The organism is Luteimonas sp. 3794 (assembly GCF_031456825.1).
Lineage (GTDB): Bacteria > Pseudomonadota > Gammaproteobacteria > Xanthomonadales > Xanthomonadaceae > Luteimonas.
The window spans coordinates 56,430-114,100 of record NZ_JAVDVJ010000001.1 but is presented as its reverse complement, the minus strand read 5'-3'; the positions used below and the strand labels follow the sequence as shown (position 1 = coordinate 114,100).

The 57,671-nt window shown below is 68.2% G+C and carries 50 protein-coding genes and 1 tRNA gene (1 of these 51 only partly in view); 30 read left to right on the top strand and 21 right to left on the bottom strand.

The features are described 5' to 3' along the window. Nucleotides 1-15: 15 nt before the first annotated feature. The 6 genes from J2X52_RS00505 to J2X52_RS00480 all read right to left on the bottom strand — a co-directional run bounded on the left by J2X52_RS00505 (nt 16) and on the right by J2X52_RS00480 (nt 4,499). Nucleotides 16-180 (bottom strand): hypothetical protein, encoded by a 165-nt coding sequence (locus J2X52_RS00505; RefSeq protein WP_310147348.1) that lies wholly within the window; start codon nt 178-180, stop codon nt 16-18. A gap of 38 nt (nt 181-218) precedes the next feature. Continuing rightward, the gene (locus tag J2X52_RS00500; RefSeq protein ID WP_310147346.1) at nt 219-365 is read right to left on the bottom strand and encodes a hypothetical protein; all 147 of its coding nucleotides are present in this window, start codon (nt 363-365) and stop codon (nt 219-221) included. A gap of 367 nt (nt 366-732) precedes the next feature. Then, nucleotides 733-2,679 carry a phospholipase D family protein gene (locus J2X52_RS00495; protein ID WP_310147344.1) on the bottom strand — a complete coding sequence of 649 codons (1,947 nt, stop codon included), beginning with the start codon at nt 2,677-2,679 and terminating at the stop codon, nt 733-735. Beyond that, entirely contained in the window at nt 2,679-3,275 is a 597-nt protein-coding gene (locus J2X52_RS00490) for a YceI family protein (RefSeq protein WP_310147342.1), read from the bottom strand. Before J2X52_RS00490 ends, J2X52_RS00495 begins: the two co-directional genes overlap by 1 nt. Nucleotides 3,276-3,313: 38 nt before the next feature. Then, on the bottom strand, nt 3,314-3,790 hold the full coding sequence (locus tag J2X52_RS00485; RefSeq protein WP_310147340.1) for a histidine phosphatase family protein: 477 nt from the start codon (nt 3,788-3,790) through the stop codon (nt 3,314-3,316). Nucleotides 3,791-3,866: 76 nt separating this feature from the next. Beyond that, nucleotides 3,867-4,499 carry a ParA family protein gene (locus tag J2X52_RS00480; RefSeq protein WP_310147338.1) on the bottom strand — a complete coding sequence of 211 codons (633 nt, stop codon included), beginning with the start codon at nt 4,497-4,499 and terminating at the stop codon, nt 3,867-3,869. A 116-nt stretch (nt 4,500-4,615) separates the two neighbouring features. On the opposite strand from J2X52_RS00480, the gene J2X52_RS00475 reads away from it, so the two are divergent. Both J2X52_RS00475 and J2X52_RS00470 read left to right on the top strand, forming a co-directional pair. Beyond that, complete coding sequence (locus J2X52_RS00475; protein WP_310147336.1) at nt 4,616-6,100, top strand: AAA family ATPase; 1,485 nt, start codon at nt 4,616-4,618, stop codon at nt 6,098-6,100. Nucleotides 6,101-6,140: 40 nt separating this feature from the next. Further along, a complete protein-coding gene (locus tag J2X52_RS00470; RefSeq protein WP_310147334.1) occupies nt 6,141-6,689 on the top strand; it encodes a hypothetical protein in 549 nt (182 codons plus the stop codon). A 185-nt stretch (nt 6,690-6,874) separates the two neighbouring features. Here J2X52_RS00470 and J2X52_RS00465 read toward each other — a convergent pair whose 3' ends face one another. The 3 genes from J2X52_RS00465 to J2X52_RS00455 form a co-directional block, all read right to left on the bottom strand. Then, nucleotides 6,875-7,915, bottom strand: a complete 1,041-nt coding sequence (locus tag J2X52_RS00465) for a hypothetical protein (RefSeq protein WP_310147333.1) — start codon at nt 7,913-7,915, stop codon at nt 6,875-6,877. A gap of 356 nt (nt 7,916-8,271) precedes the next feature. Next, nucleotides 8,272-10,002, bottom strand: a complete 1,731-nt coding sequence (gene ggt / locus J2X52_RS00460; protein WP_310147332.1) for a gamma-glutamyltransferase — start codon at nt 10,000-10,002, stop codon at nt 8,272-8,274. Between the two features lie 187 nt (nt 10,003-10,189). Then, nucleotides 10,190-10,894 carry an XRE family transcriptional regulator gene (locus J2X52_RS00455; protein ID WP_310147330.1) on the bottom strand — a complete coding sequence of 235 codons (705 nt, stop codon included), beginning with the start codon at nt 10,892-10,894 and terminating at the stop codon, nt 10,190-10,192. A 179-nt stretch (nt 10,895-11,073) separates the two neighbouring features. Between J2X52_RS00455 and J2X52_RS00450 the strand changes: the two genes are divergently transcribed. The 17 genes from J2X52_RS00450 (at nt 11,074) to J2X52_RS00370 (ending at nt 34,078) form a co-directional block, all read left to right on the top strand. Further along, complete coding sequence (locus J2X52_RS00450; protein ID WP_310147328.1) at nt 11,074-13,098, top strand: serine hydrolase; 2,025 nt, start codon at nt 11,074-11,076, stop codon at nt 13,096-13,098. A gap of 64 nt (nt 13,099-13,162) precedes the next feature. Next, complete coding sequence (locus tag J2X52_RS00445) at nt 13,163-14,170, top strand: dipeptide epimerase (RefSeq protein ID WP_310147326.1); 1,008 nt, start codon at nt 13,163-13,165, stop codon at nt 14,168-14,170. Further along, the gene (locus J2X52_RS00440; RefSeq protein WP_310147324.1) at nt 14,167-15,315 is read left to right on the top strand and encodes a DUF819 family protein; all 1,149 of its coding nucleotides are present in this window, start codon (nt 14,167-14,169) and stop codon (nt 15,313-15,315) included. Before J2X52_RS00445 ends, J2X52_RS00440 begins: the two co-directional genes overlap by 4 nt. A gap of 91 nt (nt 15,316-15,406) precedes the next feature. Further along, on the top strand, nt 15,407-17,134 hold the full coding sequence (locus J2X52_RS00435) for an amidohydrolase family protein (protein ID WP_310147323.1): 1,728 nt from the start codon (nt 15,407-15,409) through the stop codon (nt 17,132-17,134). A 104-nt stretch (nt 17,135-17,238) separates the two neighbouring features. Then, complete coding sequence (locus tag J2X52_RS00430; RefSeq protein ID WP_310147321.1) at nt 17,239-19,581, top strand: TonB-dependent receptor; 2,343 nt, start codon at nt 17,239-17,241, stop codon at nt 19,579-19,581. A gap of 19 nt (nt 19,582-19,600) precedes the next feature. Then, the gene (locus J2X52_RS00425) at nt 19,601-20,641 is read left to right on the top strand and encodes a DUF1611 domain-containing protein (protein ID WP_310147320.1); all 1,041 of its coding nucleotides are present in this window, start codon (nt 19,601-19,603) and stop codon (nt 20,639-20,641) included. After that, nucleotides 20,638-21,753, top strand: coding sequence for a hypothetical protein (locus J2X52_RS00420; protein WP_310147318.1), 1,116 nt, complete (start codon nt 20,638-20,640; stop codon nt 21,751-21,753). Before J2X52_RS00425 ends, J2X52_RS00420 begins: the two co-directional genes overlap by 4 nt. A 32-nt stretch (nt 21,754-21,785) precedes the next feature. Further along, complete coding sequence (locus J2X52_RS00415) at nt 21,786-23,369, top strand: serine hydrolase (protein WP_310147316.1); 1,584 nt, start codon at nt 21,786-21,788, stop codon at nt 23,367-23,369. A gap of 219 nt (nt 23,370-23,588) precedes the next feature. Continuing rightward, on the top strand, nt 23,589-24,188 hold the full coding sequence (locus J2X52_RS00410; protein WP_310147314.1) for a hypothetical protein: 600 nt from the start codon (nt 23,589-23,591) through the stop codon (nt 24,186-24,188). A gap of 50 nt (nt 24,189-24,238) precedes the next feature. Next, nucleotides 24,239-24,922: a hypothetical protein gene (locus J2X52_RS00405; protein ID WP_310147312.1), complete on the top strand. Its 684-nt coding sequence runs from the start codon at nt 24,239-24,241 to the stop codon at nt 24,920-24,922. 77 nt (nt 24,923-24,999) lie between these two features. Further along, a complete protein-coding gene (locus J2X52_RS00400; RefSeq protein WP_310147310.1) occupies nt 25,000-26,562 on the top strand; it encodes a peptidoglycan-binding protein in 1,563 nt (520 codons plus the stop codon). Nucleotides 26,563-26,670: 108 nt separating this feature from the next. Beyond that, nucleotides 26,671-27,612, top strand: a complete 942-nt coding sequence (locus tag J2X52_RS00395) for a hypothetical protein (protein ID WP_310147309.1) — start codon at nt 26,671-26,673, stop codon at nt 27,610-27,612. A gap of 50 nt (nt 27,613-27,662) precedes the next feature. Next, complete coding sequence (locus J2X52_RS00390; protein ID WP_310147308.1) at nt 27,663-28,385, top strand: ankyrin repeat domain-containing protein; 723 nt, start codon at nt 27,663-27,665, stop codon at nt 28,383-28,385. Nucleotides 28,386-29,113: 728 nt separating this feature from the next. Next, nucleotides 29,114-30,676 (top strand): hypothetical protein, encoded by a 1,563-nt coding sequence (locus tag J2X52_RS00385; RefSeq protein WP_310147307.1) that lies wholly within the window; start codon nt 29,114-29,116, stop codon nt 30,674-30,676. Between the two features lie 114 nt (nt 30,677-30,790). Beyond that, on the top strand, nt 30,791-31,453 hold the full coding sequence (locus J2X52_RS00380) for an ankyrin repeat domain-containing protein (protein ID WP_310147305.1): 663 nt from the start codon (nt 30,791-30,793) through the stop codon (nt 31,451-31,453). A gap of 106 nt (nt 31,454-31,559) precedes the next feature. Next, nucleotides 31,560-33,209, top strand: coding sequence for an Mbeg1-like protein (locus J2X52_RS00375; RefSeq protein WP_310147303.1), 1,650 nt, complete (start codon nt 31,560-31,562; stop codon nt 33,207-33,209). Between the two features lie 110 nt (nt 33,210-33,319). Beyond that, a complete protein-coding gene (locus tag J2X52_RS00370) occupies nt 33,320-34,078 on the top strand; it encodes an ankyrin repeat domain-containing protein (protein ID WP_310147302.1) in 759 nt (252 codons plus the stop codon). A 311-nt stretch (nt 34,079-34,389) separates the two neighbouring features. Here J2X52_RS00370 and J2X52_RS00365 read toward each other — a convergent pair whose 3' ends face one another. The 4 genes from J2X52_RS00365 to egtB form a co-directional block, all read right to left on the bottom strand. Next, nucleotides 34,390-35,025: a tetratricopeptide repeat protein gene (locus J2X52_RS00365; protein ID WP_310147299.1), complete on the bottom strand. Its 636-nt coding sequence runs from the start codon at nt 35,023-35,025 to the stop codon at nt 34,390-34,392. A gap of 207 nt (nt 35,026-35,232) precedes the next feature. Beyond that, on the bottom strand, nt 35,233-35,889 hold the full coding sequence (locus J2X52_RS00360; RefSeq protein ID WP_310147297.1) for a DUF938 domain-containing protein: 657 nt from the start codon (nt 35,887-35,889) through the stop codon (nt 35,233-35,235). Nucleotides 35,890-36,213: 324 nt separating this feature from the next. Further along, a complete protein-coding gene (gene egtD / locus J2X52_RS00355; RefSeq protein WP_310147296.1) occupies nt 36,214-37,197 on the bottom strand; it encodes an L-histidine N(alpha)-methyltransferase in 984 nt (327 codons plus the stop codon). After that, nucleotides 37,194-38,576 carry an ergothioneine biosynthesis protein EgtB gene (gene egtB / locus J2X52_RS00350; protein ID WP_310147294.1) on the bottom strand — a complete coding sequence of 461 codons (1,383 nt, stop codon included), beginning with the start codon at nt 38,574-38,576 and terminating at the stop codon, nt 37,194-37,196. The genes egtD and egtB overlap by 4 nt, the downstream gene beginning before the upstream one ends. 117 nt (nt 38,577-38,693) lie before the next feature. Here egtB and J2X52_RS00345 point away from each other — a divergent pair, with 117 nt between their 5' ends. Next, complete coding sequence (locus J2X52_RS00345) at nt 38,694-39,011, top strand: hypothetical protein (protein WP_310147292.1); 318 nt, start codon at nt 38,694-38,696, stop codon at nt 39,009-39,011. A 234-nt stretch (nt 39,012-39,245) separates the two neighbouring features. Here J2X52_RS00345 and J2X52_RS00340 read toward each other — a convergent pair whose 3' ends face one another. From J2X52_RS00340 to J2X52_RS00325, 4 genes are all read right to left on the bottom strand, one after another. Next, nucleotides 39,246-39,878: an HAD family hydrolase gene (locus tag J2X52_RS00340; protein ID WP_310147290.1), complete on the bottom strand. Its 633-nt coding sequence runs from the start codon at nt 39,876-39,878 to the stop codon at nt 39,246-39,248. Further along, nucleotides 39,875-40,270, bottom strand: coding sequence for an MAPEG family protein (locus J2X52_RS00335; protein ID WP_310147288.1), 396 nt, complete (start codon nt 40,268-40,270; stop codon nt 39,875-39,877). Before J2X52_RS00335 ends, J2X52_RS00340 begins: the two co-directional genes overlap by 4 nt. Before the next feature lie 306 nt (nt 40,271-40,576). Next, nucleotides 40,577-42,274: a M28 family metallopeptidase gene (locus J2X52_RS00330; protein WP_310147286.1), complete on the bottom strand. Its 1,698-nt coding sequence runs from the start codon at nt 42,272-42,274 to the stop codon at nt 40,577-40,579. A 665-nt stretch (nt 42,275-42,939) separates the two neighbouring features. Next, nucleotides 42,940-43,683: a hypothetical protein gene (locus J2X52_RS00325; protein ID WP_310147284.1), complete on the bottom strand. Its 744-nt coding sequence runs from the start codon at nt 43,681-43,683 to the stop codon at nt 42,940-42,942. Nucleotides 43,684-43,787: 104 nt separating this feature from the next. Here J2X52_RS00325 and gpmI point away from each other — a divergent pair, with 104 nt between their 5' ends. From gpmI to J2X52_RS00305, 4 genes are all read left to right on the top strand, one after another. Next, a complete protein-coding gene (gpmI, locus tag J2X52_RS00320) occupies nt 43,788-45,338 on the top strand; it encodes a 2,3-bisphosphoglycerate-independent phosphoglycerate mutase (protein ID WP_310147283.1) in 1,551 nt (516 codons plus the stop codon). Between the two features lie 2 nt (nt 45,339-45,340). Then, complete coding sequence (locus tag J2X52_RS00315; RefSeq protein WP_310147281.1) at nt 45,341-46,588, top strand: peptidoglycan DD-metalloendopeptidase family protein; 1,248 nt, start codon at nt 45,341-45,343, stop codon at nt 46,586-46,588. 356 nt (nt 46,589-46,944) lie between these two features. Beyond that, nucleotides 46,945-47,322 carry a DUF559 domain-containing protein gene (locus tag J2X52_RS00310; RefSeq protein WP_310147279.1) on the top strand — a complete coding sequence of 126 codons (378 nt, stop codon included), beginning with the start codon at nt 46,945-46,947 and terminating at the stop codon, nt 47,320-47,322. A gap of 280 nt (nt 47,323-47,602) precedes the next feature. Further along, a complete protein-coding gene (locus J2X52_RS00305; protein WP_310147277.1) occupies nt 47,603-49,255 on the top strand; it encodes a S41 family peptidase in 1,653 nt (550 codons plus the stop codon). Nucleotides 49,256-49,674: 419 nt separating this feature from the next. Here the strand turns inward: J2X52_RS00305 and J2X52_RS00300 are convergent. Both J2X52_RS00300 and J2X52_RS00295 read right to left on the bottom strand, forming a co-directional pair. Further along, nucleotides 49,675-49,751 (bottom strand) — tRNA-Arg (locus J2X52_RS00300). Between the two features lie 157 nt (nt 49,752-49,908). Next, nucleotides 49,909-51,075, bottom strand: coding sequence for a nucleotide sugar dehydrogenase (locus J2X52_RS00295; RefSeq protein ID WP_310147276.1), 1,167 nt, complete (start codon nt 51,073-51,075; stop codon nt 49,909-49,911). A gap of 190 nt (nt 51,076-51,265) precedes the next feature. Between J2X52_RS00295 and ubiA the strand changes: the two genes are divergently transcribed. Beyond that, on the top strand, nt 51,266-52,186 hold the full coding sequence (gene ubiA / locus J2X52_RS00290) for a 4-hydroxybenzoate octaprenyltransferase (RefSeq protein WP_310147275.1): 921 nt from the start codon (nt 51,266-51,268) through the stop codon (nt 52,184-52,186). Between the two features lie 42 nt (nt 52,187-52,228). Here the strand turns inward: ubiA and J2X52_RS00285 are convergent, their stop codons facing one another. Further along, nucleotides 52,229-52,720 (bottom strand): hypothetical protein, encoded by a 492-nt coding sequence (locus J2X52_RS00285; protein WP_310147273.1) that lies wholly within the window; start codon nt 52,718-52,720, stop codon nt 52,229-52,231. Between the two features lie 30 nt (nt 52,721-52,750). Further along, nucleotides 52,751-53,491 (bottom strand): ComF family protein, encoded by a 741-nt coding sequence (locus J2X52_RS00280; protein WP_310147271.1) that lies wholly within the window; start codon nt 53,489-53,491, stop codon nt 52,751-52,753. 49 nt (nt 53,492-53,540) lie between these two features. On the opposite strand from J2X52_RS00280, the gene bioB reads away from it, so the two are divergent. The 5 genes in view from bioB to bioH are tightly spaced (at most 23 nt apart) and all read left to right on the top strand, a layout consistent with a single transcriptional unit that may run on beyond the window. Continuing rightward, nucleotides 53,541-54,629: a biotin synthase BioB gene (bioB, locus tag J2X52_RS00275; RefSeq protein ID WP_310147269.1), complete on the top strand. Its 1,089-nt coding sequence runs from the start codon at nt 53,541-53,543 to the stop codon at nt 54,627-54,629. After that, a complete protein-coding gene (locus tag J2X52_RS00270) occupies nt 54,626-54,988 on the top strand; it encodes a hypothetical protein (RefSeq protein WP_310147267.1) in 363 nt (120 codons plus the stop codon). Before bioB ends, J2X52_RS00270 begins: the two co-directional genes overlap by 4 nt. A gap of 10 nt (nt 54,989-54,998) precedes the next feature. Further along, a complete protein-coding gene (gene bioF, locus J2X52_RS00265) occupies nt 54,999-56,213 on the top strand; it encodes an 8-amino-7-oxononanoate synthase (protein WP_310148762.1) in 1,215 nt (404 codons plus the stop codon). Further along, complete coding sequence (locus J2X52_RS00260) at nt 56,210-57,214, top strand: multidrug resistance efflux transporter family protein (protein WP_310147265.1); 1,005 nt, start codon at nt 56,210-56,212, stop codon at nt 57,212-57,214. The genes bioF and J2X52_RS00260 overlap by 4 nt, the downstream gene beginning before the upstream one ends. A gap of 23 nt (nt 57,215-57,237) precedes the next feature. Beyond that, on the top strand, nt 57,238-57,671 hold the 5' portion of the coding sequence (bioH, locus tag J2X52_RS00255) for a pimeloyl-ACP methyl ester esterase BioH (RefSeq protein WP_310148760.1). The gene runs 328 nt beyond the window's last position; 434 of the gene's 762 nt are visible here — the first part of the coding sequence; the start codon lies at nt 57,238-57,240; its stop codon lies beyond the right edge, outside the window.

Here is a 57,671-nt window from a genome sequence, read left to right as displayed (position 1 = left end):
GGTGTGGGTGGTGGATCAGGCGACGCGGAAGCGGGCCGGAACCGACGCGCTGGCATAGCTGCGGGGCGTGCCGTAACCGCTGCTGCGGCCGTAGCCAAGACCGAACTGGCGGGGCTGGCGAATCTCGACCGGCGGGGCGAGGTGGGCGGCGGCGTGGACGATGGCGTGCATACGGGACATGGCGGGACTCCTGGGACGTGTGGGCAGTGCGGAAGGGGTCAGACGATGCGGAAGCGGGCGGGTGTGGATGCGCTGGCGTAGCTGCGCGGTGCGCCGTAGCTGCTGCTACGGCCGTATCCCAGGCCGAACGGGCGGATGAGCGCAGCGTTGGCGGTGCGGGCGGCGGGGGTGGTCTGGGTCTGCATGGCGGTGTCCTCGGGGTTGGTGTGCTTCGGTGTGTTGGTAGACTACAACACCACTGTCCGATAACACCACGTGCAGGAAGTCATACCCCGCGAATTCATCAGATCCGTTAACCAGGAGTTCATGTTTTAGCGCTCCCGCTGTCCGCTGTTGCAATCAGGACGGGTGGAGACCGCAGAACGTGACCGTGCAGACCGGTGTGGCGCAGGCGCGCGCTGGCACAGGCCAGGCGCGCGTTTGGTCATTAGGACGCGGAGGTGGGACCGCGAAGCCGCAGCGGATCGACACGCATGGCCGTCAGGCTGGGCGCAGCGGCGCCGACCCCGCTGTCTCCGACGCCGCGTGGCCGGAGGATCCCAGCGAGCACCCTCAGAGAATCGGCACGAGCCCCGCGCCGAATGCGGTGAAGATCCGCGTCAGCAGGCTGCGGAAGCCCAGGCTCACTTCCGGAAAATCACCGACCGCCACATAGCATTCGCGGAAACCTGGCGCGTCCGGCGGCAGCGGCGCCGGACAATCGGGACCGGGCTGGAACTCGAAGCTGGTTGCGTAGCGGGTCGGCCACAGATCGAAGATCGGCAGCCGTTCGGACACCTTCGCCATCGAGTAATCGACGCCGGAGAACACAGGCGGCGGGTCCCGCCGCGCGATCGTCCAGGAATTCTCCGGCGACATGTCGCGCCGGATGCTCTCGGCCAGCCGCTGCGCGAAGCGCCCATCGTCGATGACCACGGCGCTTTCGGTATTGAGGTTGTCGCCGCGCGGGTCGAAGTTGTGCGTGCCGACTACCCCGATGCGCGCGTCGATGACCAGCGACTTCGCGTGCAGGCCCATGCGCAGGCCGGTCCGGTTGAGCGGCACGCGCCGGTTCACGCCGATGCCGGCGTAGCGCAGCGCCGAATACTCGCGCGTCAGCGGTGGGGCACTGGCCGGACGCGAGGCGATGGCCTCTTCGCGGGTTCTCGCCACCCCTTCGGAACCACTCTCGTCGAGGTTGACGCTGCCGTCGGCGTTCCACGAGATGCCGACCGCGCCGGTGACTTCCAGATCGATCGGCGCGTCCTCCGGGAACGGCTTGTACTCGTAGATCTGGAAGCCGAAGTCCCGCAGATGCCGGCGCTTGTACTTGTAGGACAGCGCGTAGGTGATGAACGAGTCGGTCGCCGCCAGGCTGTTGGTCGACACCACGACCTGGGGCGGGACAGCGCGCGCGCGCAGGTCGGAGAACATCTGCTCGGCCGGCTTGGACAGCACGAGGTAGGGCGTCTGCAGCAGCACTTCGTCCTGCGCCGATTCGATCAGCTCGCGCAACCGGGGAGTCGAGGCGCTTGCGGCCTCCGCCGCCTCCTGGTTGCGCCGATGCTTGGACGGCAGGTCGCCGATGAATTCGACCGGGCCGACCGGTAGCGCGGCGTCGACCAGGCGCTGGCGCACGAGTACCGCATCGCCGGCGTCTTCGAGGATTGCGGCCACTCGATCGGGGCGCTCGTAGTCCTGGAACGACACCGGCGGTACGCCGCTGCGCAGCAGCTGCCGGCCCACGTCGGCCAGCTGCTCGACCGGCGTGCTCAGGGGCGCATGCCAGAACGCGACGAAGTTCTCCTCCATCGCTTCGACCACGGGCCCGGCAATCAGCACATCACGATCGCGGAAATTGAAGGTGTCGCTCCAGTCGAAGTAGTCGTCCTGGTAGTTGCGGCCGCCGGTAATGCCGACCACGCCGTCGATCAGCAGCGCCTTGCTGTGCATGCGCTGGTTGAGCCGGCGCCAGCAGCAGGCGGCGGCCAGCGCGTACTGCGGATAGCTGATGCGCGCACGTCCGAGCACCGGGTTGTAGATGCGCATCTCGAAATTGGTGTGCGCGCCGGCCAGCGCCGACAGCGTGTCCACCGTGCGCATCGCCGACAGCTGATCGACCAGGAGCCGCACCTGCACGCCGCGCCGCGCCGCCGACAGCAACTCCTCGAGCACGAGATGGCCCGCGTCGTCCTCGTCGAAGATGTAGGTCTGCACGTCGATGGTGCGCTGTGCGCCGCGGATCAGATCCAGCCGCGCGAGCAGTGCGTCCTGCCCGTATTCCAGCAGCAGCGCGTAATGCTGCGGCGCGGCCGACGTACTGCGCGCCACGGCCTGCGTGCCGAGATCGCGCAATGGTGAGGGCGCCGCGCAGGCGTCGGCGCGCGCGCACAGCACTTCGGTCGAGCGCGCTTCCACCGCGATATGCGCCGCCGCGTCGCGCTTCGCGGGCGAGAGCGTGGTGCAGGCGGTGGTCGCCAGCGTCAATGCAAGCAGCAGGGTCCGGGTGATCGCCTGCATCAACGCGATTCCAGTGCGCGCATCCGCAGCGTGAACCGCACCTGGTCTGCAAGGGCATAGCCCCAGCGATCCATCGCGTACTGGCTGCGCCGTACGTCGCCTTCGCCGACCACCTCGCAGTCCAGGCCGGGTCGCGCGCAGTCGGCGGCTGCGATCCGAAATGTTTCGCGGCGCTGCACGCCACGAATGCTCAGGATGCCGGTCATCTCGCCGCCATCGCGCGCCAGCGTTGCCGGGTAGGGATCGGAGACGAAGCGGACTTCCGGATAACGCGCGACATCGAACACGCCGGGTCCGCGGGTAATGCGCGTATAGGCGCGACTGTCGATGATCTCGACGCTGTCGGCGTCCAGGATCAGCCGCACCTGATGGCGGCCATCGGCGAGCACGGCGATGTCGCCGCGCCAGTCGTCGAAGCGGCCTTCGAGCTGTTGGCCCCAGCGGGTCTTGAGGCTGAAGCCGATCTCAGAGCGCTTGGTATCGAGCGCCAGCGCTTGACCGGGACCATCTGCGGACGCGAACGCAGGCGCGACGCAGGCCGCCGACAGGCACACACCTGCCAGCGTACGCAGCAAGGCGCCGGCAGCAGCGGCCATGGGCAAAGCGGCGTGGGGCGATGCGGGCGCCGGTGCGCCTACGGCCACCAGAACGCCGACAGCTCGGCGACGGCAGGTTCGACAGCAGCGCCTATGGGCAAGGTCAGCACCGCGATGCCGGCCGGCGGCATGCCGCGGTACTCGCCGGTCTGGCCGCTGTGCAGCAGCGCGGCGAGGCGTTCCAGGCCGGGGTTGTGCCCGACCAGGAGCAGGCGGCCGGTGTCGCGATGCTCGTCGAGCAGCGTCGCCAGCGTGCCGGGCGTGGCCTCGTAGATCGCCTGGTCCAGACGCTGGTCGACGTAGCCGATCGCGCCGAGCACGGCCTCGAGCGTTTCGCGGGTGCGCCGTGCGGGCGAACACAGCACGCAATCGGGCACCAGATTCTTTTCGCGCAGCCAGCGACCCGCCGCCTCCGCTTCGGCCAGACCTTCGGCCGACAGGGGCCGGTCGATATCGGCTTGCCCGGGCAGGGCGGGATCGGCGTGGGCGTGGCGGAGCAGGATCAGTTCGCGCATGTGGAGTCGGCAGCCTCGTTTGGTGACTTCATGACGGGCGGCGCGTTCGGATGCGGTGAACGCGCCAGCGGGTCGCCTACTTCCGGACCCATTTCAGCAGCGGCGCCCAGTCGTCCTGATGGTCGCGCACCTGCGCCGAATGGTAATCGAACAGGCTCTTGCCCAGCCCGACCAGCATCACGTAGGCCTGGCTGTCGCGCAGCTGCGCGATGACGGGATACGGCCACTGCGCCAGCAGCGCGAGGGCCTGCTGCGAGGCGTTGGTGTGCGGGCGCAGGCGGTTGGCGACCAGGCCTACGCGGGTCTGGCCGCGACGCACGCGCGGATGCTTGGCCAGCGTGTTGAGAAACCCCACGGTGGCATCGATGTCGAGTGCCGAAGGCAGCACCGGCACCACGATCGCATCGGCGATCTCCAGGTACGCATCGAGATCGTCGGCCATCGCGCCGGCGGGCGCGTCGACCACCAGCCGCGTCACGCCATCGGGGATCGACGCCAGCACCTTCTTGTGGCGCGCGCTGCCGTCGACCGGCAACACGGCGGCCTCGAGCCCGGAGCGGCGTTCGGCCCAGCGCGTGGACGACTGTTGCGGATCGGCATCGACCAGCACCGTCGACTCGCCAGCCAGTGCGGCATCCGCGGCGAGATGGGTGGCGATCGTGGTCTTGCCCACGCCCCCCTTGGAACTGGCCACCAGTACCGTCTTCATCGAAGTCTCCGGGTCGGATCGCGCATCGAGCGTACACCGCCCGTGCGAAGCCTGCGACCGCATGCGCCCGCCGGGCGTTTAACATCGGCGTCCCACACCGCGAGCGCATCGCGCCCATGAGTGAACTGCAGGACCTGGCCGCGCTGATCCGGGCCAACACGCCGTTGATCGTCGTCGAGACGCCCGACGAGCCGCGCGCGGTCGAACTGTTCCGGCAGTCGCTGGTGCAGGTCTGGCGCGCGCTGTATCGCTGGACGATCACCGAAGGCCTGCGCCGCGTGGATCTCGACGGCGAGTCGGAGACCGACACCGCCGCCGACGCCAGCAACACCCTGGCCGCGATCCGCGATGCCGATCAGCGCGGTATCTACCTGCTGCTCGATTTCCATCCTTACCTCGGCTATGCCGGCACCCAGCGCCAGCTGCGCGATCTGGTGCAGCGGCGCAACTGCCTGCCGCATGTGATCGTGCTGGTGGGCCACAAGGTGGAACTGCCGGCGGATCTGGAGACGATGGCCGTGCGTTTCCGCCCGCGCCTGCCCGATGCCGACGCGTTGCTGAAACTGGTGCGCGAGGAAGCCGCGGCCTACCAGCAGGAACACGGCGGCCGTCGGGTCGAAGCCAATGCCGATGCGGTGCGGCAGATCGTGCGCAATCTGCAGGGGCTCTCGCTCGGCGACGCGCGGCGGATCACCCGGCAGCTGATCCATGCCGACGGCGCGCTGGATACGCGCGACCTGCCGGCGCTGGCGAAACTCAAGTTCGAGCTGCTCAACAAGAGTGGCCACCTGCATTACGAATACGACACCGCCGGCTTCGCCGATGTCGCCGGGGCGCGCCGACTCAAGCGCTGGGTGGAGCAGCGCCGGCGCGTGTTCGTCGAAGGCGACGCGCCGCCGGGTCTCGATCCGCCCAAGGGCGTGCTGCTGCTCGGTGTGCAGGGCTGTGGCAAGTCGCTGCTGGCGAAAGCCATCGCCGGCGGCCTCCAGGTGCCCCTGGTGCGGCTGGATTTCGGCACGCTCTACGACAAGTATCACGGCGAGACCGAGCGCAATCTGCGCGAGGCGATCGCCTCGACCGAACAACTCGCGCCCTGCGTGCTGTGGATCGACGAAATCGAGAAGGGTCTGGCCTCCAGCGGCGACAGCGACGGCGGCGTCTCACGCCGCGTGCTCGGGTTCCTGCTGACGTGGATGGCCGAGCGCAAGTCGAAGGTGTTTCTGGTCGCGACTGCCAACCAAGTGCACGACCTGCCGCCGGAGCTGCTGCGCAAGGGCCGCTTCGACGAGACCTTCTTCGTCGACCTGCCAGGCGCCAACGTGCGCGCCGAGGTGTTCGCCGTGCACCTCGCGCGGCGCGGCTTCGACGTCGCGGACTTCGACCTGCCGCTGCTCGCGATCGAGGCCGAAGGCTTCTCCGGCGCCGAGATCGAACAGGCCATCGTCGCCGCGCTCTACGCCGCGCATGCCGCCGGCGCGCCGCTGTCGCAGTCGATGGTGCTCGAATCCCTGCGCGACACGCGCCCGCTGTCGGTGATGATGCGCGAACAGGTCGACGCCCTGCGCAGCTGGGCGCGGGAGCGGACGGTGCCGGCGGATTGAACCCGCTACATTGATACATGTTTCATCGGCAGGAGGCCGGATGACCACACGACATATCAAATGCTGCGGTATGGCGGCGTGCCTGCTCCTGACGCTCGCCGCCTGCAGCCATCGCACCGCACAGGTCGCGCGCGCCATGGTGCTGCCGCCGATGGCGCAGGTGCACACCGTCGAATCCCATCAGCGGTTCCTGATGGCGACCCCGACCCACGACCCCGATCCGCCGTTTCCAGCGGGCGCGCGCCTCGATGGCGAGTTGCGGCTGTGCATCGGCTTCGTCGTCGACGCCGAGGGTGTGGTCGAGAACATCGTCGCCAATCGTGAAGGGGCGCACTGCGCAGATCCTGCGGACGTCGCGGCCCTTCCGTTTCTTGATGCAGTCACTACGACCCTGCGCAGCTGGCGTTACTTCGGTGCGGCCGTCTGCACCTTCCCTGCTGACATCGATCCGGATTCCGATCCCCGCTGCGCGGGCGCAGGTGTCGAGGTCGAAGCCGTGCCGATCCGCCTGCGCTATGAGTTCGCGTTCTCATCGGAACGCGGTGGCCGCGTGTCGCGGAACGCGGCCCGCAGAACGTCGGACGAGTGAGTCAGCTTCCAGTGTCGCGGCGAGGCAGCCGTCCGTTCGATCGGACCGCAGGCAGGGTGCATCGTCCGCTTCGAATCTCTTCGTCGCGTGGCGTCGCCGCGATGGCGACGCTGACGTCGTGTGCGCTTGCCGGATTCGGCTGAAGATGGGATGCAGGCCGATTCCAGCGGCGCGGATCGATGCCCTCAGCGCGGCGGCTGCCAGCCTGCCGGCGGTTCCAGTGCAATGCCGGCCTCCTGCAACGCGCGCGCGATGAGGTCGGCTTCGCTGCGGATCGACGGGTCGGCGAGCAGGCGCACGAACTGCCCGGCGCCGTCGCGGGGCAGGGCGGCATTGGCGCGGCCCCATTCGAGCATCTGCCAATCGAACGCGCGGCGGCGCGCCAGTACGTCGGCGCGCTCGGCCTGCGTGGTCGCGAGGCGTTCGAGCAGGGCCAGGCCGAGCATCGTGCCGAGCTGGGTGTCCGAACCGTTCGCCATGATCCCCGCCACGTGGCGACAGTCGCGCGCGCGGGTCGCATTGGCGCCCATCGTGTCCGCATTGCAGCCCTGCATCAGCGGGTCCAGACCCGGAAAGGCGACCGCGGCCCACAGGCCCATCGCGATGATCGCGGCATGTTCGGTCGGCACGAACTCGCCCGTTTCGGCGAACGCGGCGCGTTCTGCGGGCGACGGTGGCGTGCGCAGCAATGCGGTCTGCATCCAGCGCACCTGCTCGAGCATGCCGAGTTCGAACCGCGTCGCGACCCGCGCATCGGCGAGCAGCGCATCGACGCCGCCGCCACGCACCAGCAGCGGCGCGAGATTCTGCGGATCGGCGCCGAGCCAGCGTTGTGCGGCGCGCAGGCGCGTGGCTTCGTCCGCGCCATAGGCCAACAGTGCATTGGCGAGCACATCGGTGCCCGCGCGCGCCGCGGCGTCACGACGCCACGCGGTGGCCTGCGCATCGGGCGCGACCGGCTGCGAGGGGGCGTCGGTATCGGGCTGTTCCGGATTCGCATCCTCCAGTCCGCGCAGCACAGCGGCGAATGCCAGCTCGCGTGGCTGCCCGGTGGCGGCGAGCGCCGCGGCGCTGCGTTGCGACCAGCTGCGCCAGGCGGCCTGGTCGGTGCCGGACGCCGGCTGCGCAACCGGCGCATCGTCGAAACGCGAATACGGCGTCTGCGCGTTTGCGACAGGAAGTAGCAGGGCGAAGGCACATGCGGCCACGAGGGCGAGACGGTTCATGCGAAGGCCTGGCAGTGACGAGAGGGCCAGCATACCGACGCCGGTCGTGTGTCCTCGTCGGCTCTACGGAAATCCGGACGGCGCCGGCCCAGCCATGGCGGCGACCCGCATCCGGGGCGGCTGCCCCCGCCACGCGTGCCGCCGCGTCACGGCCGTCAGTGCATCGCGCGCAAGGATGGGGTCTCCATCAGGCGTACCGCAGTCCGGCGGCACTGGATCCGCCGCGTGTGCAGGTCGGGACACCGGTGGGCGCGGTACGACCACGCTTCTCTGGTCGGCATCTCCGAAGCGCGTGGAATCCATCCGCATCCGCCGCGCCCATCGACGCGGCGGATGTGCAGGTCACGCGGAGCGCCTCAGTAGCCCGCGGCCTGCCCGTCCTTGCGCGATTCGCTGGCGCCGACCCAGCCACCTTCCGAGTTGACCATGATCGCCTGGTAGCCGCCGTAGGGACCGTGTGCGAAGCGCACCGAATGGCCCTTCTGCATCAGCGCGCGCACGGTCTCGTAGGGGAACCCGCTTTCCAGATCCAGCTCGCCGCCGTCTGACATCGCGGTGTTCTGGCCGGTCGGTTCGGTCGAGCCGTCGTGCTGGATGCGCGGGGCGTCGCCGGCTTCCTGCAGGTTCATGCCGAAGTCGATCATGTTGAGCAGGATCTGCACGTGGCCCTGCGGCTGCATCGCGCCGCCCATGACGCCGAACGCCAGCCACGGCTTGCCGTCCTTGGTCGCGAACGCGGGGATGATGGTGTGGAACGGGCGCTTGCCGGGCTCGAATGTATTGGGATGGCCGGGCTTGAGCACGAACTGCTCGCCGCGGTCCTGCAGGATGAAGCCCAGGCCGGGCGGTGCCATGCCGCTGCCCATGCCGCGGTAGTTGGACTGGATCAGCGAGACCATCATGCCGTCGGCGTCCGCGGTGGTCAGGTAGATCGTGTCGCCCTCGTCGAGATGCGCCGGCGTGCCCGGCTGCACTTCGCGCAGCGCGGTGTCCATCGAGATCAGCGCGCCGCGCTCGCGGGCGTAGTCCTTGGAGATCAGCCGCTCGACCGGCGCCGGATGGAATTCGGGGTCGGCGTACCAGCGTGCGCGGTCGGCGAACGCGAGCTTCTTGGCCTCGGTGAACAGATGCACATGCTCGGGACTGCCAAAGCCGTAGGACGCGAGATCGTAGGGTTCAAGCAGATTGAGGATCTGCAGCGCGGCGATGCCCTGGCCGCTCGGCGGCAGTTCCCACAGCTCGACGCCGCGGTAGCTGGTCGACACGGGATCGACCCAGTTGCCGGTATGCGCGGCCATGTCCTCGTAGGCGAGAAAACCGTCGTTGGCGGCGAAGTAGTCGCCGATCACCCGCGCCATGTCGCCCTTGTAGAACGCGTCGCGGCCGCCATCGGCGATCGCCTGCAGCGTGTTCGCGAGGTTGGGGTTGCGCCAGGTCTCGCCCTTGCGCGGCGCGCGGGTGCCGTCGACGGTGAACTGTTCGCTGAAGCCGGGCCACTTGGCCAGCCGTGGCACCGAGCGGTCCCAGTAGTACGCGATGACTTCGTGCACGGGATGGCCGTCGCGCGCATAGCGGATCGTCGGCGCGAGGTTCTGCGCCATCGTGCGCTTGCCGAACCGGCCGTGGAGCGCGAACCAGCCGTCGACGGTGCCGGGCACGGTGACCGGCAGCGGGCCGTGCGGCGGAATGTCCGTCAGCCCACGACGCTGGAACTCGGCGAGCGTCAGTGATCTCGGCGAGCGGCCGGAGCCGTCGTAGCCGTGCAGTTTCTGCGTCTTCGGATCCCAGACGATCGCGAACAGGTCGCCGCCGATGCCGTTGCCGGTCGGCTCCATCAGGCCGAGCGCGGCATTCGCAGCGATCGCCGCATCGACCGCGCTGCCGCCGGCCTTCATCGTGTCGAGCGCGATCTGGGTCGCCAGCGGGTGCGAGGTCGCGGCCATCGCATGCGGCGCGTAGACCTCGCTGCGGGTCGCGAACGGCTGGCCGGTGATGCGGTCGGCGGCGAGCGCGGGCAGCGCCGGCACGGCGACCAGCAGCAGGACGGACAGCAGGCGGAGGCGGCCGGCAGGGACGGATCGAGGCATCGGGATTTCCGGGGCGGGGCAGGCGGACACGATACCGTCTGGCCGGGACGCGTTGTCGCCCCGGAGGACGATGCAGCTGCCTGGGCCATGGTGGGAATCAGGTTTGCTGGGGCGCGCGATCGACGGTGTCCGGTCTCGCCCCATCGCGCGCGAGCGCGCTCCTACAGACATCCCCCGCAACGATGCGCTAACGCGTCGCCGGTTTCCTTGCCGTGCGCCTGGCCGGCTTCGCGGCCGGCTCGAGCTGCCGGACCTTGCTGGCGACAGCGCCTTCCTCGCCGTGCAGCGTCAGCAGCGATTCCATCAACTGCTCATCGGCGCTCGAGCACACGCCGAGCAGCAGCACCTCGTCACAGCCTTCCGCGGCGATGTAGGCGTGGCCCATGTTCGAGTCGATGTACACGCCTTCGCCGGTCTCGAGCACGATCGGATCGTAGAACTCGGTGTGGACTTCCATGCGGCCCTCGAGGACGTGGATGTACTCCTCGCCGGAGTGGTGCACCAGCGCGCCGAACTCGGCGATGGTCTTGGCGCGCACGCGGGTCAGGACCGGGATCATGCGTTTGCGGCGCAGTTCCGGGCACAGGTAGTAGTAGTCGTAGTTCGGCGTGGTGATGCGGATCGCATCGTCGACGCGGCCGATGCTGCGGCGCGCGGTGACCGGCGGCTCGGGCGCCTCGTCCTGTTCGGCGAACAGCTCCGACATGCGCAGCTGCAGGCGCTGGCTGAGCTGCAGCAGCTTGTCGTAGGTCAGCGTCAGCCGGTCGTGCTCGACCTTCGACAGCGTCGACAGCGGGATGCCCGAATGTTCGCTCATCTGCTTGAGCGTCCAGCCTTTGCGCGCGCGCAGCGAGCGCAGCAGGCGGCCGATGGTGGGGTGTTGCGCTGTCATCCGGGTCGGGTCCGTTCGTGTGCTCTTCGGGATCATCATCGCCCCAGCGGGCGACGTGTGGAAAGGCGCGGCGGCACGCGCCGTCCGTTCCTCCGTCGCTTTATGGGGACTTCCGGCACGGTTGACAATTCTCTGATTGGGATCACTATCGCCAATCAGGACAAAACCGGGGTAGTGCGATGCGCGTGATTCCAACCTTCCTGTTCGCCGGGCTGCTTGCGGCCGGCGTGGCATTCGCGGCAACGCAGGATGCGGCGATCACGCCAGCCCCGGTGACCGCGCCGCTGACACCTGCCGCCCCGGTCGACGCCACCGTGGCCGACGCGCAGCCACCTGTCGCCCCCGGCGGCGCCCCCGTGCTGAGTGCCGCGGACGCCGAAGCCTGGCTGGACGGCTTCGTGCCCTATGCGCTGGCCGCTGGCGACATTGCGGGCGCCGTCGTGGTGGTGGTCAAGGACGGCGAGGTGCTGCTGCAGAAGGGCTACGGCTATGCCGACCTCGCCGCGCGCACGCCGGTCGACCCGGCCGCCACGCTCTTCCGTCCGGGCTCGGTGTCCAAGCTCTTCACCTGGACAGCAGTGATGCAACTGGTCGAGCAGGGCAAGCTCGACCTCGACGCCGACGTGAACCAGTACCTCGACTTCGAGATCCCGGCCCGCGACGGTGTACCGGTGACGCTGCGCCAGGCGATGACCCACACCACCGGCTTCGAGGAGCAGGTCCGCGCGCTGATCACGGCCGACCCCGACGAGATCTCGCCGCTGGGCGCCGCGCTGAAACACTGGGTGCCCGAACGCATCCATGTGCCGGGCGCCACGCCGGCCTATTCGAACTACGCGACCGCGCTGGCCGGTTATATCGTCGAGCGCGTGTCGGGCGAATCGTTCGACGACTACATCGAACGCCATATCTTCCAGCCGCTCGGCATGGCCCATTCGAGCTTCCGCCAGCCACTGCCCGCGCCGCTGCTGGCGAACATGTCGATGGGCTATTCGAAGGCGTCCGACGGCGAAGCCAAGCCCTACGAGTTCATCAGTCTGGCGCCAGCCGGCAGCCTCGCCGCCACCGGCGCAGACATGGGGCGCTTCATGATCGCGCATCTGCAGGACGGCGCACTCGGGAACGCACGCATCCTCGACGCCGACACCGCGCGCCAGATGCATTCCACCGGCCAGGCGTCGATCGGACCGCTCAACCGCATGATGCTCGGATTCTACGAAACCTCGGTCAACGGCCATCGTGCGATCTCGCATGGCGGCGACACGCAGTGGTTCCACAGCGACCTGCAACTGTTCCTCGACGACGGCATCGGCCTGTTCGTGTCGATGAACAGTTCGGGACGCGACGGCGCGACCGGTCATATCCGCTACGCGCTGTCGCGCGGCTTCGCCGACCGCTACCTGCCGGGCACGCCCGCGCAGACGCCCGGCGTGCCGGAAGCCGACGCCAAGGCGCACGCCGAGCAGATCGCCGGCACCTATACCAGCAGCCGCCGGCCGGACCGCAATTTCCTGTCGCTGGCTAATGTGCTGGGACCGGTCAAGGTGGTCGCCAACGCCGACGGCACGATCACCGTGGCGATGGCGACGGGCGCGAGCGGCGCACCCAAGCAGTGGCGCGAGATCGCACCCTACGTGTGGCAGGACCGCGACAGCACGGACCGCCTGGCGGCCGACGTCGTCGATGGTCGGGTGGTGCGGTTCACCATGGAGCCGTACGCGCCGATCATGGTGTTCGAGCGCATCTCGGCCTGGCGCGCGCTGGCGATGCCGCTGCTGGTTGCGAGCCTCGTCGTGCTGCTCCTGACCGTCGTCGCATGGCCGGTTTCCGCCCTGGTGCGGCGCTACTACGGGGCGCCCTACCGGCTGGCCGGCACCGATGCCCGCGCGCATCGCCTGGTGCGGATCGCCGCGCTGCTGGTGTTGCTGGCGATGGGCGCGGCCCTGGCGCTCGTCGTCGGCATGCTGAGCAACCTCGCGATGACCAGCCCGGATACCGATGGCCTGATCATCGCCGTGCGCCTGTTCGCCACGGTGGTGCTGCCGCTCGGCGCGGCGGTCGCGGTCTGGAACGCGTGGCAGGTGCTGCGCGGCAGGCGCCGGGTGCTGGCCAAGCTGTGGGCCTTGCTGCTGGCGCTGGCCTGCCTGTTCCTGCTGTGGATCGGTATCGCCCAGCACGTCATCGGCTTCGGCGCGAACTACTGACGACCCGATGCACCGGCGGCATCAGCCGCCGGTGCGTTCGCCCCTGTCCCTACGAGGAACGCGCGTGACTGCCCAGCCGGTCGAACTCGAGCTGCACAACGAACCCTTGCCCCTGTCGGCGCCGTTCCGGATTGCCGGACACGTGTTCTCGGCGATGCCGGCCACGGTGGTGACCCTGCGCGCCGGCGCGCATGTCGGACGCGGCGAAGCCGCCGGCGTCTACTACACGCACGATCATCCCGAGACGATGCTGGCCACACTGGAGGCGATGCGGCCACGCATCGAGGCGGGGCTCGATCGCGAGACCCTGCGCACGCTGCTGCCCGCCGGCGGCGCCCGCAATGCACTCGACGCTGCGTTGTGGGAGCTTGAATCGCAGCAGGCCGGTGTGCCGGTGTGGCGACTCGCGGGTCTCGACGGCGTGCGCACGCTGCTGACGACCTTCACCGTCGGCGCCGACGATCCCGCGGTCATGGCCGATCACGCCGCGGCGTATACCCAGGCGCGCGCACTGAAGCTCAAGCTGACCGGCGACGCGGACCTCGACGCGGCGCGCGTACGCGCGGTACGCGCGCGCTGTCCGGCGGCATGGATCGCTGTCGACGCCAACCAGGGCTACGACGGCGCGTCGTTGCCCGCCCTGATGCCGGCGCTGCTGGAAGCGGGCGTGGCGCTGCTGGAGCAGCCTTGCGTTCGCGGCCGCGAGCACGAACTCGACGGCATCACGCGCGCACTGCCGTTCGCCGCCGACGAAAGCATCCTCGATCTCGCCGAACTCGAAGCGCGTCACCACCACTTCGACGTCATCAACATCAAGCTCGACAAGTGCGGTGGCCTGACCGAGGGGCTGCTGATGGCGCGCCGCGCGCGCGAACTCGGCAAGCAGGTCATGGTCGGCAACATGTGCGGCACCAGCCTGGCGGCCGCGCCTGCGTTCGTGCTCGGCCAGTTCTGCGACGTGGTGGATCTGGACGGGCCGATCTTCCTCAAACAGGACCGTTCGCCGTCCGTGCGCTACACCGACGGCCATATCTGGTGCGGTGACGAGGTCTGGGGGCCGTCGGCCGCATGACGCCCTTGGGCGCCACATCGCTGGTTCCCGCCGACAACACGTTCGCGCTGCTCGCGGTGTTCTTCGGGATCACCGCGATCGGCGCGCTGCTCGAAAAGACCCGGTTCGGCCGTCGCGTATCCGGGGTGATGCTGGTGATCGCGATCGCGATCGCACTGGCCCATTTTCGGATCATTCCGGCCGCCGCGCCGGTCTACGGCGCCATCTGGACCTACTTGGTGCCGCTGGCGATCGCGCTGTTCCTGCTGCGGGCCGATCTGGTCAGCATCGTGGTCGAAGGCGGACGCACGCTGGTCGCGTTCCTGTTCGGGGCGGTCGGCGTGGCGGCCGGCGCCTGGCTGGGCGCGCAGCTGCTCGACCTGGGGCCGTTCGAAGCGCAGTACGCGGCCGTGTTCAGCGCGACCTATGTCGGCGGCTCGCTGAACTTCGCCGCGGTCGCCGAAGCCATCGGCTTTCGCGACCCGAGTGCACTGGCCGCGGGCGTGGCGATCGACAACGTGGTCGGGCTGGGCTATCTGCTGATGGTGGGGGCGGCCGCGTCGTGGCCAATCTTCAGCCGGCACTTCGCCTGGCGCGCGTATCGCCTGACCGACGTGGGCGACCAGGCCGATGCAGTGGAACGCGTCCCCACCGTCATCGACCTTTCGCTGGCACTGGGCTTGGCTGCCCTGGCCTGCGCAGCGGGGACCGCGATCGCCGACGCGCTGGGACAACCGGCCTACGCCATCCTCTACATCACCCTGCTGATGGTCGCGATCGCCACGCTGGGCCGGCGCTGGCTGGGCTCGATCGCAGGGCCGGAGCTGGCCGCAACCTTATTCATGTACCTGTTCTTCGCGCTGCTCGGCGCGGGCGCCGACATCGGCGCGATGCTGGGCGCGGCGCCGGCCCTGTTCGCGTACGTGCTGATCATCTTCGCGGTCCACGTTGTCTTTATCCTCGTGGGCGCGCGGCTGTGCCGGCTCAACCATGCCGAGATCGTTATCGCGTCCTCAGCCTGCATCGGCGGCCCGCCGATCGCGATCGCGTTCGCGGTGCTGTTCGGCTGGCGGCGGCTGGCGGTGCCGGCCGTGGCCACGGGCGTGCTGGGGTATGTGCTCGGCAACTTCGTGGGGATCGGCCTGTTCGAAGCGCTGGTGCGATGAGCGGCCGTCGATGTGGCACGGTCCGCGGATGCGCGGGCGACAGGTTCGCGGACAGCCGGGAATGTCCGCATCGGATTCTTGGAGACCGACGATGTATCGACTGACCCCCGTTCTGCTGGCGTCCGCGTGTGCGCTCGCCCTCGCCGGCTGCAGCACGACGCCAGCGTCCGAGACGCTGTCAGATCACTACGACCTGCTGATCCGTAATGGCCTGGTCTACGACGGCACGGGCGGCGCGCCGCAGCGCGTCGACGTGGCCGTGCGTGGCGACCGGATCGCCGCGCTGCTGCCGCCGGGCAGCGCCGCGGCCGCCGACACGACGCTCGACGCGCAGGGCCGCGCGGTGTCCCCGGGCTTCATCAACACCCTGAGCTGGGCGACCGAATCGCTGATCGTCGACGGCCGCGGCATGAGCGACACCAGACAGGGCATCACGCTGGAGATCTTCGGCGAAGGCTGGTCGATGGGACCGGTCAACGCGCGCATGAAGGCCGACGCGCTCAAGCAGCAGGGCGACCTCCGCTACGACATGCCGTGGACCTCGTTCGGCGGCTACCTCAAGTTCCTCGAGCAGCGCGGCATCACGCCGAACGTCGCCTCGTTCGTCGGCGCGACCACGGTGCGCATCCACGAACTCGGCGAGGACGATGTCACCCCGACGCCCGCGCAGCTCGCCGGCATGCAGGACGTGGTGCGCGAGGCGATGCGCGAAGGCGCGCTCGGCGTCGGCAGTTCCCTGATCTATCCACCGGCGACGTTCGCCGACACCACTGAACTCGTCGCCCTGGCGCAGGCCGCCGCGGAATCCGGTGGTGGTTACGTCTCGCACATGCGCAGCGAGGCCGACCGCTTCCTCGAGGCGCTGGACGAGACCATCGCGATCGCGCGCGCCACCGGGCAACGCGCCGGGGTCTACCACCTCAAGGCAGCGGGCGAGAAGAACTGGCCGAAGATGGCGCAGGCCATCGCCCGCATCGAGGCCGCGCGCGCCGAGGGCCTGCAGGTCAGCGCCGACATGTATGCCTACACCGCCGGTGGCACCGGCCTGACCGCGAGCCTGCCGCCGTGGGTGCAGGCGGGCGGCCACGATGCGATGGTCGCGCGTCTGCGCGACCCCGCGATCCGCGCACGCGTGCTCGCGGACATGCGCGCGCCCGGTGTCGACTGGGAGAACCTGCGGCTGCTGGCGGGCTCCGACGAGCGCCTGCGGCTGCTCGACTTCCGCAGCGCGGCGCTCAAGCCGCTGAGTGGCCGCACCCTGGCCGATGTCGCGCGCGAACGCGGCACCTCGCCCGAGGACACCGCGATCGACCTGATCATCGAGGACGATTCCCGGATCGGCACGGCGTATTTCCTGATGAGCGAGGAGAACGTCGAGCTCGGCCTGAAACAGCCGTGGGTCAGCCTGGGGTCGGACGCCGAATCGTCGGCGCCCGAAGGTGTGTTCCTCGAATCCAGCACCCATCCGCGCGCCTACGGCAACGTCGCGCGCTTCCTGGGGCACTACGTGCGCGACCGCGGGCTGATGCCGCTGGAAGAAGGCATTCACCGCCTGACCGGACTGCCCGCGGCGAACTGGAAGCTGGACCAGCGCGGCTGCCTGCAGCCCGGCTGCTATGCCGACATCGTGGTGTTCGACCCGGCGACGATCATCGACCACGCCACCTACGACGCGCCGCGGCGCTACGCGACCGGCGTTGGCGATGTGTTCGTCAACGGCGTGCAGGTGTTGCGCAATGGCGAACACACCGGCGCCACGCCCGGGCGCGTCGTGCGGGGTCCGGGCTGGCAGCCATCGGCGATCCCTGCGACCGAGTGACGTGACCGGGTGGCACGCACTGCGAGCCGTTCTCCAACCGTGTTGACAATTCTCTGATTGGGATCATGATCCCTGATTAGGATAATCGTCTGGGGAGACAACCGATGCACGCGTTCCGATCCGCACGTCCGTGGTTCCGCTCACCGTTGTTTCTCGCCATCGCCAGCACACTGGCCTGCGCCGCCACGGCGCCCCTGCTGGCCCAGGACAGCGCCGACACCTCGTCGTCGCCACGGGCCACTAATGCCGTGACCCTCGATTCGGTCGTCGTCACCGCCAACAAGCGCGTCGAGAACGTCCGCGCTGTCGGCGCCTCGATCAGCGTCATCGGCGAGCGCCAGCTGGAGAACATGGGCGCCAGTTCGCTGTCCGATTACGCGGCGCTCATTCCCGGCATGCAGGTGCAGAACGGCGGCAGCCCCGGACTGAGCACGGTCTCGCTGCGCGGCATCTCGGCCCTGTCATCCGGCGCCACTGTCGCCACTTACATCGACGAGGTGCCGGTCGGTTCCAGCGGCATCTACCAGGACGCCAGCGGCCTGATGCTGGACCTGCTGCCCTACGACATCAGCCGCGTCGAGGTGCTGCGCGGTCCGCAGGGCACGCTGTACGGCGCCGGTGCGATCGGCGGCCTGCTCAAGTACGTGACCCGTGCGCCGGACCTGACCCATGCCGAGGCCCGCGTCGGCTTCGGGGTGCGATCGGTCTCTGACGGCGGCGAGGGCTGGAACGGACGCTTCGGCGTCAGCCTGCCGCTGCAGGAGGACCGGTTAGGGCTGCGCATGAGCTTCGCGCGCAACGGGCTGCCGGGCTACACCGACAACGCCATCGACGGCCGACAGGACATCAACGGGGGCGAGCAGGTCGGCGGGCGCATGGCGCTGTCGTGGGACGGCGACGTGGCTGATATCGACCTCTCGGTCCTGCACCAGCGCATCAACGCGCACGACCGTGCGCAGGTCGCGCTCGAGCCCGGCAGCTACGCGCCGCTGGGCGGCGAGTTCGAAGGCAGGACGTGGCAGCCACAGCCCTTCACCAAGGAACTGACGCTGGCGTCGCTGAGCGTGGTCTGGGACCTGGGCTGGGGCGATTTCGTCTCCGCGACCGGCTGGTCGGAGACCAGGACGCTGGACCAGATCGATAGCACCGTGCAGTTCGGCGAAGTCGCCGACCTGCTGCTGGGCTTTCCGGAACCGGGCAGTTCGAACGTGCGCTACACCTTCGACCTCGACAAGATCACCCAGGAGTTCCGCTTCACCTCACGCACCGGCGGACGCTTCGAGTGGATGGCAGGCGCGTTCTATACCAAGGAAGACGCGCAGCAGAACCAGGTCGCGTGGCTGGGTCAGCGCGACGGATCGCCGCTGCCGGCGCCGTTCGACACGGCATTCGGCACTCTGGCGGTGATCGGCCTGCCGAGCACGTACGAGGAAGTGGCGGTGTTCGCCAATGCGTCATGGCGGTTCGGTGAGCGCTTCAAGATCGATGCCGGCCTGCGCCAGGCGCGCAACGATCAGTGGTTTAGTCAGAACGTCAGCGCAGGCATCCTCGCGCCGATCGGAGATGCACCCGGCGAATCGACCGAAGATGTGTTCACCTGGAGCTTGAGCCCGCAGTTCAAGCTGGCCGAGGACACGATGCTGTACGCGCGCTTCGCCACCGGCTACCAGCCCGGTGGCCCCAATGTCGCACTGCCTGGCATCCCGCCGAGCGTCGATTCCTCGATGCTGGCCAGCTACGAGGTCGGGCTGAAGTCGCAGTCCGCCGATCGCCGTTTCCAGGCCGACGTGTCCGCGTTCCGGATCGAGTGGGACGACATCCAGGTGGCGTCGTCGTTCAACGGCATCGGCGGCCTGGTCAACGGCGGCGAAGCGACCAGCGAGGGCGTGGAACTGGCCTCGCAGTTCCGCGCCACCGAGGCGCTGACGCTCGGCGTCAATGCGGCCTACACCAAGGCGCGGGTCAAGAACGATTTCGAAGCCACGACCATTCCGCAGGGCGATTTCGATGTCGTCCTCAACACCGGCCTGGCCGGCGACCGCATGCCCTATGTGCCGACGCTGTCATGGGCGGCGACCGCCGAGTACGCGTTCATGACCGCGCAGGGCCTGTCCGGTCAGGTGGGCGGGGTGCTGCGATTCACCGGCGAGCGCTTGAGCGATACCACCGAACGCCAGCGCGTCACCGCGCCTGGCGACCCGTCCACCGTGCTGCAGGAGGAGGTTACCGCGCCGTTGCGGCTCGACAGCTACCGCGCCCTCGATCTCTACGCCGGTGTCGGCCGGGAACGTTGGGAACTGCGCGCTTACGTCAGCAACGTCACCGGTGAGGGCGGCTTCTCGTCGATGACGCCGGCGGCCGGCGCGCTCAGCGGCGCGGTCGCGTATCTGGCGGCGGTGCCGATCCAGCCGCGGACGTTCGGCGTCGAATTCGACGTCCGGTTCTGAGGCGGACGGACCCGGCCCCATGCCCACTGTCGCCGTCGTGCCGCACGCCCCCGAGGCGTTGCCGCAGCCGTATCTGCTGTTTCTCGGGGACATCGTCGAACCCGGCTATGCGAAGACCGCGTTCGGTCTGCGCGACTGGGCGCCCGAGCGGTGCATCGGCGAGTTCTCCTGTCCTGGCGCGACGGTCAGCACCGGCCTGCCGCTGCTGACGCCCGTGCAGGCCCGCGCGCTGGGCGCGCGCGCGCTGGTCATCGGCGTCGCCAACCCAGGCGGGAGGATCCCAGCGGCCTGGGTGCCCGCGCTGCTTGATGCGCTGCAGGCAGGGCTCGACCTCGTCGGCGGCATGCACGCCCGGCTGGCCGGCATCGACGTGCTGCGCAACGCCGCGATCGCGCATGGACGGCGTCTGATCGACGTGCGCGAACCGCCTTCGGAACTGCCCGTCGCCAGCGGCCGCAAGCGCACCGGCAAGCGTCTGCTCACCGTGGGCACCGACTGCGCCCTGGGCAAGAAATACACCGCCCTGTCGCTGGCGCGGGCGTTTCGCGAACGCGGCCTCGACGCCACGTTCCGCGCCAGTGGACAAACCGGCATCCTGATCGCCGGCGCGGGTGTGCCGATGGACGCGGTGGTCGCGGACTTCGCGGCCGGCGCTGCGGAATTCCTGTCGCCCGATGCCGACCCGGCGCACTGGGATGTCGTCGAAGGCCAGGGCTCGCTGTCGCATCCGGCCTATGCGGGCGTGTCGCTGTCGCTGTTGCACGGCAGCCAGCCGGACGTCATCGTGGTCTGCCACGCAGTCGGACGCGAACGCATGCTCGGCCATGCGCATTACCTGGTGCCGTCGATCGAGGAGACCATCGACCTCGCGCTGCGGCTGGGCGCCCGCACCAATCCCGCGATCCGCTGTGCGGGCGTGAGTCTCAACACCGCGGCGCTCGAAGATGCAGCCGCGCAGGCAGCGATCGCATCCATCGCTGCCCGCCTGGGCCTGCCGGTCGCGGATCCGGTCCGCGGCGGCGCGGCCTTCGAACGGCTGGTCGACGCCTGTCTCGCATGACGTCCCGGGCCAGCTGGTTCCAGCGCTACCTGCTGCCGGGCTTCGTGTTCCAGGCGGCGGTGATCGCCGGCGGGTATGCGACCGGGCGCGAACTGGTCGAGTTCTTCCTGCCGGCCGGTCCCTGGGGCGGCCTGCTCGGCATGACGGTCAGCATGCTGGTCTGGAGCGCGGTGCTGATGGTCAGCTTCGAGCTGGCCCGCGTCGCCCGCGCCTGGGACTACCGCACGTTCTTCAAGGTGCTGCTGGGCCGCGGCTGGTTCGCGTTCGAGATCGGCTACGTGCTGCTGATGCTGGTGATCCTGGCGGTCATGGGCGCGGCCGCCGGCGAGATCGCCTTCAGCCTGTTCGGCCTGCCGAAGCTGGCGGGCTCGCTGGCGATGATCGCCGCCACCGGCGCGCTGCTGTTTTGCGGCAGCGCCGCGATCGAGAAATTCCTGGTCGCCTCGGTCGGCTATCTGTACCTGGTCTACGTGGTGTTCGTGATCTGGGCGGTGGTGGCATTCGGCGACCGCATCGGGACGAACTTCGCGTCGGTGCCGGTCGACACGGGCTGGTTCAAGGCCGGCGTGACCTACGCCGGCTACAACGTCGCCACCATTCCCGCGGTGCTCTTCTGCGTGCGTCACTTCGGCCGTCGCCGCGAGGCACTCGCCGCCGGCGCGCTGGCAGGACCACTGGGCATGCTGCCGGGCGTGGTGTTCTACATCGCGATGATGGGCTATTACCACGAGATCGGCGCCGAGGCGCTGCCCTCGGCATTCCTGCTGGCGAAGCTGCAGGCGCCGTGGTTCGAATGGGTGTTCCAGCTCGCGGTGATGCTGACCCTGGTGGACACCGGCGTCGCGCTGCTGCACGCACTCAACGAACGCGTGGCCAATGCCTGGGCCGAACGCCAGCGGCCGATGCCGCGCTCGCTGCGTCCGGCGCTCGCGGTCGGGGTCATGCTGATCGCGGTGTATGCCGCCACGGCCGTCGGCCTGGTCGACCTGATCGCCAAGGGTTACGGCACCCTGACCTGGTATTTCCTGGCGATTTACGTATTGCCGCTGATGACCTGGGGCGTATGGCTGCTGTGGCGCCGCAGGTCCATCGAAGCCGCGCCCCTGCCTTGAACGACACGTCCGCGAGGACGGGAGACACTGTCATGCCGACCCACCTGCCGGCCATCACCGCGGCGCTTCTGTCGCTGTTCGCGATCACTGCCGTCGCGGCGCCGCCTGCCGGTTTCGATGCGCGGGTCGAGGCGGCGATGCACGCCCGCGACGTGCCGGGCATGGCGATCGCGATCGTCGAGGACGGTCGGATCGTGCACGCCAAGGGCTATGGCGTGCGCCGGCTCGGTGCGCCCGAACGCGTGGACGCCGACACGATCTTCCCGACCGGTTCCACCGGCAAGGCGGTGACAGCGGCGGCGCTGGCGATCCTCGTCGACGACGGGAAGCTCGGCTGGGACGACCGCGTCATCGACCATCTGCCCGATTTCCGCATGTACGACCCCTGGGTCACGCGCGAGATGACCGTGCGCGATCTGCTGCTGCATCGCAGTGGCCTGGGGCTCGGCGCGGGCGATCTGCTGTTCATTCCACGCACCTCGCGCAGCCGCGCCGACATCGTGCGGGCGCTGCGGCACATCCGGCCCGCCACGAGTTTCCGCAGCGGCTACGCCTACGACAACATCCTCTATATCGTCGCTGGCGAAGTAGTGGCAGCCGCCAGTGGACAGGATTGGGAAACCTTCGTGCGCGAGCGCATCTTCGTGTCGCTGCAGATGCGTACCGCAACCAGTCATGAGGACGACCGGTTCGCGACCGCCAATCGTGCGCAGCCGCACGCCCGCCTGGATCAGCGCCTGCGCGGCCTCGGCCCACAACAGCTGCTGCCGGAACGCGAAGGGCTGGGTCAGGTCGGTGCCGCAGCAGGCGGATTGTCCTGGAGCGCGCAGGACTTCGCGCGCTGGCTGCAGGTGCAGCTGGCGCTTGGCGCGCTCCCCGACGATCGCGGCCGGCTGTACAGCGAAGCCTCGGCGCATGCGATGTGGACGCCGCAGGTGCCGGTGCCGATCCACCCCTACCCGGCGCCGATCACCGACATCACGCCGCAGTTCTCCGGCTACGCGCTGGGCTGGAACGTCCAGGACTACCGCGGCATCAAGGTGGTCCAGCACGGCGGCGCGGTGTTCGGCGTGCTGGCGTTCACCGTGTTGGTGCCCGAGCGCAACCTCGGCATCTCGCTGCAGATCAATTCCGAAGACGTCGAAGTCCTGCGCGGGCTGGGCTTTGAGCTGCTCGACCACTACCTCGGCTTCGAACCCCGCGACTGGGTCGCGGCGTTCGCCACCTGGAACCAGGCGCGCCTCGCCGACGGCCTGGCCGCGCTGGAGGCGACTGGCGCGCAGGTCCGCAAGGCATCGCGGCCCTCGTTGCCGGCGGCGGGTTACGCCGGGACCTACGCCGACGCCTGGTACGGCCCGATCGCCATCACTGAAACAGGCGACAGGTTGCGGATCGACTTCCGCCAGACGCCCGGCATGCAGGGCACGCTGACCCACTGGCAGTACGACACCTTCCGGGTGGCCTGGGACGATGCGGCGATCGAACCGGCCTCCGTCGCCTTCGCCTTGGATGCAGGCGGCAAGGTCGCGCAGATCCGCATGCAGGCGGTCTCGCCGACCGCGGATTTCAGCTACGACTACCACGACCTGCTGTTCGAGCCGCAGGCGGTGAAGTAGCGCGACATCTGCATGGCGCGGCCGCCTCCGGGTTTGCCGGACATGCCGCCGAGGTGATCGCCGACACGCGCGTCTTCCGAACTGCGAACCTTTGCGCTCGTTTCGGCGGCCGGAATCGTCGATGCTCAACGGGCCCGGGCGGCGATGTCGCGCTTGCGGTGGTGACGATGTCGAAGGGGTGCAGAGGATGGATGACGGAATCCGGGGTCCGGAATGCTCATGGACATGATGAAAGCCAGGGAGCGGCGCACTGCTGCACTGCACGTGCAGGCGTTCGCACGTGACCGCGACGAGGCACGATGCGGGGTCAAAATTCTGCTGAATTCAGCGCGCGGCATCGGCACCATTCCTAGTCCTTTGCGCGCGCATCGCGTGCTGCTCGTCAGCCTTGCGCTTGCCCTGGCGGCCTGCGCGCCCGCTTCGAATCCAGCAGCCCCGCCGGTCGCTGTGACGAACCCGGCACCGGCAGCGACCTGTCCGAGCGAGAGCTTCGACGCCTTCATCGAACGCTTCGGTCGTGAGATCGCGTTCCAGGAACTGGCAACGTCGGATCCACTCGTCATCGAGCGTTACGACATCGCGGCCGAGCCGGAACCGCGTCGGGTCGTGCAAGAAATCGCGTTGGCGGATGTGGTCTGGCCGGTGATGCCGCGCCTAGATCTGATGAGCGGTCGCGGTCGCGTCTACGACATCGCCCCAACCGCAGAAAATCGGATGGAAGTGCAAATCCGCACGCCCGATACCAGCGACCAGCAGCGCTACGTCTTCGGCCAATCTCCGTGTTGGCAACTGCAGCGTGTGGTCGACGAGTCGATCTGAACTCTGCCGCGCTTCGATTCAAGGCGCCAGCTCGCTTCAAGGAGTCATGGATGCACACAACATGGATGTCTGCGCTGTTCTATCTGGTGCTTCTCGCCGGATGCGGCGCCCAGGAAAGTCCGGCCGCTGCACAAGATGCAGAAGACAACGCAACGCGTGCTGATGCCTCGCCCACGCACGCGCCGGAAGTACATGCATCGCCAACAGCCGGAACGTCGGTCTCGGATGATCCGTCCGCTTTCGCGCCCGAGGGCGCCACCTTGGTCGATACCCTGCGGGGTGATCTGACAGGGCGTGGCACCTCCGACGCATTGATCGTGTTTTCGCCGGCCACGACAGAAGCGCAGCCCCTCGGGAGGGGTCAGGCGCGTACGGTTGTTCTGCTGCGTCGTGATGCGGCGGGCACTCTGCAGAAAGTGGCCGAGAACGCGCGCATCGTGCCGTGCGAGCGCTGCGGCGGCATCGCTGGCGACCCGTATGCCTACGCCCGGATCGAGGCGGGTACCGTGACCCTGGCGGTGGCCGGCGGTTCGCGCGAACGCTGGTTCAGCGATTACGTTTTCCGCTACGCGCCGGAGCGCGCGACCTGGCAGCTCGATCAAGTGGTCCGCGGTGTGACGGACACGCAGACGGGATTACAGAAGCAGACGGAACTGCTCGTCGAGGACTTTGGCGATATTGGATTTGCGGATTTCGATCCCGCGGCCCTTCCCCCGGCACCAGCATTGGATTGACGGGTGGAGGGCGTCTCGATCAGCCAAGAATTGGCGGAGCCGCTCCGTCACAACGCACCCAGCAGAAGGAACTGCACATGACCACAGAACGGGAAGCACAGCTGTTGCACGATGCCTATGCAGCCGGCATCACCCAGCCACGGGAACTGGCGAACTTCATGGCCCAAGTGGGCCACGAATCTGGCGGGCTCGAGCGGCTCGAAGAAAGTTTCCGCTATACGCGGAGTGCGGAGCAGATCAGCAGCAACGTGCGCTCGGCATTGCGCGAGGGTCGGGATGCGCTGGAGGCCGCTCGACTGGAAGCGCTGGCAGGCCGCCCCGAGCAGCTTGCCGAGTTGATGTACGGCGGACGTATGGGCAACGCAGAACCGGGCGACGGCTATCTGTATCGCGGGCGCGGCTATATGCAGCTGACCGGGAAGAACCAGTACGCGGCCGCTGGCGAAGCACTTGATCTGGATCTGGTTGGAAACCCCGATCTCGCAGCACAGCCCGAGCACGCGTCACGCATCGCGACGTGGTACTGGCAGCAGAACGTGCCGCGGGACGCACGAGAAGATGCGCGCGGCGCAGGCGCGGCGATCAACGGTGCCGATCCGCCGAACGGCCTGGCAGACCGCGAGCAACGTTTCGCGCGCTGGGATCGCGAGATCACGCCTGAACGCATCCAGGCCGCGGCGGTCGCGCAGGGGGTCGGGATGGAGATCAGTGGTGCGGCATCGACCAGCTTCGATCAGACCATACGTCTCATGCTCCCGCCGCAAGCCGGCATCGCGCCACACGTCACCGGCCACTATGGCGAACATCGCGGGGAGCGTGCCCATGGTGGAACGGATTTCAACTATGTCGGCGGCCAGAACGGGCTCAATCTGGCGCACCCAGCGGTGCACAGCCCGGTCGCGGGCGTGGTCACGATGTCCGGCGGCGCATTCGGTACGGTGAAGATCCGCGATGCGCAGGGGCACTCGCACGAAATCCTGCATCTCGAAGATCGCCTCGTCGTAGCGGGTCAGACGATCGCAGCGGGCGATCCGATCGGCACGATGGGGGGGCGGGGGCCTGACGGCCCGGAACAGTACGCGCGGCACGTGCACTATCAGTTGCGCGATCCACAGGGTGCGCTTCTCAGTCCGGAAGCGTTCTGGGATCGCGCGCCAGTTGCGATGCGCGAAGAAGCGGTCCCAGCAGACCCACTTCGGGAAGGCAGTCGTGGCAGGAACGTCCACGACCTGCAGGTCGCGCTCGCCGGACTCGGCCTCACCGACGCGCGTGAGATCCCGCTGCAGCCTGACGGTGTATTCGGCGCCCGGACGGCAGAGGCCGTTCGGGCGTTTCAGCAGGCGCAAGGTCTGGACGTCGATGGCATCGTCGGGCCGGCAACGCGAGGCGCACTGGAACGATTGGCGCCGCATCAGTCAGCGGCGGCCCCGGGCGCGCCGCAGAATGCGAGCCCATTCGCCTCGCCGCTCGACGCGTTGCTCGCGGCCGCGAAATCTGGCGATCCAGACACGCTCAAGGACGCACTGCACGATTTCTCGCAGACCAGTTTCGGTCGCGAATTCAAAAGTGCACAGACCGAACGCGTAAACGAACCAGCGCAGAGCGCTCAGGAAGCCGCTCCGGAACAGGGCTGCCGGTGATCGAGGTGTGCCGATGAATGGGAGGAGTCGACGAGCTGGGGTCCGCCCCAGCTGTCGACGCATGCGTTGGAGGCCTAGGGTTGGGCTGTCGGTCTTAGGGAGAGGGTCATGAGCTTCAGCGTCCAGTCGTCGAACGTCGCGCAATCCAGTCTGCAGGCATTTTCGCCAGTGGATGCCTCGCGCGCGCAGCCGCAGGGCGCGCCGCCCATCCCGACCGGCAGCTATCAGCTCGAACCGGGCTATCACCCGCAACTCGGTGCGCTGTTCGCCGCGGGTGGCAATGCCGCGAATGCGGCGTCCTTCGATGCGCAGGTGCGCGGACAGGATGCCAAGGTAATCGATCTTGAGCTGATGCAGATCTCGTCCGCGGTCTACGATCCGGCCGTGCAGCAGGTCGGCGACTGGAGCCGGGTCAGCGATGCGGATCTGATGGCCGCGGGTATCGATCCGGCGTTGCTGGAAAACCCGGAAAGCGGGTTCCGTGCCGGCATCTATACCGATGGCGAGGGCAACCATGTGCTGGCCTTTGCCGGATCGAACGATCTCAAGGACTGGACCGGCGCGAACTTCCGTCAGGGCCTGGGCTGGGAGTCCGAGCAGTACGACGAGGCGGTGCAGCTGGCGCAGCTGGCGTCGGCGGCGTACGGCGACGATCTGGCGATCACCGGGCATTCGCTGGGCGGTGGACTGGCCGCGACTGCGGCCATGGCCGTCGACGGGGCCGCGGTGACCTTCAATGCCTCCGGTGTGCACGACCGCACCATCGAAGGTCTGGGCCTGGATCCCGCAACCGCCAAGGCCGACGCCGCCGACGGCCAGATCCGCCGCTACAACGTCGACGGCGAAGCCCTGACCAAGGCCCAGCAGGACATCTGGGGGGTCAACTCCATTCCCGATGCGCCCGGTCACGAGATCGTGCTGGACGATCCATCCCCGCTGACCGGTTTCGACCGCTTCAATCCGATTTCGATCGTCTCCCACAGCATCGCCAAGCACATGCAGGACGTGGTGATCGAGGCGCTGTCACAGCAGCAGCCGTGGGCGAACTGAGCTGATCCGTGTCGAGGGGATGCCCGCGGCGGCTGTGTGAGAATGCGGGCATGCGCGCCGCAGTCCTGAGCCTGTTGCTGATGTTGTCCGGCGCCGCCTGCAGTGGAGACGCGATGGACGCTCGAGCCGCTTTCACCGATGCCCGCGCGGCTGCGCTGGCCGATGCCGTTGCGTCCGACGACGCCGATGCCGTGCGCACCCAGGTGCAGGCCGGCGCCGATGCCAACGCACGCGGCGACAAGGGCGTGAACCTGTTGCAGATCGCGATGCTGGCGCAGGCCAAGGACGCACTGAAGGCATTGCTCGATGCCGGCGCCGATCCTAATGCGCCCGGCCTCGGCGGCGCGACGGCGGTGCACGGGGCCGCGATCGCCGACGATCCCGAATACCTGCAGATCGTGCTCGACCGCCGCGGCGATCCTGATGCCCGACACGGCGAAACGAACGCGACGCCGTTGGCCGGCGCGACCGGCCCACGGACCGATGTGCAGTTCCGCATGCTGCTCGCCGCCGGCGCCGATCCGGGCGCCGCCGACCGCACCGGCAACACGCCGCTGCACAAGGCCGCGATGATCAACGCAGGCGACCACGTGCTGGCCCTGCTCGACGCCGGCGCCGATCCGCTGGCGAAGAACACCCAGGGCGCCACGTTCCAGCGGTTCTTCTTCAAGACTCCTGACGCCCGCCTCAACGACACCGCGCGCGCGAAGCGCGAAGAAGTGGTGGCATGGCTGCAGGCGCATCAGGTGCGGCTCGAGGCGGGCAGCGGCTGAGCGTGTCAGCGGTCCACAATCTGACCTTCTGCTGAGCGGCGTCTCCTGACTGCACTTACAGATGACCCCGCGGCGCTTGGGTCGGATCAATCGACAGTGCTGCCGTCTGCATGACCTTGTATCTCGGTTTGCCCTGACTAGCGTCGTGTCTCTGCCAGGGTCGAGTGTTCGTCGCGGCGTTGCGCCGGGGGGCCGGGAAGACGTTGGAAATGCCCAGTCACTCCTGCGGATTTCGACAGACGCATGTCCGCTCAAGCAGAAGTCCATGGGTGCGCGCGCGGACATGACGAAAGTCCTCGGATGACCGGACATACGTCCGCTGAAAGCCCCGCCTTACCAGACATGCGTGTGTTGAGAGCTGCGGGAACGACGACGCATGGTTTCAGTCGCCAGCTGAGGCACGACGCTCATCAGGTCCCTTTGCGAGGGCGCCTGTTCCGTGCTGGATCCAGGGTCGCCGCGATCGCGCGTCCGGTGACGGACGGCCGGCGTTGTCAGCCTGAACGGGATGGCCCGGGATCTGGTGCGCTCTATCCACGATGCCCGTCTGCGTCCTACGCAGCGCATCACCAGATTGAGGGCGCCGTCGAATCGAGGCGGCGCAACCGCCTCAGGCTGCCTCCCAAGCCGACAGCACGCCACCGCGCCGCCTAGTGCCCGCCCTAGATGGCAGCCGCTCCCACCCGCGCTAGCGTGGAGTCCTCGAAGAGCCTGAGTGGAGCACGGTCATGTCCCTGACCATTGGCGATGGCATCGGTGGCGTCCAGGACACCTGGCGTCCGCAACAGACGCCGTTCCAGTCATACAGCCCGCCGCTGCCCCCGCCGCAGAGCGGTAGCTACCGTCTGGACACCGGCTATCACCCACAGATCCAGGCACCGGGCACCTCGCCCGCGCAAAGCCAGGGGCAGGGCGGCACCAGTCCGTACGCGATTCCTGCCGGCAGCACGCTCGACGAAGTGGCCAGCGGCACCCAGGCGCAGCCGTTCGACGTCACGCTGTCGCAGCTGGCGACTGCCGTCTATGGCACCCGCGGCGCCCCGCCTCCGGGCTGGGACGCGGTCAGCGACCAGCAGCTGATGGACCAGGGCGTGGCCGATCCGCAGGCCTGGCGTCTGCAGTACCTCGGCGCCAACGACGCGGTGCCGGCCAACGATCAGGAATTCCGTGCCGAGGTCTATACCGACGGCGCCGGCAAATACGTGCTGTCCTATCGCGGTACTGCCGAGGGTGGTCCGGACTGGGAGAACAATTTCCGCCAGGGCCTCGGCTACGAGACCAACGACGGCGACAAGTTCAGCGTCACCGCGGTCAATACCGCGCGTGAGTTCGCGAACGTGTTCGGCGACAACGGCGCCAATTCCTCGAATCTTGCAATCACCGGCCATTCGCAGGGCGGTGGCCTGGCCAGCGTAGGTGCGCTGGCCAGCGGCATCCCAGCGGTCACGTTCGATGCGTCTGGGATCCATCCCGATACGCTCGACCGCATGGGCATCGATCCGCAGGCCGCGCGCGACAGCGCCGAGGGTGGACAGATCCGCGCCTATTCGCTGTCGAGCGATGCATTGACCAACGTGCAGGACAGCTGGGTGACCGGCATCGTCGCGCCGGATGCGCTGGGCACGCAGATCGTGGTCGACCCCGCAGCGGCCGACGCGAACAGCATGTTCTCCAACTACGGGCCGATCGAAGGCTTCTCGCAGTCGCAGAGTGATGCGATCAACACCGGCGTGGAGATCGTCCGGCATCCGCTGACCGGCGCGGTGATGCCACTGGCGGGCCTGATCGGCAACGTCGCCTACGCAGGCATCAGCCACAGCCCCAATGCGTTGACCGCCGGCATGATCGAAGCACAGCCATGGCAGGCCGGCTACCAGAATCCGTCGTCGCTCGGCCGCGATCTGCAGAACCTGCTGCCCGATGTGACCAAGGACGACTACGCCCGCAACGTGCATGACTTCGCCACCGACATCGACGCCGTGGTCGCGAACGAATTCGCCAACGGCCAATTCGTGCAGGGCGGCATCAGCTTGGCGGGTGACTTCGCCGAAGGCGCGTTCAATTCTGCCGGCGACACCATCGACGGCTATGCCGATCAGCTGGCCGGGGTGGTCGATCGCAACGTCGGTGGCTGGGGCGGCGATCTGCTCTCGGGTGCAATCGACGGCGCGGGCGATGTCGTCGAGTTCAGCACCGATGTGGCCGGCCAGGTGACCGAGACGCTCGCCGACGGCGCGGGTTGGGTGGCCCAGGGCGCGACGAACTTCGTCGGTGGCCTGTTCGGCCGCTGAGGCTCACGGACTGCGCTTGTGCCGTGGGTATGATCGGGCGCTGACATGATTCGCCTCCGCGCCCTGTCTTCGACCGTCCTTCTCCTCTGCGCCGCAGGGTGTGCACAGCCGTCCATGAGCAACGACGCATTCAATACGCCGACAACGGCGCAACTGGCCGATGCCGTCCGCCGCGGCGATGCCGCCGAAATCCGCCGCCAGCTTGAGCACGTTGCCCCTGACACGCCGGGCAGTGATGGTGAAACGCTGTTGATGGAAGCGATCCGCCAGCGCCGCGCGGCCAGCGTGGAGGCATTGCTCGAAGGCGGCGCCGATCCCAATCGCGTCAATGCGCGTGGCGACACGCCGGTGCATGCGGCCGCGTTCTCCGGCGATCCGGCCATCCTGCGCGCGGTGATCGCCAGGGGCGGCGACGTCGACGCGGCCAACCCGCATACCGGCGCCACGCCGCTGATGCAGGCCCTGCTGTCGCCGACCGCCGGCCAGGCCGAGGTGCTGCTCGATGCCGGCGCCGATCCGAATCTCGCCGATCGCAATGGCGACACGCCTCTGCATGTCGCCGGCCGCACCAATGGCGGCGCGGCGATCCTCGCGTTGCTGAGCAAGGGTGCCCGGCCGCAGACGGAGAATTCGCGCGGCGTGACCTTCCAGCACGCGTACTTCGGCTTCCCCGCGCACCTGCTCAACGACCGCGCCCGCGCCGAGCGGCGCGAGATCGTCGCCTGGCTCAAGGCCAACGGCGTACCCCTGGAAGCGAACGTCGCCGCGACGTACTGAGCCCGCTGCCGCCCTGAACGGCCGCGGGGCTACCTAGGGTCCGCACCAGCTGTCCGGCGCCGTCCGGCCACCTATCGTCGGGCTATCGTTTCCGTAGGTGCGCGCCATGAGCCTGTCCCCGGTATCCGGCAACAACACGCCCGTCGATCCGTTCCGCGATTTCGCGCTCGATCCCGCGCTGCAGACCTCCGCAGTCCTGCAACCGCGCAGCCCTGCGAACGTTGACACCAGCGCCGGCTTCCCGCGCGGCGATGGCAGCTTCGCCGATTCGGTCCGCGGCACCGACCCGCGGCCCGAACAGGATCTGCAGTTCGCGTTGATGGCCAACGACAGCTACACGCTGACCGGCCCCGATGGCGTGACCGGGACCGCGTCAGAAGCCGATCTGCAGGCCGCTGGCTGGAACCGGCTGCAGCCCAGCGCCGACGGCACGCACCTCGTTGATGCGCAGGGCAACCAGATTCCCATCTCCCCCGGCGACCTGCACGACGCGCAGACCGGCTTCGATGCTGCGATCTACCAGAACGCCGAGGGGCAGTACGTGGTCGCCTATCGCGGCACCGACAACTGGGGTCTGGGCGCCGGCGGTGATTCGCGCGCCAATGGTGGCCAGGGTCTCGGCATGGAGACGGCGCAGTATTCGCAGGCGATGACGCTGGCGAACATCGCGGTCGATACCTTCGGCGAGGGCAATGTCGCGATCACCGGCCACTCGCTGGGCGGCGGCCTCGCATCGGCTGCAATGTTGGCGACCGACGTGCCGGGCGTGACCTTCAACTCGTCCGGCCTGAGCAACAACACGCTGGCCGGCCTGGGCTTCAATCCCAATGCCGCGCGCGGTGACATTGCCGACAGCGGACAGATCCGACGTTACGTGGTCAACGGAGATCCGCTTACGCTCGCGCAGCAGGATATCCCCATGCTCCCGATCGGCGGCGTGTCGCCGCCGAACGCGGTCGGCACCGAGCTGCGCGTCGCGCCGCCCGAAGGCATGGGCCGCTTCGACATGCTGGGGCTGCACGGCGGTGGCGGTGACAATCCGTCCTACGTCGAAGCCCTGCGCCAGCACGAGCCACAGGCGCCGGTCGACCGTTCGGGCACCAGCCTGGGTCTGGCGTTGGGCACGATCGAGAACATTGGCGAGCACAATCTCAACCAGCTGGGTTCGCTAGCCAATGGCATCGGCGGGCTGTATTCCGATGGTCGCTCGACCGTGACCGAAGCCGTCAGCGGCATTACCGACACGGTACAGAACGATTACGGCAACGGTCGTTATGTCGGCGGCACCTTCAGCATTGCCGGCGATGTAGTCGACGGCGTGGTCGGCCTCGGCGGCGATGCGATCTCCAACACGCTGGGCACCGCAGGTGACGTGGTGGAAAACGTCGCCAACCTCGGCGGCGGCGTATTGCGCGACCTGGGTGACCGCACCGGTCTCGATGCACCGTTCGACGCAGTGGCGAGCGGCGTGGAATGGACCGGCCGGGCGGTCGACACCGTAGCCGACACCGTCGGCGACGGCGCGCAGTGGGGGCTGGACAAGGTTGGTGATGGCGCCGAATGGGTCATCGACCGGGCTGGTGACGGCGCCCAGTGGGTGGGTGACCGCGTGGTCGATGGCGTGACTTGGACCGGCAATCGCGTCGCGGACGGCGCACGCGCGGTCGGTGACGCCGCCAGCTGGACCGGCGACCGACTGGCCGACGGCGCGCGCTGGGCCGGTGAAAACCTCAATCCGCTCAACTGGTTCCGTTGAGTCGCGCATCTGCGTACGGCGTCGGTGTCCTGCCTCTCCCCCGCTTTGTCACAACGCCCGATCGCAGCTCGGGCTAGGCTGATGCCTTGTACCGCTTGGGAGGCCTCGCCATGACCGGTGTTGCTTCGATCACGCCCTATCCGCAGTGGCGGATCGTCGCCTGCATCGTGCTGGCGCTCGCTGCCAGCGGCGCCTGCGCCAGACAAGGAACCAGCATGACCCAGGACCACGCTTCCGACCCCGCCGCCTCCGCGCTCTCGCGCGCCGCGAGCGCCGGCGATGCCGGAGAGATCCGACGCCTGATCGCCGACGGCGCCAATCCCAACGCCAAGGACACCCAGGGCTCGCCGCTGCTGCAGGCCGCGATCCTGCGTGGCGACCGCCGCGCGTTTCAGGCCCTGCTCGATGCCGGCGCGGACGCGACCACCGGCGCGGCCAACGGCAACACCGCCGTGCACGTGGCCGCGATGCAGGACGATGCCGGCTATCTGAAAACGCTGTTGGACGGCGGCGCGTCGCCCGACACACCCAATACCAAGAACGGCGAGACACCGTTGTTCAACGCGCTCGAAGCGCGCAACGACGAGAACATCCGGCTGCTGCTCGAAGCCGGCGCGCGCGCGGACGCGACCGACGCCTTCGGCGCGACCCTGCTGCACAAGGCCGCGCGCATCAACGCGACCGGCTGGGTGGTGCGCTTCCTCGAAGCCGGCGCCGATCCCACCGCCCGCGACCGCGTCGGCGTGACCTTCCAGCCTTCGTTCTTCCGCGCCCGCGACGCGGTGTTGTCGGCCGATGCGAAGCGCGATCGCGAGACCGTGCGCGACTGGCTGGTCGCGCGGCAGATTCCGGTGGAAGACAAGCACTGATCGAAGAAACGCAGTGAGCGCACGGACGCGTTCGGCGAGCAGGTACGTCTGAATAAGCCCGCGATTGCGACCCCTTGCAGACATCAGCGCCGCCGTCCCGGCGCAGGCCGGGATCCAGCGCCTTTTGCCATCGCAGGGTGCAGTGGGAACTCAACTGCGCTGCGGCCCCCCGTCAATGGCCGCGGTGAAACTCGAGAAGGCTGGATAAGCCGCGCTTCGCGCTGCCGAGATGCAGCTGCAGCCCACGCTCGGATTGCGATGGATCGCGCGTTCCGTGCAGTCAGGCGCCCACCGGCTTCACCACGCTCGAGTCACGGCCAGGCAGGCGGCGCGGACTGCCACGCGGCGAATACCTCCGCCAGCGTCGCGCGTTCGGCGGCCGTCCAGTCGGGCAGCAAGGCCGGATAGCGCGCCGGATCACTCCACAGCGCAGGTTCGGTGCGTACCGCCGCTGCATACCAGCGCACCGCCTCGTCGCGGCGGTCGTTCGACCACAGCGCCAGTGCGAGCGTCGGCGGCGCCCACGAGGGACGGACGAGCCGGCCCTCCAGCGCCTGCCGCCATTGGTCGAGCGCTTCCTGATGGTGGCCGCGGCGATACAGATCCCAACCGTAGTTCCAATGCACCGTGCTGCGCTGGGGCGAGCGCGCCGGCAGCGCACCGAACGCCTGTGCATACATCGCGCGGCCGGTGTCCTCACGGCCGCGGCGCATCAATGCCTGGGCGAGCTGGGCACGCGCCTGGTCGGCATTGCGGGCGTTGCGGTCGATCAGCTGCATCAGCCGCGCGTGTGTCTGGTCGTCGTCGCCGGCGATCGCGACGACCGGCGATGCCGTGCGCGTGTCGTCATCGAAATAGAACTCGGCCGGCGCCGGCAGCGTCTGTGCGCCGACGGTCGACGCGAGCAGCAGTCCAAATCCGCACAAGCCGGAACGCAGGTACCCCATGTCCATTTCCCCCGTATGTCGTTGCTGTGTCGTGCCGATGACCCCACATCCCCGGCACGATTGTAGCCACGACGCGCGGTCAAACGCCGGGGCCGGGTTCACGGATGGCGCCGCAGCGGTCGGTATACGGGTGATCCCGGCGTCACGAGTTGCCGGTTTCGCTGGATTCGTTGCAGTGATCGCAGCGCTCGAAGCGCGTGCGTGCCGCTACCGGTCGAGCGCAGCGCGCGCGGCGCTGGAGCGAAGCCAGACCAGGCAGCGGTTGTTCGACGGCATCGCGATGTCGTCCTGCAACCGCAGCCCGATGCCCGACGCCAGCGCATCGACCGCTTCGAAATCGCGGATGCCCGACCGCGGATCGCGGGCCTTGAGCCAGCCGTCGAATTCGCGGTTGCTGTCGCTGGTGTACGCGCCGCCGACATTGAAGGGGCCGTAGATCACCAGCGTCGCATCGTCGGCAAGCGCCTGAGCGAGCCCGGCGAAGCAGGCCTCGACCTCCGCCCAGCTCATGATGTGCAGGGTATTCGCGGTGAACACGGCATCGAACCGTCTGTCGGCTGCGGTTGAGGCCGGCCAGGTGGGCTGGGTGACGTCGAGCATCACCGGCGCTGGCGTATTGGGCAGGCCCGCCTCGTCGAGCCACAGCGCGATGCCCGGCAGATGCGCCTTGCGTTCCGAGGTCTGCCAGCGCAGCCACGGCATCGCGCCCGCAAAATACACCGCGTGCTGGCCGGTGCCGCTGCCGATCTCCAACACATGCTGACGGCGCTCGAACCGTTCGCGCAGCACCTCGAGAATCGGTGCGTGGTTGCGGTCGCACGAGGGCGCGAAGGGTTTGTCGCGTGGCAGCGGACGCGTCGTCATGCGCGACACGATACGGCACGCCGGGCGTGCATTCGTCAGTCGGGGATTCTGTCGTCTTCCCAGCGGCCCCCACGCCGCAAGCGGATCGGGCCCACGATCGGCGCGTCCGGATCGAGCACTGCGTCCGACTGGGTGATTCGCAACACGCCATCCGACGCAAGCGCTTTCGCAACGCGTCGCACATCCGCCATCGCGTCACGCCAGGCTGGGCCGGTGTGCAGACGGCGTGCGACTTCGGATGGACAGATCGACGCCCCCGACGCGCGTTCGCTCAGTAGCGCGCGGATCTCCGATGCGATGCGGAGATCTTCCGCGGTCACCGGCTCAGGCCGGCTGCAACAGCCGCAGGCCGAAGCGATCGTTCCCGTCGTTCCAGCCATGGGTGACCCGAAGTCCGGCCCGCGCGGCCAGCGCGGAGAACGAGGCATCGGTGTACTTCTGGCTGATCTCGACGTGCATCACCTCGCCCGCGCCGAAATCGAAAGCGTGTTCGCCAATCCGCACAGTCTGCGCGCGTTCGCTGACCAGCATCGTCTCGATCCGCATCCGCTCGCGCGCATACACCGCACGGTGGCGAAACCCATCGATCTCGAAATCGCTGCCGATCTCACGGTTGAGCCGCGTCAGCAGGTTGAGCGTGAACGCAGCGGTGACACCGGCCTGGTCGTTGTAGGCGGCCTCGATGATCGCCGGGTCCTTGTCGAGATCGATGCCGATCAGGGCGCATCCGTCGTCGCCCATCGTGTCGCGCATCGAACGGAGCAGACGGATGGCCTCGTCGTCGGAAAAGTTGCCGAGCGTCGATCCCGGAAAAAACACCAGCGTGCGCTGTGCCGGCCGGTCGGCGCGGGGCAGCGACACCGGGCGGGTGAAGTCCGCGCATACCGGCAGCATCTGCACGTCGGAAAATTCCTGGCCGAGACGGGTGACGCTGTCCATCAACGCGGTACGCGAGATTTCGATCGGCGTATACGCGACCGGCGCCTGGAGCCCGTCGAGCAGAAGTTCGGTCTTGCGCCCGCTGCCGCTGCCGAATTCCACCACGTGCACGCCATCGCCGACGGCCTGCGCGATGGACGCCATCTGCGCTTCCATCAAGGCCAGTTCGACACGGGTGAGGTAGTACTCCGGTTGGCGCGTGATCGCTTCGAACAGGCGCGAGCCTTCCGCATCGTAGAAGTACTTCGACGGCAGGGTCTTCGGCGCTGCCGACAGGCCGGCGATCGCGTCGGCGGCGATGTCGTCGGGCTGTGGACGCAGGTCGGTCAGGGCGGCCTGCGCGCGGGCCCGGGCGATGGCGGCATTCATGCGGAATCCTTGGCCAGGCGCAAACCGGCGAATTGCCATCGCGCATCGGAGGGAAAGAAGTTGCGGTAGCTGGCGCGCACATGGTCGGCGGAGGTCGCGCAGCTGCCGCCGCGAAGCACCCACTGCGCGTCCATGAATTTGCCGTTGTATTCGCCCAGCGTGCCCGGCCACGGCCGATAGCCGGGATACGCGGTGTACGCGCTGGAGGTCCATTCCCAGACATCGCCGAACATCTGCTGCAGACCGGTGGACTCAGTCGCCGGCGAACAGGGATGGAGCCGGCCGCTGTCGACGAAGTTGCCGGCCACCGGCAGCGCGGCCGCCGCCTGTTCCCATTCGAACTCGGTCGGCAGTCGCGCGCCGGCCCAGCGCGCGAAGGCGTCCGCTTCGTAATAGCTCAGGTGACAGACGGGGGCCTCGGGATCGAGCGGGCGCCACCCCGCCAGCGTGAACTCGGTATCGCAGTCCTGGCTCCAGTACAACGGCCGGGTCCAGCCACGCGCGCGCACCATGTCCCAGCCGGCGCTGAGCCAGACGCCCGCCGTGCGATATCCGCCAGCGTCGACGAACGCGCGGTACTCGGCGTTGCTGACCGGCCGACTCGCCAGCGCATGCGCCGGGACCAGCACACGGTGCCGCGGTGATTCGTTGTCGTAGGCGAACCCGTCGCGCCCGGGCCACACGGGATGACCGGCCTCGATGATCGTCTCCTGCCGCGCGATCCAGTTGAGTGCGGACGCGCTGCCGCCCGCGCCCGGCAGGTCGTCGCGATAGGCGGGGTGGAGCGGGTTGCTGAAGAACGCATGCTTGATGTCGGTGAGCAGCAGTTCCTGATGCTGCTGTTCGTGCTGAAGACCGAGTTCGACGACGTCGAGCAGCCGCGTGCCGAGATCACCGCGCTGCAGACGGTCGCGCATGCGCGATTCGACCGCTTCACGGTAATCGGACACCTGCGCGAGGGTAGGGCGGGACAGCACACCGCGGTGCGGCCGCGCATGCATCGGCCCCGCGCTCTGGTAGTAGCTGTTGAACAGGTAATCCCAGGCGGGATCGAAGGGCGTATACGGCGCCCCATCAGCGAGTACGAAGCGCTCGAAGAACCAGGTCGTGTGCGCGAGATGCCATTTCGTCGGGCTGGCATCTTCCATGCTCTGGACCATCGCGTCCTCGGGCCCGATCGGCGCCGCGAGCGTCGCGCTCCGCTTGCGTACGGCATCGAAACGCTGCGCGAGCCAGCGGCATCGCGCGTCGACATCGCCAACTCCAGAGGAGGGCGGAACAGGATCATGCAGCGGCATCCGCGAAGTTTTGGCTGCATTGCGTGACGATGCTGTCATCGTCGCGCTGCAGGCGCCTGACACTTCAAGCCCATGCAACATTCTTGAACTGGTGGTGCGAATACGCTTGCACATAACGGAATTTCTACGGACTGAATGACACCGGCGATACACCCATCCGCCCACACTGCGGCTCAACATCCATGAAGGAGTTCTTCGATGCGACGTATCGCTCTCCCGCTGGTGGCCGCGATGGCCTTCGCGTTCACCGCCTGCAGCAACGACCCGCCGCCGCCGGATGTGACGCCGACCGATCCGGCGCCGATGAACGATCCTGCCGCGCCGCCGGTCGATCCCGCCACGGATCCGATGAATCCGACGCCGACCGATCCCATGACGCCGCCGCCGACGGATCCGAGCATGCCGCCGCCGGCCGATCCGATGGATCCGACGACACAGCCCCCGACTGATCCGATGACCACGCCGCCAGCGACGCCGCCGATCGAAGGCGACGGCACGACCTCGAGCGGCACCTGATCAATGCGCGTTCTCTCGAATCTGCTCTGCCAGTGAGACCGGTTCGACGTTTCTGACGTCGGCGCCCCCCGGCGCACTCTCTCTCCGACCGGCCTCCGTTGCCGTCCGCCTCCTCCAGGGCGGGCGGCTTTTCTTTGGCTGTCGGGATGGTCGAGCCATGCGTCGCGCTGTTCCAGCCACGATCCCGCAATCCGGTGGTGGCTCGCCAGCGTCGCTGACCGGTCCGCTGCGCTGCTACTTGGGCAGCCGCCAGGGCATGCCGCGATACGTCGCCATGTGCGCCAGCCTGAGCAGTGCGCGATCCTCGTGCGTGTCGCCATGTGCATGGACCTCGCGATAGGCCGTCATGTCATAGCGTTCGCGGACGCGCCGGACTTTCTCCTCCGCGGCGCACTGCGCACCGGCGTAACGACCGGTCATGTGACCGTCCCGCGCTTCCATGGATGAGCACACGAGTTCGACGCCCTGCGCTTCGCACCACGGCGCCAGATAGACGTCGAAGCCGGCGGACACCACGACCACGGTATCGCCGCGCTCGCGATGGGCATCGATGCGCGCCTGCATCTCTGGCCGCACCAGTGGCGGCAGGACGGTGGCAGCGAAACGCCGGCCTGCAGCTTCGACCTCGGGCTGCGGTAGACCGCCGAACGCATAGCGGACGAGCAGGGTGCGCAGTACAGATACCGGCAGCAGCTTGAGCTTGTAGGCCATCACTGGGAGCGCAAACAGCAGCTTGCCCAGGCGTAAGCGTCGCGGCGGGATGGCGTAACGCAGGAAATCGGGCAGCGTGTCGCGCGTGGTGATCGTGCCGTCGAAATCGAACAGCGCCAGCACCGGTCGCGTGTCCGACGTGTCAGCGCCGCTCATGCGACCGAGATCGCCGCCTGCGCCAACAACGCGACGACGCAGCCGATCGCCGCGAACCAGGCCAGACTGCGCAACCACGCGAGATCGGCGACATAGGCGATGCCGTGCAGCAAGCGCAGGATCACGAAAGCGACTGCCAGCATCGCGATGCGGTCATGTGCGATGCCGGCGAGCTGCGCGAGGACCACGCCCGCTGCGAACGGCGCGAAGGCTTCCAGCGCATTGAGATGCGCGTTATAGGCACGCTTGAGACGGGGATGATCCTGGCGCGCGATCCAGCCGCGCGGATCGCGGTTGTCGTATCGCGGCGCCGAGGCTTTCGCGAGTGCGACCCAGCAATAGGGCAGCAGTGCAGCGATCAGCACGCACCAGTAGGCGGTGGATAACGTCATCGGGTCGTTCCTTGAGTTCCGGTCGATGGCTTATCGCATGCAGACGCGGGTCGTGTCTCGCGTGCGCGAGGTGAGACGGATCGAGCCCTTCCCTGCAAAGCGGGGGAGAGTTGGGTGGGGCAAGCGTGCCGGTCAAGGCGTGATGTCGCTCAAGAGCGGAGGTGAGTCCTTGATCCTCGGGTTCTCGGAGAGCTGACAGTTCGCCCCCACCCAACCCACCCCCGCTTTGCGGGGGAGGACTTAGAGCAAAAAAAGGCGGCGACATCGCTGTCGCCGCCCTCGTATCACGTACTGGCAGACGCTGCCTTACGGCGCGCCACCCGCCTCACTGCGCATCTGGTCGCGCGCGGCCTTGAACGGGTTGCCTTCGTACCAGTTCGGCCACTGGCCGTCGTCGGCCAGCGTACGGCCCACGCCGTACAGCGCTTCGAGATCCTGCACCACGCCTTCGAGGTTCCAGTCCGGGTTGTACTCGTCGCTGGGCTGGTGATAACGCTTGGCGTAGTCGTCGGTCGCGGCCTTGCCCGCAGCAGTGCCACCGTCGACGAGATCATTGCCGCCCTTCGCATACAGCGCCGGCACGCCGGCCTTGGCGAAGTTGAAGTGATCGGAGCGGAAGTAGAAACCGCCGGCCGTGTTGCCTTCTTCCACCAGGGTGCGGTTCTGCTGGTCGGCGTAGGTCTGGAGGATGTCCTCGAGTTCCGAGTTGCCCTTGCCGGTGACCACGAAGTCACGCGACGGACCGGCGACGCTCATCGCATCGAGGTTGATCACGCCGACCGTCTGCGCCAGGCCGATGCTCGGCTGCGCCACGTAGTACTTGCTGCCCAGCAGGCCCGATTCCTCGAGCGTGACCGCCAGGAACACCAGCGAGCGCTTCGGCTTCGGCTCGGTAGTAGCGAACTTCTCGGCGATCTCGATAATGCCGGCCACGCCGGTCGCGTTGTCGATCGCGCCGTTGTAGATCGTGTCGCCCTCACCCTCGTGCTTGCCGAGGTGATCCCAGTGCGCGAGATAGAGGATCGCCTCGTCCGGCGTTTCGCTGCCCGGCAGGATGCCGATCACGTTGCGCGAGCTCTTCTCGGCGATCGTGCTCTTGAGATCGAAACCGACCGTCGCGTTGAGCGGCACCGGCTTGAAGCCGCGGGTATTGGCGGCCTTGATCTGTTCGTCGAGATCGAGGCCGGCGTCGGCGAACAGCTGCTTGGCCACGTCGCCGGTGATCCAGCCCTGCGCCGGCAGGCGCGGTTCGGGATCGTCCTCGGCACGCAGGTCGAACTGCGCGCCCGACCAGGAATTCTTCACCACGTCCCAGCCGTACGAGGCCCCCGGCGTGTCGTGGATGATCAGCGCAGCCACCGCGCCCTTACGCGCGGCTTCCTCGAACTTGTACGTCCAGCGGCCGTAGTAGGTCATCTTTTCGCCATCGAACAGCGTCGCGTCGTTGGCGTGGAAGCCCGGGTCGTTGACCAGCATGACGACGGTCTTGCCCTTGAGGTCGAGGCCGGCGTAGTCGTTCCAGTTCTGCTCCGGTGCATCGACGCCGTAACCGACGAACACCAGTTCGCTGTCGGCGACGTTGATCTCAGCTTGGCCGGTGCGCGTGCCGATCACCATCTCGTCGCCGAACTTCAACTCACGCTCGCCCGCGGTGTTGCGCAGGCGCAGCACGGTCGACGGATCGGCGGTGGTCTCGACCATCGGCACCGTCTGGTACCAGTCGTTGTTGTCGCCGCCCGGCTGCAGGCCGATGCGCTCGAACTGCGCCTTGATGTATTCGACCGTCTTGTCTTCACCGGCGGTGCCGGGCGCGCGGCCTTCGAACTCGTCGGACGCCAGCACGCGCACCATCTCGCCGAAATCGCCGGCGGTGATGTCGGGCGAGAACGTATGAGCAGCCTGGGCATCGGGCGGCGTGGCCGTATCCGGCGTGGCGGTCTTGTCACCACACGCGGCGAGCACCAGCGCGGCCGGCAACGCCAGCAGCAGAAGGGGTTTGCGCATCCTGGAATCTCCGGAAAATCGTGGAGGCCGCACTATACGTGCGTTCAGGGGGCGATGCTTTTAAGTGTGCCAATGGCCGTCTGCTGGAAGGCAGAGGTGACACAAAATGGGCGTTAATCGCACCAGCTCGAACCGTGCGATAGATGAGCCCTTCTCCCTTTGGGGTGAAGCGGCACGTTTGCGAGCCGTCGACTCGCGGGTCGACGAACGCCCTCGCGTCAGCGCGAGGTCCGGGGCGCGGAGCGGGGGTTGGGATGAGGGTGCTTTTGGGGCTTGTCGAGCACAGCCCCAGCCCTCACCCGAAGCGCTACGCGCTTCGACCTCTCCCGGAGGGAGAGGTGCTTGATGCGATCTAATGCGTCCCGACTTCAGTAGACCCCAGGCCGCGCGCTACATAGACCCTTTTCCAAAGAGAGAGGGGGCCAACTGTGACGACGCTTTATTCCTAAGCCCCTCTCCCTTCGGGAGAGGGGTTGGGGTGAGGGTGCTTTGGGATCGATGCCGAGCAAAGCTTCAACCCTCGCCCGAAGTGCCGCGCGCTTAGACCTCTCCCGGGAGGAGAGGTGTTCAACTGCACCGACGCTTCAGTCGATCCCTGCGGTCCGTGACACCCCGCGACTTCAATCGCGGCGGCAACGAACGCGCCGGTCCATCACTTGGCGCCCTTACTCCTGCGGCGCCCGCGCGCTGTCGTAAGGCACCGCGGTCGCGCCGCTGATCGCGCCGGTCTTGGCGCTGGTGTGCACATACAGCGTAACTTCGCGCTTGAACTCCAGCGGGCCGTCGACGACCGCGTCGGGACCGATGATCACGCGCGGGTTGCGACGGCTGATCGTCACCGGAAACCAGTTCGACGACGGCTTGTCGACCACCAGCTTGCCGCGCACGTGCGAGCCGGTGCCGATGGTGACGTCGCCATTGACCGTTTTCACGTCACCGGTGACTTCGGTGCCGACCACGCCGATCGCGCCGTTGACCGTCGAGACGTTGCCGTTGATACGACCGCCACGGTCGACGAACACGCCGCCGCTGACGCTCTCGACGTTGCCGCCGACCTGGGCGTCGGTGCCGACGCGGATGCCGCCGTTGACCGTGGTCAGCGATTTCGCCTGCGCACGCGCACCGACCTGGATGCCGCCGTTGACGGTTTCCATGTCCTCGACCTGGATGCCATCGCCGGCGCGGATGCCGCCGTTAACGGTTTCCACGTCGCGCGCCTTGGCACCATCGCCGATGCGGATGCCACCGTTGACCGTGCTCAGGTCGCGGTAGGTCTGGCCGGCTTCGGCCTCGACACCGCCGTTGACCTTGGAGATGTCCGACTGCGCGAAGACGGCACCGGTCGCCAGCGCGAGCGCGGCGGCGAGCAGCAGGGGGGCGGAGCGCAAACGCGCATGGGCTGGGAACATGGCCGTGACCTCGTGAATGAAAGGGCGGGCGCAAACCCGTCGACAGGTAGCTTGCCCCCGCTTCGCTACAATCGCATCTGTCTTTGGTCACTGGGTCGATCGTCGTGCCGCACGCTGCCAGCTCTCCCCGTCCGCGCCCTGTCGTCCTGCTGATTCTCGACGGCTGGGGGCACCGCGACGATCCGCGCGACAACGCCCTGGCGCTCGCCGACATTCCCAACTGGCGGCGCCTGCTGGCCGAGCATCCGTCCACACTGATCCACACCGAGGGCCGGCACGTTGGCCTGCCGGACGGGCAGATGGGCAATTCCGAAGTCGGCCACATGAATATCGGCGCCGGACGCATCGTCTACCAGGACCTGACCCGCATCGACGCGGCGATCGAGGACGGCAGCTTCTTCGACAACGCCGAACTGCTGGCCGCCTGCGACGCAGTGCGCACGAACGGCGGCACGCTGCACGTCATGGGCCTGCTGTCGCCTGGTGGCGTGCACAGCCACGAAGCGCATCTGGCCGCGATGCTCGACCTCGCCGCCAAACGTGGCGTCGCCCGCGTCGCCGTGCATGCGTTCACCGACGGCCGCGACATGCCGCCGCGTTCTGCCGAACCCAGCCTGCGCGCGCTGCAGGACCACTGCGCCGTGCTCGGCAACGCGCATGTCGCCAGCGTGTCCGGCCGTTACTACGCGATGGACCGTGACAATCGCTGGGAGCGCGAGCGCCTGGCCTGGGATGCGATCGTCGACGCGACATCGCCACACCACGCGCCCGACGCAGTCGCCGCATTGCAGGCCGCCTATGCCCGCGACGAGAACGACGAGTTCGTGCTGCCGACCGTCATCGACGGCGCCACGCCGATGGCCGATGGCGACGCCGTCGTCTTCATGAATTTCCGCGCCGACCGCGCACGCCAGCTGACCGCTGCGTTCGTCGATCCGGCGTTCTCCGGCTTCCAGGCGCGCCGCCCGCAGCTCGCGCGTTTCGTCTGCCTGACCGAATACGACGCGCGCCTGCCGGCGCCGCTCGCATTCGCGCCGGACAACCTGCCGAACACGCTCGGCGAAGTGCTCGGCGCGAACGGCATGACCCAACTGCGCATCGCCGAGACCGAGAAGTACGCGCATGTGACGTTCTTCATGAGCGGCGGCCGCGAGGATCCCTATCCGGGCGAAGACCGCATCCTGGTGCCGAGCCCCAAGGTCGCCACCTACGACCTGCAGCCGGAAATGAGCGCGCCCGAAGTCTGCGCAAAGCTCGTGCAGGCCGTGCGCGACCAGCGCTTCGACGTGGTGATCTGCAACTTCGCCAATCCGGACATGGTCGGCCACACCGGCGTGCTGGCCGCGGCGATCAAGGCCGTGGAAACGGTAGACAAGGCGGTCGGCGAAATGGTCGCGGCCGTACGCGAACAGGGCGGTGAACTGCTGGTCACTGCTGACCACGGCAATGTCGAAATGATGCGCGACCCGGAAACCGGCGAGCCGCATACCTCGCACACCGTCGGCCCGGTGGATCTGATCTACGTCGGCAGCCGCGACGTGCCGCTGCGCGGCGGTGGCGCACTGCGCGATCTGGCGCCCACAATCCTCGATCTGATCGGGGTCGAACAGCCGGCCGAGATGACCGGCCGCAGCCTGCTGCAGGCCGCCGGCTGAACATGGCCCGTGGCCGCGCGCTGCTGCTGGTCGCGCTGCTCGTCGCGGCGCTGCCGGTGCTCGAGGCTGCGGCGCAGAACAGCCGCGAGACCGAGCGCCGGCTCGAGCGCGTGCGCAAGGAACTGCGCGACGTCGCCGCGGAGCGTCGCCGTCTTGAAGGCCAGCGCGGCGAAGCGGCGCGCGAGCTGCGCGCGGCTGACGAACAGGTGTCGACCTCCGCGCGCGCGCTGCGCGAAACGCGGATCAAGCTCGCGGAAGAACAGCTCGCGCTGGAGAAATTGCAGGCGCGCCGGGTCGAACTCGAATCCACGGTCGAAACCCGCCGAGAAGAACTCGCCGCCCTTGTGCGCGCCGCCTACACGGTTGGCGACGAGGCCGCGCTCAAGCTGATGCTCGCGCAGGACCGCGTGGCCGATGCCGGACGCCTGCTGACGTATCACCGCTACCTGCAGCAGCAGCGCAGCACGCGTATTTCCGAACTGCGTGCGGAAGCGGCGGAACTCGACGGGATCGAAGCGGCCATCCACGACCGCCGCGCCGCGCTCGAAGCCGCGCAGGTCGAGCAACGTGCGCAGCTGGCCAAGGTCGAAAGCGATCGCAGCCAGCGCGCCGAAGCCGTCAAGGGCATCGAGTCGCGCTTCAGCGATCGCAGCGCGCGCGAAAAGGCGCTAGGCCGTGACGCCCGCTCGCTGGAACGCGTGCTCACCCAGCTGCGCGAGGCCGCGCGCCGCGCCGAAGCCGAACGTCGCGCCGCCGCCGCTGCCGCACGTGAACGTGAAGCGCGCGAGGCCCGGGAAGCGACGGCCGCGGGACGTCCGCGCCCACCGCCGCGCCCCCCCACCCAGGTCGCCCGCACCAGTGCACCGCAGGTCGGTGGCCTCGGCTGGCCGGTCAGCGGCAGCCTGCTCACTGCCTACGGCGGCAAGCTGCCCGACGGCCGCAGCAGCACCGGCATCCTGATCGGTGCACCGGCCGGCACGGCGGTCAAAGCCGTCGCCGACGGCACCGTGGTGTTCGCCGAATGGATGACCGGCTACGGCATGCTGTTGATCGTCGACCACGGCAACGGCTACATGAGCCTGTACGCGCACAACGACGGCCTGCTCAAGAGCGTCGGCAACACGGTGCGCCGCGGCGACACCGTCTCCAGCGTCGGTAGTTCCGGCGGCCAGGGCCGCAGCGGCCTGTACTTCGAGCTGCGCCAGAACGGCACGCCGGTGAATCCGACGACGTGGTTGCAGCGGCGGTGATGGGGGCTGGCTGAGCGCTGTCAGCCGCCTTTCAAAATCAGCCTCACCCCAACCCCGCTCCGCGCCCCGGCCCTCGCATTGACGCGAGGGCGTTCGTCGACACGCGAGCCAAGGGCTCGCGAGCGTGCCGTCTCACCCCAGAGGGAGAGGGGCTGAAGCAGGTCGCGCGTCGCTTTCAAAGCCCCTCTCCCTCTGGGAGAGGGGTTGGGGTGAGGGCCGACGCTCGCCAAGACCTGTTCCGGAGCCCGGCGTCGACCCCACCGCGGCAATCCCCCACGCCCGCCTCCCGCCTCCCCCGAGTGAGATCTGCACCCACGCACCGCAACAGTGCACCCGGATCCCCAGGAGCCCGGCGCATGCAGTCCACGCCCGCCAAACTTCAGTTCGCGCGCCAACTCCGCCGTGAATCCACCGATGCCGAACGCCTGCTGTGGTTCCACCTGCGCGATCGACGCCTCGGCGTGAAGTTCAGACGGCAGCAACCTGTCGGTCCTTTCATCGTCGACTTTCTGAGTGTCGAAGCCAGGCTGATCGTCGAACTTGATGGCTCGCAGCACGATGAAGGCATCGATGCCAGCCGCACGTGTTTTCTCGAGCGCCGAGGCTATCGCGTGCTGCGCTTCTGGAATCACGATGCGCTGGTGCGCACGGAATCGGTGCTTGAGGTCATCCTCGCGAGCGTCGCCCTCACCCCAACCCCTCTCCCGGAGGGAGAGGGGCTCAAGCTGCGTTGAGCAGCGCCGGTTGAAGTAGATCGGGTATCACGCCTGCGCAGATTCAAGCCCCTCTCCCTCAGGGAGAGGGGTTGGGGTGAGGGCCGTCGACCGCAGTCCACTTCGACCGTGCGACTTAACCCGTGCACCGACAACCGAGCGCGCGGCCAGATTTGCCCGCCACTCACCCCACCCACAGAACTGAACATCCCCGCCCGCCTTTAACGCATTCACGCACCCTGCCCGCATAATCGATCGACGCGCGACCGCGCGTGTCGCCCGCCTTTCCCCGGAGTCCTGCATGCGCGTGAGTTCACTGACGCTGGCCTTGTCCCTGCTGTTGTCGCCAGCCGCGTTCGCGCAGAGCCCGCCGCCCGTTGAGGCGCCAGCCGAGATCCCGAGCGACGCGTCGGAACCCACGCCGCCCGCGACTGCGCCGAGCGATGCGCCCTCGCCTGCGGACGACGCCGAAATCCCAGTCGCCGCCAGCGACGATCCCGGCGCCATGGATCAAGCCTCCAACCGTGTCCCGCTGCAGGAGATCCGCCGCTACGTCGGCGTCTTCAACGCCGTGCGCGAGGCCTACGTCGAGCCCGTCGAAGACAGCAAACTGATGTCCTCCGCAATCCGCGGCCTGCTGCTCGATCTCGACCCGCATAGCGTGTACATGCAGAAGGAAACCGCTGCGGCCTTCGACGAAGGCACCGAGGGTGCTTACGACGGCATCGGCGTCGAGGTGATGTACCTGGGCGACGGCAGCATGCGCGTCATCGCGCCGATCGACGGCACGCCCGCCGCGAAAGCCGGCATCCGTGCGGGCGACGTCATCGTCAGCGTGGACGGCCGCACGCTTACGCCGTCCGACAACAACGGCGCCGGTCCACTGCGCGGTGCGCCCGGGACATCGGTGATGCTCGGCGTGCTGCGCGATGGCGAAACCGCACCGCTGGAGATCCGTGTCGACCGCGAAACCATCCGGGTGGTCAGTGTGCGCGGCCGCATGCTCGAGCCCGGCTACGGCTACATCCGTCTGAGCCAGTTCCAGATGGACACCGCCGCCGACTTCAGCCGCATCGTCGGTGAACTCAAGCAGCAGGCCGGCGGCAGCTTGCGCGGCCTGGTCATCGACCTGCGCAGCAACCCCGGCGGCCTGCTGACCTCCGCGGTACAGATTGCCGACGACCTGCTCGACAGCGGCAAGATCGTTAGCACCCGCGGCCGAATTCCGATCAGCGACGCCGAATTCAGCGCCACCCCCGGGGACCTGCTCGACGGTGCGCCGGTGATCGCGCTGGTGGACGTGGGCTCGGCCAGCGCTTCCGAAGTGCTGGCCGGCGCCCTCCGCGACAACAACCGCGCCCGCGTCATCGGCAGCCGCACTTTCGGCAAGGGCTCGGTGCAGACCGTGCTGCCGCTCGACAACGGCGACTCGGTGAAGCTCACCACCGCCCGCTACTACACGCCGAGCGGTCGTTCCATCCAGGCCCGCGGCATCGACCCCGACACCATCCTGCGCCCCGAAGGAGCCGAAACGGCCGATCCCAACGCCCCGCGCGCCGCCACTGTCTACACCGAAGCCAACCTGCCGGGTCACCTGCAGGGCGACGAGGAAGACGGCTCCACCGGCGGCGAGGCCCTGCCCGGCGACGGCCCGATCAACGCCGCACTGGCCGAACTGAAAAAGCCGTGGGTGCCGACCGCCCAGGTCCATGCGGAGGACGCATCACCTGCGGCGGCGCCAGCGCAGGCCACCGAGACCGCGCCTGCAACAGCCCCGGCGCCCGCAACACCGCCCGCGCCGCCGACCGAGTCTGTACCGGAAACGGAACCCACCGTCGACCCCGCGCCGGAGGCAGAGCCAGCCAGTCCGCCTGACACCTCGACGGATCCGGAAGCGCCTGCAGCAGATCCGGCCACACCTGAAACAGCCGAGCCCCCGTCGACAACGCCCTGATCGCTGCCAGAAGCGCCGTCGCCCCGGCGTAGGCCGGCGACCCGGCCTCGGCCGTTTTCCAAGCACAGACAGGCAGCGGACGCGGGTATACGGCCCCGTCGCCCCAGCGCACGCTGGGGACGATGTTGAGGTTGATTGAGCGCTTGCCCAGCAATTACAGGCCGAGCGCGCAGAGAGTCCGCCAGCAACAGCAATAAAAACGGGAACTCCTGCCCCCAGCCCTACAGCGAGTACCGCCAGCCGGAACCAACGCTCCACCGGGCCCGATCACATCGATGGACGCATCGACCGCGCGCCGCCGCAATTACTGCGCAGGCTCTCGTAGCGACCGGGGAAGCCGGGCCAACAGAACTCACGAAAATCCCTGTTGCGAAAGACCCTCGACCGCAGGAAACCCACCGCGTCGAACTTCGCAGAAATGGTGCGCCTGGAGGGATTCGAACCCCCGACCAATGGCTTCGGAAGCCACTACTCTATCCGGCTGAGCTACAGGCGCATCGCACACGCCGAGCCGTCGGAACGGGCAGGGCGGTCGCGCATTGTATCCAAACCGGGCATCAGCAGACAGCCACCCCCTGCGTATCAGGGGCCGGGGCGGAATCCACCTCCGAGGGCCGCAGGGCGAGCGGAGTGCAGAGGTTGCGCACCGGCGCTCAGTCACCGCCGAACAAGTCGCGGCTGTAGACCTTGTCTCCAACGTCGCGGATCTCTTCGGTCATCCGGTTCGCGAGAATCAGATCGGCCTGCTGTTTGAACACAGCGAGGTCGTTGACTACGCGAGAGCGGAAGAAATCCGGCGCGTCGAGAACAGGCTCGTACACGATCACCTCGATGCCCTTCGCCTTGATCCGCTTCATGACGCCCTGGATGGCGGAGGCGCGGAAGTTGTCGCTGCCGGCTTTCATCACCAGGCGATAGATGCCGACGACCTTCGGGTTGCGACGCACGATGTCGGCCGCAATGAAATCCTTGCGTGTGGTGTTGGCCGACACGATCGCCTGGATCAGGTTCTGCGGCACCGCGTCGTAGTTCGCGAGCAGCTGGCGCGTGTCCTTCGGCAGGCAGTAGCCGCCGTAGCCGAAAGAAGGATTGTTGTAGTGATTGCCGATCCGCGGATCGAGACAGACGCCTTCGATGATCTGACGCGTATCCAGGCCGTGCGTACACGCGTAGCTGTCGAGCTCGTTGAAATAGGCGACGCGCATCGCGAGATACGTGTTCGCGAAGAGCTTGATGGCTTCTGCCTCGGTCGATTCGGTGAACATCACCGGCACATCGGGCGTGTGCGCGGCCTCGCGCAGGAGCTCGGCGAACACGGCAGCGCGCTCCGAGCGCTCTCCGACCACGATGCGGCTTGGGTGCAGGTTGTCGTGCAGCGCCCGCCCCTCGCGCAGGAATTCCGGCGAGAAGAGGATGTTGTCGGTGCCGAACATCGCGCGGACACGCGCGGTGTAGCCGACCGGCACGGTCGACTTGATGACCATGGTGGCCTCGGGCGCGATCGCCAGCACGTTGGCGATGACCGCCTCGACGGATCGCGTATTGAAGGTATTGGTGGCCGAGTCGTAATTGGTGGGTGTGGCGATGATCACGTAGCGCGCGCCGGCGAACGCGTCTGATGGAATCAACGTGGCGCGAAAATCCAGGTCGTCCCGTCCCAGGTACGCGCTGATCTCCACGTCGTCGACAGGTGACCTGCGCTGATTGAGCATCTCCACACGCGTCGCGTCGATGTCCAGCGCGACGACCGAATGCCGCTGCGCCAGCAGCAGCGCATTGGAGAGGCCGACGTAGCCGGTGCCGGCAATGGCGATGCGCATGCGCGTGTCCGGGAGGGCTCGGGGCCGATGCTAGGCGCGCAATATGTCGGCTTCGCGACCTTGGGCTGCCGAACCGGATACGCATTGCGCCGATGCAGTGCACAACGGCCCTTGGGTCGAGCGGGCATCCCGCGCACGTGGTCTTCGCGTCAGCGCTTCGGCCTTTTGGTGCCACTGATATTCTTCCGCCATGCACGACTACGAACGCTTCGCCGAACCCACGGTCCCCCGCTGGCGTGAGCGTCTGCGGCAGTACTGGGCGCTGGTGCGCGGGGATCGGCCGATCGGGTGGTTGCTGCTGTTGTGGCCAACCTGGTGGGCCTTGTGGATTGCAGCTACCGGCGTGCCGCCGTTGTGGACGCTGTTCGTGTTCAGTGCCGGTGTCTGGCTGACACGCTCGGCCGGGTGCGTGATCAACGATTACGCCGACCGTTGGCTGGACCCGCATGTCGAACGCACCAAGGACCGGCCGCTCGCCAGCGGCGCGGTGCGTGGGCGCGAGGCCTTGCTGTTGTTCGCGGCGCTGATGCTGGTTGCGTTCGCGCTGGTGCTGACGATGAACCGGCTCACCATCGCGATGAGCGTCGTCGGCGTCTTCCTCGCGGCGAGCTATCCGTATCTCAAGCGGCACACCTATCTGCCGCAGGTGTATCTGGGCATTTCCTTCGGCTGGGCGATTCCGATGGCGTTCGCGGCCGTGCAGGGCGCGGTGCCGCCGATCGGTTGGGTACTGTTTGTCGCCAACATCTTCTGGACCACGGGCTACGACACCTGGTACGCGATGGTCGATCGCGAGGACGACATCCGCGCCGGGTCGAAGTCGACGGCAATCCTGTTCGGCGATCTCGATCTGCTGGCGCAGGGTGTTCTGTACGCGCTGGCGTTTGCCGCGCTCGCACTCGTGGGCCGCGAAGCGGCGCTGGGACCGAACTACTGGCTCGGCCTCGGATTGGCCGCGCTGCTCGTTATGTGGGAGTTCATCGTCGCCCGGCACCGCGAGCGCGACGCCTGCTTCCGCGTGTTCCTGCACAACCACTGGGTCGGCATGACGATCTTCGCGGGCATCGCGGCCCATTACGCGCTGCCGCCAGTGACGGCGCTGATGCGCTGAGTGGGCCTCTGGACACGTCCCCCGAGGGACGTGCCCGCGCCGTCATTCGACCGGTGGGTTCGTCAGGGTGTCCACCATCGCCTGCGCTTGTTGCGCCGAGGCCGTCTGCACCTGGAAACGCTGTCCGACCGGCGCGCCGATGGTCGGCGCCGACACCAGGTGTTCACCGACGACGATGCCCAGCACCCTGCCGACGTTCGCTTCGGTCAGATCCCGCAGGGCGGCGCCGCCGCTCGAGGTCAGCGCAACGTCCACGGTCGGCGCGGCATCTGCATTGACGCTGATCGATTGGATCTCCGCGCCCGGAATCGTCAACGCATGTACGAGGTGCACGGGCTTGTCGTCGAATGTCGTCCAGGTGCGCTCGCCAGGCACGGGCGTGTGCGCCGTGCCGGGCTGCACCGGGTCGTATGCGCCGACGTGGAATTCGATGTCGCGGTAGCGCGGGCCATCGGCATCGGGCGCCGCATTCGAACACGCCGCGAGTGCCAGTGTCGCGATGATCAGCAGGGCGCGGAACGCTGGTGAGGGCATGGCGGATTCCTGTGGAAAGTGGAAGAGGATTCAACAGACCCGCGCACAGACCCAAGCATCGACGCGGGCGACCCCGGCGCGCCGCAACACATGTGCGGCGGCGTGCAGCGTGGCGCCGGTGGTCATGACATCGTCGACCAGCACCACATGCGCGGTCGTGGCCGACAGACCATGGACTGCGAACGCGTGACGCAGATTGCGTCGGCGGGCCTTTGCGTCAAGCCGCGACTGCGGCGCCGTGGCCCGCACCCGATGCAGCAGGTCACCGCGTAACGGCAGTGCATGTCGACGCGCCAGGATGCGCGCGAGTTCCAGGGCCTGATCGTAACCGCGCTCCCGGAGTCGCGCGACGTGCAACGGCACCGGGATCAGTGCATCAGGGCGGGTCGCAGTTGACGTCGCGCGCGCAAGACAGTCGCCCAGCAGCGCACCGGCAGCGAGATCGCGGTGAAATTTGAAACGCGGCAGCAGCCGGTCGACGGGAAAGCCGTAATCGAAGGCGGCGATCACCGCATCCAGTGGCGGCGGTCGACGCAGGCAGGCACCGCAGAGCGAGTCATCCGTGGGCAACGGTTGTGCGCAGCGGGTGCAGGCATGCGGCATCCACGGCAGGGCCGCGGTGCAGGCCGGACATAGGTCGCGGCCCGCCGCGCCCGGCTCGCGGCAGACCAGGCAGCGACCGGGCAGGGCGCCGTGTAGCAGGTTGCGGAGCCATCGCCGCCAGCCGCCGTCAACCGGGCGGGGTGGATTCTGGTTGACAGCGTCGGGCATGCTTTCCAGACTGCCGGGCTTGTCCCGCCGTCACCGTCGGTAGATCGCCATGTCCGTTGTCAGCCACGCCCGCGAAGCCGCCGGCCAGCCCATTCCTGCCCACGCGCCGCTCCGCCACGACTGGTCGCGCAGCGAGATCGAAGCGCTGTTTGCGCTGCCGATGCCCGAGCTGCTGTTCCGCGCGGCCAGCGTGCATCGCCAGCATTTCGACCCGGCGGAAGTCCAGGTCAGCACGCTGTTGTCGGTCAAGACCGGCGGTTGCCCCGAGGACTGCAGCTACTGCCCGCAGGCGCAGCGCTATCACACCGGCGTGCAGGCGACGAAGCTGATGGAGACCGACGCGGTGCTGGAGAAGGCGCGTCAGGCCAAGGCCGCGGGCGCCACGCGCTTCTGCATGGGTGCGGCCTGGCGCTCGCCCAAGGACCGTGATGTGCCGAAGGTCGCGGCGATGATCCGCGAGGTCAAAGCGCTGGGCATGGAGACCTGCGCCACGCTCGGCATGCTGACCGGCGACCAGGCGCGCGCGCTCAAGGACGCGGGCCTCGACTACTACAACCACAACCTCGATACCGATCCCGAGTTCTACGACTCGATCATCCAGACCCGTGAGATCCAGGACCGCCTGACCACGCTCGAGCACGTGCGTGATGCCGGGCTCAAGACCTGCTGCGGCGGCATCGTCGGCATGGGCGAGACCGGGCGCCAGCGCGCCGGACTGCTGCGCACGCTGGCGAACCTGCCCTCGCATCCGGACTCGGTGCCGATCAACCGACTGGTGCAGGTCGAAGGCACGCCGCTGCACGGCACCGAGGAGATCGACCCGTTCGATTTCGTCCGCACGATCGCGGTCGCGCGCATCCTGATGCCGCGTTCGATGGTGCGGCTGTCGGCCGGCCGTCAGGACATGAGCGACGAGCTGCAGGCGATGTGCTTCCTCGCCGGCGCCAACTCGATCTTCTACGGCGAGCAGCTGCTGACCACCGGCAACCCGGATACCGAGCGCGACATGGCACTGTTCGCGCGCCTGGGCCTGCGGCCGATGCAGGTGCACGTGGATGCCGAGCATCACGATCACCCCGGCACCGCACACGTCGACATCATCGAACTGCCGCAGCACCCGCGGAGCTTCGCTGCATGATCCCGTGGTTCGCCTGGGTCTACCTGGCGCTTTTGGCGCTGGTGGGGCTGAGCGGATTCGCGCTGACCGTGCGCGATGGCCAGTCGAAGCTGCTGGCCATCGCCCGGTTGGCCGCTGTCGGCGTCCTGATGTGGGGCGTCGTCCTGTTCTTCCGCGACGCAGGCGCGCATGTGTTGTTCGCCGGCGCGCTGTTCGTGGCGGTGCTTCTGCTCGCGCACAAGAGCGTGTCCGATGCGCAGGACGCTGTGCGCATGCAGCTCGACCGCTCGGCCCGCATCGGCGTGGCGATCAACGGTCTGGTCGTGTTGCCCGCGATCGCGATGGGCGCGCTGGCGATCTGGGCCGGCCGTGGCGCCTGAGCGGCCCGATCTGCGCACGCGTGCGCGGGACGCGCGCGAAGCCCGCACGCTGGCGCAGGCGCGTCGCGTGCGGCGCACGGTCGCGCGTCGCGACGGCGTACGTTGCGAAATCCTCGACGGCTCGGGCGCAGGGCGCTGGCTGCTGAACTTCTGCGGCAACGACTACCTCGGCCTCGCGTCGCACTTCCAGGTCTCCGGCGCGCTGCAGGACGCCGCGGCGCTGCATGGCGCCGGCAGCGGCGGCTCGCATCTGGTCAGCGGTCATCACGCCCTGCACGAAGCGCTGGAACGCGAGATCGCCGACTGGCTGCAGGTGCCGGCGGCGCTGCTGCTGGGCAGTGGCTTCACTGCGAACCTCGCCGTGCTGCAGGGCCTGCTCGGGGACGGCGATGCCTGCGTGCAGGATCGCCTGAACCACGCCAGCCTGATCGATGCGGCGCGGCTGGCCGGCTGTCGCCTGCGCCGCTATCCGCACGCCGATGCACAGGGCGCGCTGCGCCAGTTGCGCACGCTGCCTGACGGCGCGGCGGTGCTCGCGACCGATGGCGTCTTCAGCATGGACGGTGATGTCGCGCCGCTGCGCGAGCTGGCGATCGTCGCGCGCGTGCAGCAGGCACTGCTCTACGTCGACGATGCGCACGGCATCGGCGTGCTCGGACCCGAGGGCCGCGGTAGCGTGGCCGATGCACGGCTCGGCATCGACGCGGTGCCGTTGCAGCTGGTCACGCTGGGCAAGGCGCTCGGCGGCTGCGGCGCGGTACTGGCCGGCGATGCGGATCTGATCGGCCATCTCGCCGAGACCGCGCGTCCCTACATCTACACGACTGCATTGCCACCCGCGGTCGCCGGCGCCGCGCTGGCCGCGGTGCGGATCGCACGCCATGAACACTGGCGCCGCGAACGCCTGGCCGCGCTGGTGCAGCGCTTCCGCATGCGCGCGCAGCATCGTGGTCTGGACCTGATGCCGTCCGATACGCCCATCCAGCCGCTGCGCTGCGGCGACAACGCGACCGCGCTGGCGATGTCGCGCGCGCTGGATGCGGCGGGTTTCTGGGTCGCGGCCATCCGCCCACCCACCGTGCCCGAAGGCCAGGCGCGCCTACGCGTGACTCTGAGCGCCGCGCACGCCGATGCCGATGTCGATGCGCTGGTCGATGCACTCGCCGCCGCGCGCGATGCGCTGCCGCCCGTGCCTGCGGTCACGCGGGCCATCTCCACGCCATGACCGACCCGCAACACGACGCCCGCCGCGCACTGCTCGCGGTCGGGATCGCGCTCGTTTCCGCGCTGTTCTTCACCCTGACCTACGTGCTCAATCGCGCGAGTGCGAGCGGCGGTGGCCATTGGGCGTGGACGGCGTGTCTGCGCTACTTCATCACCCTGCCGCTGCTGCTGCCGTTGATGCCCTTTCAGGGCGGGGCGGGGCCGGTGCTGCGCGCGATCGCCGCGCATCCGTGGGCATGGTTGCGCTGCAGCGCGATTGGTTTCCTGCTGTTCTATTGCATGCTCTCGTTCGCGGCATCCAGCGGTCCTGCGTGGCTGGTCGCCGGCAGTTTCCAGTTCACCGTGATCGCCGGCATGTTGTGCGCGCCGTTGCTGTATCGCGATGCGCGCCGGCGCATTCCGCCCGCGGCGCTCGGCATCGCCGCGGCGATTCTCGTCGGCGTGCTGCTGATGCAGTTCGGTCACGGCGGTCCCGGTCTGGATGCCGCCGGCTGGATCGCATTGGCCTGCGTGCTGACCGCAGCGGTGGCATACCCACTCGGCAATCGCCTGTTGCTGCTGTATCTCGAACGCACCGGCGAAGACCTCAACGCGACCCAGCGCGTGTTCGGACTCACGCTTGCCAGCCAACCGCTGTGGCTGCTGGTCGCGGCGTTCGCCTGGCATGAAGCCGGCACGCCGTCGATGTCGCAGGTGTGGCTGGCGGCGGGCGTGGCGCTGAGCGCGGGCGTGATCGCGACCATCCTGTTCTTCCAGGCGACCGGCATGGTCCGCAACAACCCGGTGGCGCTGGGCGCGGCCGAGGCGATGCAGGCCGCCGAACTGCTGTTCGCGGCGCTGCTCGGTGCGCTGTTCCTGCAGGAGGCGTGGCCGCAGGGGCGCGCGTTGATCGGTGCGGTGGTGGTGACGCTTGGCATCGTGGCATTCACGATCGTCGTCGCACGACCCGCTGCCGGCAGTGCGCGTCGCATCAAGGCGTTGCGTGGAGACAAGGGCGCATGAACACATTGGACAATCCGCATGGCCTGCACATCGAAGTGGCGGGCGAGGGCGCGCCGCTGGTGCTGCTGCATGGCTGGGCGATGCACGGTGGCGTCTTCGCGCCCTTGGTCGAACGCCTGCGTGCGCAGCGCACCTTGTATCTGGTCGATCTGCCGGGCCATGGCCTGAGCCGTGACAGCACGTTGCCGCTGGCGATCGATCCTGTCGTCGAAATGCTGGTGGACGTCCTGCCGCCCGCGCCATGGCTCGGCTGGTCGCTCGGCGGCCTGTTCGCCTTGCACGCGGCAGCGCTGCATCCCGATCGCGTGCCCGCGCTCGTCATGCTGTGCGCCAGCCCGCGCTTCGTGCGTGGCAGCGACTGGTCGCACGGCATGTCGCCGGAGATCTTCCGTGACTTCGCCACCGGCCTGCGCAGTGATTACCGCGGCACGCTGGACCGCTTCATCGCGCTGGAAAC

Coding starts and splice junctions, on each gene's coding strand:
- J2X52_RS00505 (WP_310147348.1), bottom strand. CDS start 180: ATGTCCCGTATGCACGCCATCGTCCACGCCGCCGCCCACCTCGCCCCG.
- J2X52_RS00500 (WP_310147346.1), bottom strand. CDS start 365: ATGCAGACCCAGACCACCCCCGCCGCCCGCACCGCCAACGCTGCGCTC.
- J2X52_RS00495 (WP_310147344.1), bottom strand. CDS start 2,679: ATGCAGGCGATCACCCGGACCCTGCTGCTTGCATTGACGCTGGCGACC.
- J2X52_RS00490 (WP_310147342.1), bottom strand. CDS start 3,275: ATGGCCGCTGCTGCCGGCGCCTTGCTGCGTACGCTGGCAGGTGTGTGC.
- J2X52_RS00485 (WP_310147340.1), bottom strand. CDS start 3,790: ATGCGCGAACTGATCCTGCTCCGCCACGCCCACGCCGATCCCGCCCTG.
- J2X52_RS00480 (WP_310147338.1), bottom strand. CDS start 4,499: ATGAAGACGGTACTGGTGGCCAGTTCCAAGGGGGGCGTGGGCAAGACC.
- J2X52_RS00475 (WP_310147336.1), top strand. CDS start 4,616: ATGAGTGAACTGCAGGACCTGGCCGCGCTGATCCGGGCCAACACGCCG.
- J2X52_RS00470 (WP_310147334.1), top strand. CDS start 6,141: ATGACCACACGACATATCAAATGCTGCGGTATGGCGGCGTGCCTGCTC.
- J2X52_RS00465 (WP_310147333.1), bottom strand. CDS start 7,915: ATGAACCGTCTCGCCCTCGTGGCCGCATGTGCCTTCGCCCTGCTACTT.
- ggt (WP_310147332.1), bottom strand. CDS start 10,002: ATGCCTCGATCCGTCCCTGCCGGCCGCCTCCGCCTGCTGTCCGTCCTG.
- J2X52_RS00455 (WP_310147330.1), bottom strand. CDS start 10,894: ATGACAGCGCAACACCCCACCATCGGCCGCCTGCTGCGCTCGCTGCGC.
- J2X52_RS00450 (WP_310147328.1), top strand. CDS start 11,074: ATGCGCGTGATTCCAACCTTCCTGTTCGCCGGGCTGCTTGCGGCCGGC.
- J2X52_RS00440 (WP_310147324.1), top strand. CDS start 14,167: ATGACGCCCTTGGGCGCCACATCGCTGGTTCCCGCCGACAACACGTTC.
- J2X52_RS00435 (WP_310147323.1), top strand. CDS start 15,407: ATGTATCGACTGACCCCCGTTCTGCTGGCGTCCGCGTGTGCGCTCGCC.
- J2X52_RS00430 (WP_310147321.1), top strand. CDS start 17,239: ATGCACGCGTTCCGATCCGCACGTCCGTGGTTCCGCTCACCGTTGTTT.
- J2X52_RS00425 (WP_310147320.1), top strand. CDS start 19,601: ATGCCCACTGTCGCCGTCGTGCCGCACGCCCCCGAGGCGTTGCCGCAG.
- J2X52_RS00420 (WP_310147318.1), top strand. CDS start 20,638: ATGACGTCCCGGGCCAGCTGGTTCCAGCGCTACCTGCTGCCGGGCTTC.
- J2X52_RS00415 (WP_310147316.1), top strand. CDS start 21,786: ATGCCGACCCACCTGCCGGCCATCACCGCGGCGCTTCTGTCGCTGTTC.
- J2X52_RS00410 (WP_310147314.1), top strand. CDS start 23,589: ATGGACATGATGAAAGCCAGGGAGCGGCGCACTGCTGCACTGCACGTG.
- J2X52_RS00405 (WP_310147312.1), top strand. CDS start 24,239: ATGCACACAACATGGATGTCTGCGCTGTTCTATCTGGTGCTTCTCGCC.
- J2X52_RS00400 (WP_310147310.1), top strand. CDS start 25,000: ATGACCACAGAACGGGAAGCACAGCTGTTGCACGATGCCTATGCAGCC.
- J2X52_RS00395 (WP_310147309.1), top strand. CDS start 26,671: ATGAGCTTCAGCGTCCAGTCGTCGAACGTCGCGCAATCCAGTCTGCAG.
- J2X52_RS00390 (WP_310147308.1), top strand. CDS start 27,663: ATGCGCGCCGCAGTCCTGAGCCTGTTGCTGATGTTGTCCGGCGCCGCC.
- J2X52_RS00385 (WP_310147307.1), top strand. CDS start 29,114: ATGTCCCTGACCATTGGCGATGGCATCGGTGGCGTCCAGGACACCTGG.
- J2X52_RS00380 (WP_310147305.1), top strand. CDS start 30,791: ATGAGCAACGACGCATTCAATACGCCGACAACGGCGCAACTGGCCGAT.
- J2X52_RS00375 (WP_310147303.1), top strand. CDS start 31,560: ATGAGCCTGTCCCCGGTATCCGGCAACAACACGCCCGTCGATCCGTTC.
- J2X52_RS00370 (WP_310147302.1), top strand. CDS start 33,320: ATGACCGGTGTTGCTTCGATCACGCCCTATCCGCAGTGGCGGATCGTC.
- J2X52_RS00365 (WP_310147299.1), bottom strand. CDS start 35,025: ATGGGGTACCTGCGTTCCGGCTTGTGCGGATTTGGACTGCTGCTCGCG.
- J2X52_RS00360 (WP_310147297.1), bottom strand. CDS start 35,889: ATGACGACGCGTCCGCTGCCACGCGACAAACCCTTCGCGCCCTCGTGC.
- egtD (WP_310147296.1), bottom strand. CDS start 37,197: ATGAATGCCGCCATCGCCCGGGCCCGCGCGCAGGCCGCCCTGACCGAC.
- egtB (WP_310147294.1), bottom strand. CDS start 38,576: ATGTTGCATGGGCTTGAAGTGTCAGGCGCCTGCAGCGCGACGATGACA.
- J2X52_RS00345 (WP_310147292.1), top strand. CDS start 38,694: ATGCGACGTATCGCTCTCCCGCTGGTGGCCGCGATGGCCTTCGCGTTC.
- J2X52_RS00340 (WP_310147290.1), bottom strand. CDS start 39,878: ATGAGCGGCGCTGACACGTCGGACACGCGACCGGTGCTGGCGCTGTTC.
- J2X52_RS00335 (WP_310147288.1), bottom strand. CDS start 40,270: ATGACGTTATCCACCGCCTACTGGTGCGTGCTGATCGCTGCACTGCTG.
- J2X52_RS00330 (WP_310147286.1), bottom strand. CDS start 42,274: ATGCGCAAACCCCTTCTGCTGCTGGCGTTGCCGGCCGCGCTGGTGCTC.
- J2X52_RS00325 (WP_310147284.1), bottom strand. CDS start 43,683: ATGTTCCCAGCCCATGCGCGTTTGCGCTCCGCCCCCCTGCTGCTCGCC.
- J2X52_RS00315 (WP_310147281.1), top strand. CDS start 45,341: ATGGCCCGTGGCCGCGCGCTGCTGCTGGTCGCGCTGCTCGTCGCGGCG.
- J2X52_RS00310 (WP_310147279.1), top strand. CDS start 46,945: ATGCAGTCCACGCCCGCCAAACTTCAGTTCGCGCGCCAACTCCGCCGT.
- J2X52_RS00305 (WP_310147277.1), top strand. CDS start 47,603: ATGCGCGTGAGTTCACTGACGCTGGCCTTGTCCCTGCTGTTGTCGCCA.
- J2X52_RS00295 (WP_310147276.1), bottom strand. CDS start 51,075: ATGCGCATCGCCATTGCCGGCACCGGCTACGTCGGCCTCTCCAATGCG.
- ubiA (WP_310147275.1), top strand. CDS start 51,266: ATGCACGACTACGAACGCTTCGCCGAACCCACGGTCCCCCGCTGGCGT.
- J2X52_RS00285 (WP_310147273.1), bottom strand. CDS start 52,720: ATGCCCTCACCAGCGTTCCGCGCCCTGCTGATCATCGCGACACTGGCA.
- J2X52_RS00280 (WP_310147271.1), bottom strand. CDS start 53,491: ATGCCCGACGCTGTCAACCAGAATCCACCCCGCCCGGTTGACGGCGGC.
- bioB (WP_310147269.1), top strand. CDS start 53,541: ATGTCCGTTGTCAGCCACGCCCGCGAAGCCGCCGGCCAGCCCATTCCT.
- J2X52_RS00270 (WP_310147267.1), top strand. CDS start 54,626: ATGATCCCGTGGTTCGCCTGGGTCTACCTGGCGCTTTTGGCGCTGGTG.
- J2X52_RS00260 (WP_310147265.1), top strand. CDS start 56,210: ATGACCGACCCGCAACACGACGCCCGCCGCGCACTGCTCGCGGTCGGG.